Annotated in this window: 42 protein-coding genes, 1 other RNA gene, 2 pseudogenes and 1 other annotated feature; of the genes and pseudogenes, 25 read left to right on the top strand and 20 right to left on the bottom strand. The window is 55.7% G+C overall.

Annotated elements, in window-relative coordinates:
- Positions 1-128 (bottom strand): annotated as a pseudogene (locus OOJ60_RS22055) (phage tail protein); the annotation flags it as partial.
- A 65-nt stretch (positions 129-193) separates the two neighbouring features.
- Here OOJ60_RS22055 and OOJ60_RS22050 point away from each other — a divergent pair.
- The 9 genes from OOJ60_RS22050 to OOJ60_RS22010 all read left to right on the top strand — a co-directional run bounded on the left by OOJ60_RS22050 (position 194) and on the right by OOJ60_RS22010 (position 7,679).
- Positions 194-751: a recombinase family protein gene (locus tag OOJ60_RS22050; RefSeq protein WP_205613280.1), complete on the top strand. Its 558-nt coding sequence runs from the start codon at positions 194-196 to the stop codon at positions 749-751.
- A gap of 104 nt (positions 752-855) precedes the next feature.
- Positions 856-2,028 (top strand): phage tail sheath protein, encoded by a 1,173-nt coding sequence (locus tag OOJ60_RS22045; protein ID WP_205613279.1) that lies wholly within the window; start codon positions 856-858, stop codon positions 2,026-2,028.
- 9 nt (positions 2,029-2,037) lie between these two features.
- Positions 2,038-2,553 carry a phage major tail tube protein gene (locus OOJ60_RS22040; RefSeq protein ID WP_024552851.1) on the top strand — a complete coding sequence of 172 codons (516 nt, stop codon included), beginning with the start codon at positions 2,038-2,040 and terminating at the stop codon, positions 2,551-2,553.
- Between the two features lie 54 nt (positions 2,554-2,607).
- Positions 2,608-2,910 carry a phage tail assembly protein gene (locus OOJ60_RS22035; RefSeq protein WP_001280965.1) on the top strand — a complete coding sequence of 101 codons (303 nt, stop codon included), beginning with the start codon at positions 2,608-2,610 and terminating at the stop codon, positions 2,908-2,910.
- A 14-nt stretch (positions 2,911-2,924) separates the two neighbouring features.
- Positions 2,925-3,044 (top strand): GpE family phage tail protein, encoded by a 120-nt coding sequence (locus OOJ60_RS22030; RefSeq protein ID WP_000763315.1) that lies wholly within the window; start codon positions 2,925-2,927, stop codon positions 3,042-3,044.
- Positions 3,037-5,814, top strand: a complete 2,778-nt coding sequence (locus OOJ60_RS22025; RefSeq protein ID WP_205613278.1) for a phage tail tape measure protein — start codon at positions 3,037-3,039, stop codon at positions 5,812-5,814. The genes OOJ60_RS22030 and OOJ60_RS22025 overlap by 8 nt, the downstream gene beginning before the upstream one ends.
- Positions 5,811-6,296, top strand: a complete 486-nt coding sequence (locus tag OOJ60_RS22020; RefSeq protein ID WP_205613277.1) for a phage tail protein — start codon at positions 5,811-5,813, stop codon at positions 6,294-6,296. The genes OOJ60_RS22025 and OOJ60_RS22020 overlap by 4 nt, the downstream gene beginning before the upstream one ends.
- Positions 6,293-7,393 carry a phage late control D family protein gene (locus OOJ60_RS22015; RefSeq protein ID WP_205613276.1) on the top strand — a complete coding sequence of 367 codons (1,101 nt, stop codon included), beginning with the start codon at positions 6,293-6,295 and terminating at the stop codon, positions 7,391-7,393. The genes OOJ60_RS22020 and OOJ60_RS22015 overlap by 4 nt, the downstream gene beginning before the upstream one ends.
- 67 nt (positions 7,394-7,460) lie before the next feature.
- Positions 7,461-7,679 carry an ogr/Delta-like zinc finger family protein gene (locus OOJ60_RS22010; RefSeq protein ID WP_045901840.1) on the top strand — a complete coding sequence of 73 codons (219 nt, stop codon included), beginning with the start codon at positions 7,461-7,463 and terminating at the stop codon, positions 7,677-7,679.
- A gap of 39 nt (positions 7,680-7,718) precedes the next feature.
- Here the strand turns inward: OOJ60_RS22010 and OOJ60_RS22005 are convergent, their stop codons facing one another.
- From OOJ60_RS22005 to smpB, 7 genes are all read right to left on the bottom strand, one after another.
- Positions 7,719-8,102 (bottom strand): hypothetical protein, encoded by a 384-nt coding sequence (locus tag OOJ60_RS22005; RefSeq protein ID WP_025711956.1) that lies wholly within the window; start codon positions 8,100-8,102, stop codon positions 7,719-7,721.
- A gap of 96 nt (positions 8,103-8,198) precedes the next feature.
- Positions 8,199-8,562, bottom strand: a transfer-messenger RNA (tmRNA) gene (gene ssrA / locus OOJ60_RS22000).
- A gap of 72 nt (positions 8,563-8,634) precedes the next feature.
- Positions 8,635-9,825 (bottom strand): HlyD family efflux transporter periplasmic adaptor subunit, encoded by a 1,191-nt coding sequence (locus tag OOJ60_RS21995; protein ID WP_181822718.1) that lies wholly within the window; start codon positions 9,823-9,825, stop codon positions 8,635-8,637.
- Complete coding sequence (locus OOJ60_RS21990; protein WP_205613189.1) at positions 9,806-11,992, bottom strand: type I secretion system permease/ATPase; 2,187 nt, start codon at positions 11,990-11,992, stop codon at positions 9,806-9,808. Before OOJ60_RS21990 ends, OOJ60_RS21995 begins: the two co-directional genes overlap by 20 nt.
- Positions 11,989-13,395, bottom strand: a complete 1,407-nt coding sequence (locus OOJ60_RS21985; RefSeq protein ID WP_205613188.1) for a TolC family outer membrane protein — start codon at positions 13,393-13,395, stop codon at positions 11,989-11,991. The genes OOJ60_RS21990 and OOJ60_RS21985 overlap by 4 nt, the downstream gene beginning before the upstream one ends.
- 78 nt (positions 13,396-13,473) lie before the next feature.
- A complete protein-coding gene (locus OOJ60_RS21980) occupies positions 13,474-26,379 on the bottom strand; it encodes a BapA/Bap/LapF family large adhesin (protein ID WP_205613187.1) in 12,906 nt (4,301 codons plus the stop codon).
- Between the two features lie 614 nt (positions 26,380-26,993).
- On the bottom strand, positions 26,994-27,476 hold the full coding sequence (gene smpB / locus OOJ60_RS21975) for an SsrA-binding protein SmpB (RefSeq protein WP_042289030.1): 483 nt from the start codon (positions 27,474-27,476) through the stop codon (positions 26,994-26,996).
- Positions 27,477-27,645: 169 nt separating this feature from the next.
- On the opposite strand from smpB, the gene ratA reads away from it, so the two are divergent.
- Positions 27,646-28,083: a type II toxin-antitoxin system toxin RatA gene (ratA, locus tag OOJ60_RS21970; protein WP_042288300.1), complete on the top strand. Its 438-nt coding sequence runs from the start codon at positions 27,646-27,648 to the stop codon at positions 28,081-28,083.
- The gene (locus OOJ60_RS21965; protein WP_042288298.1) at positions 28,073-28,363 is read left to right on the top strand and encodes an RnfH family protein; all 291 of its coding nucleotides are present in this window, start codon (positions 28,073-28,075) and stop codon (positions 28,361-28,363) included. Before ratA ends, OOJ60_RS21965 begins: the two co-directional genes overlap by 11 nt.
- A 108-nt stretch (positions 28,364-28,471) precedes the next feature.
- Here the strand turns inward: OOJ60_RS21965 and bamE are convergent, their stop codons facing one another.
- The 3 genes from bamE to nadK form a co-directional block, all read right to left on the bottom strand.
- The gene (gene bamE, locus OOJ60_RS21960) at positions 28,472-28,816 is read right to left on the bottom strand and encodes an outer membrane protein assembly factor BamE (protein WP_042288296.1); all 345 of its coding nucleotides are present in this window, start codon (positions 28,814-28,816) and stop codon (positions 28,472-28,474) included.
- 149 nt (positions 28,817-28,965) lie between these two features.
- A complete protein-coding gene (gene recN / locus OOJ60_RS21955; RefSeq protein WP_199957849.1) occupies positions 28,966-30,627 on the bottom strand; it encodes a DNA repair protein RecN in 1,662 nt (553 codons plus the stop codon).
- A gap of 85 nt (positions 30,628-30,712) precedes the next feature.
- Positions 30,713-31,591, bottom strand: coding sequence for an NAD(+) kinase (gene nadK, locus OOJ60_RS21950; RefSeq protein WP_042288294.1), 879 nt, complete (start codon positions 31,589-31,591; stop codon positions 30,713-30,715).
- A 122-nt stretch (positions 31,592-31,713) separates the two neighbouring features.
- Between nadK and grpE the strand changes: the two genes are divergently transcribed.
- A complete protein-coding gene (gene grpE, locus OOJ60_RS21945) occupies positions 31,714-32,307 on the top strand; it encodes a nucleotide exchange factor GrpE (RefSeq protein WP_042288292.1) in 594 nt (197 codons plus the stop codon).
- Positions 32,308-32,367: 60 nt separating this feature from the next.
- Here the strand turns inward: grpE and OOJ60_RS21940 are convergent, their stop codons facing one another.
- Both OOJ60_RS21940 and OOJ60_RS21935 read right to left on the bottom strand, forming a co-directional pair.
- On the bottom strand, positions 32,368-33,654 hold the full coding sequence (locus tag OOJ60_RS21940) for an HlyC/CorC family transporter (RefSeq protein ID WP_131729031.1): 1,287 nt from the start codon (positions 33,652-33,654) through the stop codon (positions 32,368-32,370).
- A gap of 19 nt (positions 33,655-33,673) precedes the next feature.
- Positions 33,674-34,465 (bottom strand): cytochrome C assembly family protein, encoded by a 792-nt coding sequence (locus OOJ60_RS21935; protein WP_042288288.1) that lies wholly within the window; start codon positions 34,463-34,465, stop codon positions 33,674-33,676.
- 165 nt (positions 34,466-34,630) lie between these two features.
- On the opposite strand from OOJ60_RS21935, the gene ffh reads away from it, so the two are divergent.
- From ffh to OOJ60_RS21900, 7 genes and pseudogenes are all read left to right on the top strand, one after another.
- Positions 34,631-35,992 carry a signal recognition particle protein gene (gene ffh / locus OOJ60_RS21930; protein WP_042288286.1) on the top strand — a complete coding sequence of 454 codons (1,362 nt, stop codon included), beginning with the start codon at positions 34,631-34,633 and terminating at the stop codon, positions 35,990-35,992.
- 254 nt (positions 35,993-36,246) lie between these two features.
- Positions 36,247-36,495 carry a 30S ribosomal protein S16 gene (gene rpsP / locus OOJ60_RS21925; protein ID WP_012134698.1) on the top strand — a complete coding sequence of 83 codons (249 nt, stop codon included), beginning with the start codon at positions 36,247-36,249 and terminating at the stop codon, positions 36,493-36,495.
- A gap of 18 nt (positions 36,496-36,513) precedes the next feature.
- Positions 36,514-37,062: a ribosome maturation factor RimM gene (gene rimM, locus OOJ60_RS21920; protein WP_042288279.1), complete on the top strand. Its 549-nt coding sequence runs from the start codon at positions 36,514-36,516 to the stop codon at positions 37,060-37,062.
- 43 nt (positions 37,063-37,105) lie between these two features.
- A pseudogene (trmD, locus tag OOJ60_RS21915) lies at positions 37,106-37,871 on the top strand (tRNA (guanosine(37)-N1)-methyltransferase TrmD).
- A gap of 40 nt (positions 37,872-37,911) precedes the next feature.
- Positions 37,912-38,259: a 50S ribosomal protein L19 gene (gene rplS / locus OOJ60_RS21910; protein ID WP_000065254.1), complete on the top strand. Its 348-nt coding sequence runs from the start codon at positions 37,912-37,914 to the stop codon at positions 38,257-38,259.
- A 135-nt stretch (positions 38,260-38,394) separates the two neighbouring features.
- A complete protein-coding gene (locus tag OOJ60_RS21905) occupies positions 38,395-38,805 on the top strand; it encodes a DUF2946 domain-containing protein (RefSeq protein ID WP_407057103.1) in 411 nt (136 codons plus the stop codon).
- Between the two features lie 64 nt (positions 38,806-38,869).
- A complete protein-coding gene (locus OOJ60_RS21900; protein ID WP_205613186.1) occupies positions 38,870-40,228 on the top strand; it encodes a PepSY-associated TM helix domain-containing protein in 1,359 nt (452 codons plus the stop codon).
- A 3-nt stretch (positions 40,229-40,231) separates the two neighbouring features.
- On the opposite strand, the gene OOJ60_RS21895 is transcribed toward OOJ60_RS21900, so the two are convergent.
- From OOJ60_RS21895 to OOJ60_RS21885, 3 genes are read right to left on the bottom strand one after another with little or no spacing between them, the layout of a single operon-like run.
- Positions 40,232-40,711 carry an OmpA family protein gene (locus OOJ60_RS21895; protein ID WP_042288272.1) on the bottom strand — a complete coding sequence of 160 codons (480 nt, stop codon included), beginning with the start codon at positions 40,709-40,711 and terminating at the stop codon, positions 40,232-40,234.
- Positions 40,712-40,724: 13 nt separating this feature from the next.
- Positions 40,725-41,948, bottom strand: a complete 1,224-nt coding sequence (gene dgcN / locus OOJ60_RS21890; protein ID WP_181822725.1) for a diguanylate cyclase DgcN — start codon at positions 41,946-41,948, stop codon at positions 40,725-40,727.
- Complete coding sequence (locus OOJ60_RS21885; protein WP_042288265.1) at positions 41,941-42,459, bottom strand: YfiR family protein; 519 nt, start codon at positions 42,457-42,459, stop codon at positions 41,941-41,943. Before OOJ60_RS21885 ends, dgcN begins: the two co-directional genes overlap by 8 nt.
- 384 nt (positions 42,460-42,843) lie before the next feature.
- Between OOJ60_RS21885 and aroF the strand changes: the two genes are divergently transcribed.
- From aroF to OOJ60_RS21870, 3 genes are all read left to right on the top strand, one after another.
- Entirely contained in the window at positions 42,844-43,914 is a 1,071-nt protein-coding gene (aroF, locus tag OOJ60_RS21880) for a 3-deoxy-7-phosphoheptulonate synthase AroF (RefSeq protein WP_181822726.1), read from the top strand.
- Between the two features lie 10 nt (positions 43,915-43,924).
- Complete coding sequence (gene tyrA, locus OOJ60_RS21875) at positions 43,925-45,046, top strand: bifunctional chorismate mutase/prephenate dehydrogenase (RefSeq protein ID WP_042288259.1); 1,122 nt, start codon at positions 43,925-43,927, stop codon at positions 45,044-45,046.
- Positions 45,047-45,191: 145 nt separating this feature from the next.
- Positions 45,192-46,064: an SMP-30/gluconolactonase/LRE family protein gene (locus OOJ60_RS21870; protein WP_199957845.1), complete on the top strand. Its 873-nt coding sequence runs from the start codon at positions 45,192-45,194 to the stop codon at positions 46,062-46,064.
- On the opposite strand, the gene pheA is transcribed toward OOJ60_RS21870, so the two are convergent.
- From pheA to bamD, 4 genes are all read right to left on the bottom strand, one after another.
- The gene (pheA, locus tag OOJ60_RS21865) at positions 46,061-47,221 is read right to left on the bottom strand and encodes a bifunctional chorismate mutase/prephenate dehydratase (RefSeq protein WP_205613185.1); all 1,161 of its coding nucleotides are present in this window, start codon (positions 47,219-47,221) and stop codon (positions 46,061-46,063) included. The two genes, OOJ60_RS21870 and pheA, sit on opposite strands and share 4 nt — an antisense overlap.
- Before the next feature lie 22 nt (positions 47,222-47,243).
- Positions 47,244-47,368 (bottom strand) — a sequence feature (Phe leader region).
- On the bottom strand, positions 47,320-47,367 hold the full coding sequence (gene pheL / locus OOJ60_RS21860) for a pheA operon leader peptide PheL (RefSeq protein ID WP_187375663.1): 48 nt from the start codon (positions 47,365-47,367) through the stop codon (positions 47,320-47,322). (Overlaps the previous feature by 48 nt.)
- A 102-nt stretch (positions 47,369-47,470) precedes the next feature.
- Positions 47,471-47,809, bottom strand: coding sequence for a ribosome-associated translation inhibitor RaiA (raiA, locus tag OOJ60_RS21855; protein WP_042288251.1), 339 nt, complete (start codon positions 47,807-47,809; stop codon positions 47,471-47,473).
- Positions 47,810-48,080: 271 nt separating this feature from the next.
- Entirely contained in the window at positions 48,081-48,818 is a 738-nt protein-coding gene (gene bamD / locus OOJ60_RS21850; protein ID WP_012906713.1) for an outer membrane protein assembly factor BamD, read from the bottom strand.
- A gap of 132 nt (positions 48,819-48,950) precedes the next feature.
- Here bamD and rluD point away from each other — a divergent pair, with 132 nt between their 5' ends.
- From rluD to clpB, 3 genes are all read left to right on the top strand, one after another.
- On the top strand, positions 48,951-49,931 hold the full coding sequence (gene rluD, locus OOJ60_RS21845) for a 23S rRNA pseudouridine(1911/1915/1917) synthase RluD (protein WP_042288245.1): 981 nt from the start codon (positions 48,951-48,953) through the stop codon (positions 49,929-49,931).
- Positions 49,928-50,659 carry a purine nucleoside phosphorylase YfiH gene (gene yfiH / locus OOJ60_RS21840; RefSeq protein WP_205613184.1) on the top strand — a complete coding sequence of 244 codons (732 nt, stop codon included), beginning with the start codon at positions 49,928-49,930 and terminating at the stop codon, positions 50,657-50,659. Before rluD ends, yfiH begins: the two co-directional genes overlap by 4 nt.
- A gap of 129 nt (positions 50,660-50,788) precedes the next feature.
- Positions 50,789-53,362 (top strand): ATP-dependent chaperone ClpB, encoded by a 2,574-nt coding sequence (clpB, locus tag OOJ60_RS21835; protein WP_042288239.1) that lies wholly within the window; start codon positions 50,789-50,791, stop codon positions 53,360-53,362.
- Positions 53,363-53,628: the final 266 nt, after the last annotated feature.

The following is a 53,628-nucleotide window of genomic DNA, read 5'->3' as shown; positions in this document are numbered from 1 at the left end:
GATTTATTTGTTAACTCATAAAGATTATTTGCCTTTTGAAGTGCTCCTGTTATGCGTAAATCATCACCAGCGGCAACGGTTCCGACTGTCGTGCCAACATCTCGCTTTGCCGCTTCTCCCAATTGAACGTTTTTGAAAATGCATAATTATCAGTCAAATGGCATGATTTCTCATTTTAACGGAATGAAAAACCATGCTTATTGGATATGTACGCGTATCAACAAATGACCAGAACACGGCTTTGCAACGTGATGCGCTGGAGCGGTCAGGATGTGAGCTTATTTTTGAAGATAAAATGAGCGGTAAAACAGCAGAAAGACCGGGGCTTAAAAAATTACTAAAGCACCTTTCTCCTGGAGACACGCTTGTTGTCTGGAAACTGGATCGACTTGGGCGGAGTATGCGTAACCTGGTCATTCTGGTGGAGGAACTAAAACAACGTTCCGTGAACTTCCGCAGCCTGACTGACAGTATTGATACTTCAACACCAATGGGGCGTTTTTTCTTCCACATCATGGGCGCCCTGGCGGAAATGGAAAGGGAGCTAATCGTGGAGCGTACCCGCGCCGGACTGGCGGCAGCAAGGGCGAAAGGGCGAATTGGTGGCAGGCGTCCAAAGCTTACACCAGAGGAATGGGAACAGGCCGGAAGATTGCTGGCGGCAGGTGAAACACGTCAGCGCGTTGCGCTGATATTCGATGTCGGTATTTCCACACTATATAAAAAATTTCCCGCCAGCCGGTCAGGATGATAACGGTTTTATTGTGTCATCACTGATACATTCCCAACAACGTGCATGGCATGCATATCAACCAGAACATAGGCAGACACCCTGTAAACCGGAGAGACTGCCTTATGGCTCAGGACTACCACCACGGTGTGCGCGTCGTTGAGGTTAACGACGGCACCCGCACTATCAGAACAGTAAGCACGGCAGTTGTCGGTCTTGTTTGTACCGGCGACGACGCCGATCCCGTGACTTTTCCACTTAATAAACCTGTTTTGTTGACCGATGTGCTCACCGCCAGCGGTAAAGCAGGCGAGTCCGGCACGCTGGCTCGTTCACTGGATGCGATTGCAGACCAGGCAAAACCCGTGACCGTAGTTGTGCGTGTGGCACAGGGCGAAACCGAAGCGGAAACCACCTCAAACATTATCGGCGGCGTAAGTGCCGACGGTAAAAAAACAGGTATGAAAGCGCTGCTTTCGGCTCAGGCGCAGCTCGAAGTCAAGCCGCGCATTCTCGGTGTGCCGGGGCATGACACGCAGGCGGTTGCTACGGAACTGCTGAGCGTGGCGCAGAGTCTGCGTGGGTTTGCCTACCTGTCCGCTTATGGCTGCAAAACGGTGGAAGAAGCCATTGCCTACCGTGACAATTTCAGCCAGCGCGAGGGGATGCTGATCTGGCCTGATTTCATCAACTTTGACACCGTGCTGAATGCAGATGCGACGGCTTACGCCTCAGCCCGTGCGCTCGGCCTGCGCGCCAAAATTGACGAACAGACCGGCTGGCACAAAACCCTGTCCAACGTGGGTGTGAACGGTGTCACCGGCATTTCCGCCGATGTGTTCTGGGATTTGCAGGACCCGGCAACCGACGCGGGACTGTTGAACCAGAACGACGTCACCACGCTTATCCGCAAAGACGGCTTCCGCTTCTGGGGTTCCCGTTGCCTCAGTGACGATCCGCTGTTTGCCTTTGAGAACTACACCCGCACGGCGCAGGTGCTGGCTGACACCATCGCAGAGGGGCACATGTGGGCAGTGGATAAACCACTTAACCCGTCACTCGCTCGCGACATCATCGAAGGTATCCGCGCCAAGCTCCGCAGCCTGGTGAATCAGGGGTATCTCATCGGGGCTGACTGCTGGCTGGATGAGTCCGTGAACGATAAAGACTCCCTGAAAGCTGGGAAACTCACCATCGACTACGACTACACGCCGGTGCCACCGCTTGAAAACCTGATGCTGCGCCAGCGCATCACCGATCGCTACCTGGTCGATTTTGCCAGCCGCGTCGCTGCATAAGGGGGAATCATGGCTTTACCACGCAAGTTAAAACACCTGAACCTGTTCAATGACGGGAATAACTGGCAGGGGATCGTTGAGTCTCTGACCCTGCCGAAATTCACCCGCAAGTTTGAGAAGTATCGTGGCGGCGGTATGCCGGGCGCGGTGGATGTGGACATGGGGCTGGATGACGGCGCACTGGACACGGAATTTTCAATCGGCGGCACCGAACTGCTGTTATTTAAGCAGATGGGCAAGGCCACGGTTGACGGCATCCAGCTGCGTTTCACCGGCTCCATTCAGCGTGACGATACCGGCGAAGTTCAGGCAGTGGAGCTGGTTGTGCGCGGGCGTCATAAAGAAGTGGATTCCGGTGAGTGGAAAACCGGCGAGAGCAGCACCACCAAGGTCAGTAGCACCAACAGTTACGCGAAGCTGACCATTAACGGCGAAGTGCTCTATGAGGTCGATCTGGTCAACATGGTTGAAATCGTTGACGGCGTGGACCTGATGGAAGAACACCGTAACGCCCTCGGCCTCTGATTAACCTTAACGGCGCGGGAAGCTGCGCCAGTATTTCATTAACAGGAAACGAACATGAGCGACAAGCTGACTGAAAAGACCGTAAAACTGGATACCCCCATCATGCGCGGTAAAACTGAAATTACCGAAATTGTGCTGCGTAAGCCGCAGTCCGGCGCACTGCGTGGCACCCGTCTGCAGGCCATTATGGATATGGACGTGGGCGCGATGATGACTGTGATCCCGCGAATCTCCTCCCCGACGCTGACCGCGCAGGAAATGGCAGAGCTGGACCCCGCCGATCTGACAGCAATGGCTGTAGAGGTGGTTACTTTTTTGTTGCCGAAGTCGGTGCTTGCCGATTTGCCGACAACCTGACGGTTGATGATCTGGTGGCAGATATTGCCACCATCTTTCACTGGTCGCCGTCCATCACTGACGTTATGCCGCTGACTGATGTGCTGGAGTGGCGGCATAAGGCAATTCAGAGAAGCGGGGCCAGCGATGAGTGATAATAACCTGCGACTGCAGGTAGTTCTGGGGGCGGTGGATAAGTTAACCCGCCCATTTAAAAATGCACAGGCTGGCTCTAAGGAGCTGGCATCAGCTATTCGACAAACCCGCGATCAGATTAAAAAGCTGAGTGATGCTGGAGGTCAGCTTAAATCTTTCGATCAGCTAACTCAAAGTGTTAGCCGTACTGGTGCCGAACTGGATCAGGCGAGGCTACGCGCTCAAATGATGACGCGCGAAATGTCTTCTTTGGAATCCCCGACAAAAAAACAAACGCAGGCGCTTGAAGCTCAGTGGCGTGCTGTTTCACGTCTTGAACAAAAACAGCAACAGGAAACTCGCCAGATGGCGGCAGCCAGGGCTGAGCTTTATCGGCTGGGGTTATCTGCTGGGGGCGGAGCGCGTGAGACGGCACGGATTGCACGAGAAACAGAGCGGTATAACCGACAGTTGGCTGAGCAGGAGCGCAGGCTGCGTGAAGTTGGCGAGCGTCAGCGAAAGCTCAACGCCATCAAAGCCAAGGCTGAAAAGACCCGCGAGTTAAGGAACTCTCTGGCAGGTAATGGTGCAGGGGCGATGGCGGCTGGGGTAACTACTGGCATGACGTTGCTGGCTCCAGTAAAAGCCTATTCAGAATCAGAAAATGCAGCGAATCAGCTCGCCGGTTCAATGATGGGGCCGGGCGGAAAGGTAGCGCCTGAATTTGAAAAAATTAACCGGCTTGCAGTTGCTTTGGGCGATAAGCTGCCGGGAACAACAGCCGACTTTCAGAACATGATGACTATGCTACGCCGTCAGGGTATGTCGGCGCAGGTCATCCTGGGCGGCTTGGGAGAGTCAGCAGCTTATCTTGGCGTGCAGTTACAGATGGCTCCCACTGCAGCAGCTGAGTTTGCGGCTAAGTTACAAGATGCTACTCAGACCTCCGAAAAAGACATGATGAATCTGATGGACGTTATCCAGAAAGGATTCTACGCAGGGGTAGATTCAGGAAATATGCTGCAGGGGTTCTCAAAAATCAGCAGCGCGATGGATATTATTCATAAAAAGGGATTGGACGCGGCTAAGACATTTGCTCCTCTATTAGTTATGGCTGATCAGGCTGGTATGGCTGGAGAGTCAGCTGGTAATGCCTACCGAAAAGTATTTCAGTCCGTCATGAATACGGAAAAAGTGAAGGATGCTAATGATGAACTAAAAGGCACCGGCGTTAAGTTCGATTTTACGGATGGCAAGGGGGAGTTTGGCGGGCTGGAGAAAATGTACACGCAGTTAGCTCAACTCCAAAAGCTTAATACTGAGAAAAGGTTAGCTACTCTAAAAGGTATTTTTGGGGATGATGCGGAAACGCTACAGGTGCTAAATATTATGATTACCAAAGGCATCTCAGGCTATCGTGAAACGGCTTCAAAGTTACAAAATCAGGCTTCTCTACGCGAGCGTGTTGATGCCTCCTTGAATACTCTTGGTAATAAATGGGAAGCCGCTACAGGTTCCTTTACCAATGCTATGGCCAGTATCGGTGAAACAGTTGCCCCAGCATTAAAGAAGCTGGCTGACTGGTTGGGTGAACTGGCTTCGCGTCTGGATGGTTTTGTTAAACGACACCCACAATTGACCTCTGCGCTGTTTAAGCTGGCAGCTGGCTTTGCCATTGTTGCCACCGCCGCTGGGGTTGTTTCACTGGCGCTGGCGTCCGTGTTAGGGCCGATGGCAGTAGTGCGAATGAGCGCAGGGGTGATGGGGCTAAAATTTTCATCTGTATTTGGTCTTATTGGGAAAGCAATCAGTTCTGTTGGCAAGTCAGTTATATGGCTGGGCCGATTGATGTTTGCAAATCCTATACTGGCCGTCATTGGGCTGATCGCCGCTGGTGCAATTTATATCTGGCAAAACTGGGACACGCTTGGGCCAAAATTCAAGGCAATGTGGGATGCCGTATGTAATGCCACAAGTACGGCATGGGATTGGATTAAAGAGAAGGCCAGCGCCGCATGGGAGGGGATTAAGTCACTGTTCTTTAATTATACCTTGCCGGGATTAATAGCTAAAAATTGGGATGCAATAAAATCTGGCGTTTCTGAAGCGTGGGCCAATATCAGACAATCTATTAGTGATAAATGGAATTCGATCCTAGCTGATGTTGCCGCGCTTCCTGCGAAGTTTCAGGACATGGGCAGCGCCATTATTGACAGCATTCTCGATGGAATTAATGCCAAATGGGAGGCACTCAAAAGCAAGCTTTCCTCAGTCACCGATTATTTGCCTGACTGGATGACCGGAAATAATAAAATACAAGACAAAGCACAGGTGCAGGTGGTTGGTGGAGCAGCGGCTGCTACCGTTCCGTTTGCCGGGATGTATGACAGTGGTGGGATTATTCCGCGCGGTCAGTTCGGTATTGTTGGGGAGAACGGCCCTGAAATTGTGAACGGCCCCGCAAATGTGACCAGCAGGCGGCGCACTGCCGCGCTGGCTTCCGTCGTTGCAGGTGTCATGGGCGTAGCGGCAGCGCCTGCAGAGGCTGCTCCACTACATCCTTACAGTCTGCCTACTGTGGCATATAAACAAAGCCAGCCTACGAAATCTGCCAGCGCGCCGCCAGTGATGCATTTTGAAACTCACGCGCCGATCACTATCTATGCTCAGCCAGGGCAGAGTGCGCAGGATATTGCCCGTGAAGTTGCCAGACAGCTTGACGAACGCGAGCGCAAGACCAGGGCTAAAGCACGCAGTAATTTCAGTGATCAGGGGGGGTATGAATCATGATGATGGTGCTGGGGTTATATGTCTTTATGCTGCGTACAGTGCCATATCAGGAGCTGCAGTATCAGCGAAGCTGGCGACACGCCGCCAACAGTCGGGTGAACCGACGAGCATCAACGCAGTTTATTGGCCCGGATAATGACTCGCTGACGTTATCTGGTGTATTGCTGCCGGAGGTCACCGGGGGCAGGCTGTCATTGCTCGCGCTGGAGCAAATGGCAGAGCTGGGCAAAGCATGGCCCCTGATTGAGGGAAGCGGGACCATTTACGGCATGTTTGTAATCGAGAGCCTGAGTCAGACAAAAACGGAATTTTTTGAAAGCGGAATGCCTCGGCGTATTGAGTTTACGCTGACCCTGAAAAGGGTTGATGAGTCGCTGTCTGATATGTTCGGCAGTCTCAGCGATCAGCTAAGTAACCTGCAGGACTCTGCAACGTCTGCGATAGGTAATATTAAAAATACGGTTGGAGGGTTGCTGCAGTGAATTTTAGCTCTGATCTTTTTGACCTGAACAGCAAAAGCCCGGCTTTCAGTATCACTATTGAAGGTAAGGACGTGACCACCGCGCTGGATGCGCGCCTGATGAGTCTGACGCTGACCGATAACCGGGGTTTTGAGGCTGACCAGCTTGATCTGGAGCTGGACGATGCCGACGGGCAGATTGTTCTGCCGCGACGTGGTGCTGTTATTCAGCTGGCGCTGGGGTGGAAAGGCCAGCCACTTTTCCCGAAAGGGGCGTTTACTGTCGATGAGATTGAGCACAGCGGTGCTCCTGATCGTCTGACTATCCGTGCCCGTAGCGCTGATTTCCGTGAAACCCTCAATACTCGGCGCGAAAAGTCATGGCACCAGACAACCGTTGGCGATGTGGTAAAGGAAATCGCAGCGAGGCATAACCTTAAAATGGCGCTGGGTAAAGACCTGACGGACAAGGCGCTGGATCACATGGACCAAACCAATGAAAGCGATGCCAGTTTCCTGATGAAGCTGGCGCGCCAGTATGGGGCGATTGCTTCCGTTAAGGATGGAAACCTGTTGTTTATTCGGCAGGGGCAGGGAAAAACGGCGAGCGGTAAGCCGCTGCCGGTTATCACCATAACCCGCCAGGCCGGTGACGGTCATCGTTTTACCCTGGCTGATCGTGGTGCCTATACCGGCGTTATTGCCAGCTGGCTGCATACCCGTGAACCCAAGAAAAAAGAAACAACCAGAGTTAAGCGCCGTCGCAAGAAAACCACCACACCCAAAGAGCCGGAAGCAAAACAGGGTGATTATCTGGTGGGAACGGATGAAAACGTGCTGGTTCTTAACCGCACTTACGCAAATCGCAGCAATGCTGAGCGTGCGGCAAAAATGCAGTGGGAGCGTCTGCAGCGTGGTGTTGCGTCATTCTCCCTGCAGCTCGCAGAGGGCCGGGCAGATCTCTACACCGAAATGCCAGTAAAGATGAGCGGCTTTAAACAGCCTATCGACGATGCCGAATGGACCATTACAACGTTGACGCACACGGTCAGCCCGGATAATGGTTTTACTACCAGTCTGGAGCTAGAAGTAAAGATTGATGATATAGAAATAGAATAAATGAGTTCTCAATATTGATTCTTTGTGTATCATTATTGAGAGCTTAATGGCAGCGGAGAAACTCAAGATGATGAATTGTCCAAAGTGTGGACACTCAGCGCACACTAGGAGCAGCTTTCAGGTCACTGATAGCACAAAAGAACGTTACTGCCAGTGTCAGAATATCAATTGTGGTAGCACCTTTGTCACTCATGAAACAGTAGTGCGGTTTATCGTTACGCCAGCCCTAGTAAATAACGCTCCTCCTCATCCAGCAGCAGGCGGACAAGGCCACATGAATTTTTGAAGAGTCTTTATCACCATTTGGCTTACAAATGGAGTGTCGTTAGAACTGAGTGGCGTTTTCGATGATATTGGCTTTATAGGCTTTCTCTTGTTCAAAAGTCATAGAGCCACTTTTCTTACACTCATTCCCGCCAGCATCAATTTTGTAACCTTGATCGCGTGTGACGTTCAGAAGCGTGACCCTTTTTATTGTCTCCGGCTTCCATTTATTCATGAAATAGTCATTACATATCCAGTCAAACATGGCGGTAGCCATATCCTGCGTCACTTTTGAACGGTCATATCTGACAGTGAGTTCACCATTTTTAAGACTATGCTCACGAGCATTTGTGCCAGCAATGACATTCTCAATCGAAACCGGAATCTTGTCTGCATAGGAGCTGGCGCTGGTAATAAGTAATAAGGCAATTAGAGATTTTTTCACGTCGGTAGTCCCTTTAATGGATAAATGTCTGTCGCCATTTTGCCGCCACTACTAAATAAAAAAGGGCTACGTTTTCACGTAACCCCTTGTTTTATTTGGTGGAGCTGGCGGGAGTTGAACCCGCGTCCGAAATTCCTACATCCTCGGTACTACATGCTTAGTCAGTCTTTACTTTCGCCTGGCACCTGCGGACGGACACGCCACTACCAGACTAGCCTGATTAGTTTTAACGTTTCAACCCCAGGCAGGGCCTCCACGCGATCTCTTTTGGGTTTGACCTCTCTTTGATCCCCGTCTTAAGAGCGGAAGCTAGGGAGAGAGGGCTCTGAGCAGGTTATTAAGCTGCTAAAGCGTAGTTTTCGTCGTTTGCGACTATTTTTTTGCGGCTTTTTACGAGGCCAACCGCCCCTCGGCATGCACCTTGGGTTTCGCGAATCCCGTCGAATCCAGAATCAGCCCCAATGTGTGAAGATAAGTATAACAGACTTGTGACAGTCGTGACCAGCCCCTCATTTTGCTGTCCGTCAGGCAGTTAGCGCTCGCGCAGCGCTTCTTTGGCCCGGTTGAACGGTTTGATTAAATAGTCGACGATGGTTTTTTCACCCGTTTTAATGTCTACGGTGGCGATCATCCCGGGAACGATGGAAAAACGTCGACCCAACTTGTTCTGCAAATAGTCCTGTTCGGTGCGGATAAAGACGCGATAGTAAAAGATCTCCGGTTTGACCTCATCCTGAATGGTGTCCGGCGAAATGGTTTCTACAACGCCCTCCAGACCGCCGTAAATGGCGTAATCGTAGGCGGTAATTTTCACCAGCGCGCGTTGTCCTGGGTGAATAAACGCGATATCGCGCGGCGACAGGCGGGTTTCAATCAACAGGTGATCGTCGACCGGCACAATCTCCATCATCTCGCCGTTTGGTGGGATAACCCCGCCAATGGTGGTGACCTGGATGTTCTTCACGATACCGCGAACCGGCGAGCGCACGGTCAGGCGCGTTACCGAATCTTCCCGCCCTTTGATGATCGCGGCGAGCATCGCGACCTCCGCGTTGGCTTTGGAAAGCGCCTCGCGCGCCTGGACGTAATATTGTGAGCGCAAGTCGGTCAGCTTCAGCCCGATATCGCTTTTTTGCCGCTGCAGGCGCAGTACTTCAACGTGGCTGGCGGCGCCGCTTTTTGCCAACCGTTCGGTAATCGCCAGCTCTTTATTCACCAGCGCCAGCGCCTCTTTCAGGTCTGACTGCGCATCGGCAAGCTGGGCGCGGCGGCTGTTATAAAGCCGCGTTTCCGAGGCGAGCAGTTCCGGCCAGTCTTTCAGCTCGTCGGAAAAGACCAGCGGTTGGTCGCTCACCTCTGCGGTCAGACGCTGGCTGGAGGCCAGCGACGCGCGATAGCGGGCGGCACTTTCGCCGACGTTGGATTCGGAACGTGTCGGGTCAAGGCGCGCCAGCACCTGACCGGCCTGCACCTGATCGCCCTCATGCACAACCAGTTCCGCGAGGATGCCGCCGTCGAGCGACTGCAATACCTGTTCACGGGAACTGGGGATCACTTTCCCGGTGCCGGTCGACACTTCATCCAACACGCCAAACCATCCCCAAATCGCCAGCATCAGGCACAAAATGCCGGTTAGCCAGATGATCCGGCTGGCCCCTGAAAATTCTCGCTCGCGGCTGTCGTCGAGTGCGTCAAGCGTAGGATCAGGCTGACTGGTTTTCATTTTTCCACTCCCGTGCGTTAGCCTGTGCGGCCATTCGACTCTGTCCCAGCGCCTGGGCTTTAGGCGCATCCATGACCAGTTGCCCCTCTTTGAGCACGATCACCCGCTCCACCAGTTCCAGCACCGGTACGCGATGGGTGGCAACAACCAGCGTGCGATTGCCGAGCCACTGCCCCAGACGTTGAATAAACTCGCGCTCGGCATGCTCGTCCAGCGAGGCGGTGGGTTCATCAAGCAGGACGATATTTGGCGAACGCAGTAGCATCCGTGCGAGCAAAATCGACTGGCGTTGCCCGCCGGAAAGGCCCGTCCCCCCTTCCATAATCGGATGATCCAGTCCTTTTGGCAGACGTTTTACGAAGTTCGCCGCGCCGCAGATCGCCAGCGCGGAAAAAATCTCGTCATCGCTGGCGTGCGGCGCGCCCAGCGTCAGATTCTCGCGCAGGGTGCCAAAGAACAGGCGGGCGTTCTGACTGAGCAGGCCAACGTTGCGGCGCAAGTCCGACATATCAATGTGCGGCAGGCTGATGTTGTCGAGACGGGCATCGCCCTCGACCAGATCCACGCCGCCCGCCAGCGCCTGTAGCAGCGTCGACTTCCCCGCGCCGTTGCGCCCCAGTATGGCAATGCGCTCACCGGCGGCAATCTCCAGCCGGTTGATGCGCAGCGGTACCCGCTGATCTTCGCTGTGATAGCGAAACTGCGCGTTCTCAAACAGATAATGGCCGTGGAAGATCTCCTGATGTACCAGCGTCTCGTCACGCTGGGTCTCGGTGGGCAGTTCCATAATGCTGTCCAGCCCCTTTTTGGCGGCCTTAACCTGCTGCCAGCGAGCCAGCACCCCACACAGATTGCCCATCGGGGCGATCATTCTGGAGGCGAGCATCGAGGCAGACACGACCGAGCCGGTGGTCAGCGTGCCGTCGATCACCAGCGGCGCGCCGAACATGACCACCGCCGCGTACACCAGCCCCTGCACCGTCACCCCCCAGTTGATCAGCCCCTGCGACAGTTCACGGGTACGCAGGCCCGACTCGGCGGTGATGCGGATGTAGCTGTTCCACTGCTGCAGAAAACGGTTCTCAGCCTGCATCAGCTTAATGTCTTCCAGCCCCTGCACGCTCTCCACCAGTACGGCGTTGCGCAGCGTAGCTTCATGCGCCGACTGGTTCGCCAGCACCGCGAGCTTTTTTTGCAGCAGCAGGCCGGGAAGTATCATCAGTAGCGCCGCCACCGGGGCGATCCATGCCAGTGGCGGGGCGATGATCGCCAGAACCACAATAAACAGAAAGAAGAAGGGCAGATCGACGATCGTGGAAAGGGTAGAGGAGGTGACCATTTCACGGATCTGTTCCAGCTCGCGCAGTTGAGAAATAAAGCTGCCGGTCGAACGGGGGATCGCGCTGTTGCGCAGGCGCAGCGCGTGGCTGAACACGCGATCGGAAACCCGCATGTCGGCGCGTTTGCCCAGCAGATCCATCACATGTCCGCGCGCGAGTCGCAGCAAAAAGCCGAACAGCATTGCGATCAGCACGCCTACCGCCAGCACGTACAGCGATGGCCACGACTGCGCCGGGATCACCCGGTCATAAACCTGCATGGAAAAAACGATCCCGGACAGAGACAAGATGTTGATCAACAGCGCCGCCAGCATCACCGGGCCGTAAGGACGCAGATCTTTCAGCACCAGGCTTTTCAGCCAGTCGGGACGGAAACGTGAGACATAGGCGTCTACCCGGCTGTCCTTCACTGCCGAAAGCGGACGTAGCGCGATGATAAAGCGGATGGTCGGCAGCAGTTCGCTCAGGGCGAGCCGGTTACGTTGCAGGTCGCCATTAACAAAGCAGACATCGAGCTGGTTATCGCCATCAAACTGTTCCACCAGCACCAGTTCGCCATCCTGAAGCTGAATGACTACCGGCAATCGCCAGCGGCTGAGGGATTGCCCGGTTGGCGTCAGCGGCTGAAAAGAAAGGCCGGCCTGGCGGGCTAACTGGGTAAGCGCTTGTGGCATCGCTTTATCTTTAAACCACGGCGCGCTGGCCTGTAACGCGCCAGGAGAACAGGCGATCCGATAATGGGCGGCGATATGGCTCATCGCTCGCGCCCAGTTGGCCAGCGCCTCTGCGCTAATCGGCTCATTGGCCGGAATGTCGGCATGGATCATGGCTGGATCTCCACGGACTGAATGGTGCGGTTTTCCAGGCCAAACGCCCGGCGCATCTGTCCGCTGTTGTACAGGCAGTTAAGCTGGAGCTGATGCAGTTGGCTTTCGGTCTGGATCTGCGCAAAGCGGGCCTGATACACCTCCTGTTCGGCATTCAGCACATCGAGCAGGGGGCGTGAACCGAGATCGAGATATTGTTGTTGATACAGTTCCCGCGTCCGCTCGCTCAGCGTCTGTTGGCGCTTTTGGATCTGTAACGATGTCGCCAGATTCATTGCCTCGCTGCGATCGGAAAGCAATTTCTGGCGGACATCCAGTCGGGTACGCTGAATGGCGGACTGGGCGGATTCCACTGCATGGCTGGCGGCGTTGCGACGCGCGGTTAAGCCGCCGCCCTGATAAATCGGCATCTCCACTTTCACCCATGCCGAATATTGGGTGCGGTCGATGGAGGCGCTGCCCGAATAGTTATCGTTCAGGTAATGACGAACTTCCGGCTCAAGCGAGACTGTCGGCGTCATTTGCGCGTTGGCGTAGTCCAGATTCGCCTGAGCGACGTTGGCCTGCGCCCACGCGGCGAGCACTGAGGGCACCAGTTTGTCATCCGGCGTGGCCTGCTCGCAGCTGCGGTTGAGCATCGCCGGGAATTCATTGCTAATGGCGTTGAGGTTTTTCCAGCCCAGCCAGGTTTTCAGCGTCTCCTGCGAACTTTCAAGGTTGGCCTGATACTGAACAAGCTGGGCGCGCGCGCCTTCAATGCGCGCGTCGGTCTGCACCACATCGGAAAGCGAGCTGGCGCCTTCGTCGTTACGCTGGTTCGCCAGTCTGCCGATGCTGCTCAGGGCGTCGAGTTGCTCTTTAGCCACTTCCACCATTTGTTGCCAGGTTTGCACTTGCACGAGGGTGGAGGCGGTCTCAAGGCCGACGTTATCAATGCTCACCAGTACGTTCGCCTGCTCCTGCGCGACGCCTGCGTTTTCCGCCCGCACCTGGCTGGCGACTTTGCCGAAGTCGTAGAGCATTTGCGAGAGGGATACTACCAGCGACGGGCTGAATCCGCTGTCGGAGTAGCTGTTGGTGTATCCGTTATTCATTCCGGCATTAATCTGCGGATAATATTTGGCTTTGGCGACGTCCACCTGCTGGATTTGGGCATACAGTTTGCCGATCACTTCGGCGATCGACGGATGCCAGGAGACAGCGCGATTGACCGCCTGAGAAAGGGTAAGTTCTCCGGGCGCAGCGCTGTCGCCGGTGAGCGGCATTGGTCCATTCAGCGAGGGCAGTTCCTGCTGCTCAACCCATTGCTGTGGGGCGATGCGGGGCGGTTCCTCGGCGGCAATCGCCGGGAACGCGCACAGATGTCCCGCCAGCCACCAACCTGTTAGCTGTCGTTTTCCCATTTTTTTACTTCCCTAAGCTGCTTTTTGCCCCGGGCGGGCGTGCGCCCGGGGTCGTTGTGTTGTCGTTTTTTGTACTTATCAGGTCACAATATGGTTCTGTTCAATCAGCTCATTGAGCGTGGTCTGTACGTTCTCCAGGGTGACGAGTGCCGTTGACTGATACGTGCTCCCCGCGCCGTCGCGGTCGATGGATATCGTGGTGTTGCCGCCGCTGGTGCTGACGTTGAGATAACTGCCGAGCGTGGCGTTATCTCCGTTCCAGCCCACCAACAGGTCGCCAATGTCGATTTTGTCGCTCTGCGTCAGCGAGAAGTTTCTCCACGTATCCGTACCGTTTCCGCCCGTCGCGCTGCTGGCGTTAAGCAGGTTGTAGATCAACGTGTCGCCGTAGGCCGATCCCACCAGGACATCGTTCTGCGTGGTGCTGACGACCTGTGGAGCAATATCTACCGTCAGGGTGGCGGTGTCGGTATGACCACGGGTGTCATCCAGTTTGTAGGTAAAGGTCTCCTTCGTGGACATAGATGAGAGTGCGACGCCGTTGTTCAGCGTGTAGGTGTAAGAGCCGTCAGCGCGGATTTGCAGCGAGCCGTACTGCCCCTGGATGGTGGTCGTCCCGCTGGAATACGGATCCAGCGTCGCGGTACTGCCGTTAAAACCGGTTACCGTCAGACGCGTATCGACGGTGTTCAGTTGATCCAGCACGCCAGAGGCGTCGCTGCCGTCAAAGATATTGCCGTTGACGGTATGCGTACCGGAGGTTTCGAAATTATCCAGATCGACTGTGGTACCGGTGATGCGCGGCGTAATGGTCGCAGCCCCCACCAGAGTGTTGTTACCGGTGAAGTTCAGCGTATACGTGCCGCCGTCCAGCTCCAGCCCGGTGAGATTGACGGTTACCGTGGCGCCGCCGAGGGTGATATTGGAAACCGGTACGGTGCCGGTGCGAATCACTACGCCATTTTCCAGCACCGTCCAGGTGATGGTCAGGTTGCCGAGTGTGATCAGTGTGGAAACGTTAAAGACAATCGCTGCGCCTTTCAGAATTGTGCCAGCCGCGACGTCAAAGGTCCCGCTGCCGCTGCCGGTTCTGCCAAACGCTCCCCAACTTGCTGTGCCGACAGAGCTGTCCAGATAGCTCACCGTATCCTGCACCGACGGCGCAATCAGGGTGTCGCTGACATCGTTCACGGCATCCAGCGCGCGGGCGGTTGGCTGGATATTGAGTGAAGCGGTGTCAGTATCGCCGTTTGGCGCCCGGACCGTATAAACGAAACTGTCTGGCGTGGAGGTGCTGTCAGCTCCGAGGCCGCTTTTCAGGGTGTAGGTGTAGTTCCCCTGCGCATCAATGGTCAGCGTGCCCCAGGCACCCACAATCGTCGTGGTGCCGGTCTGTGCCACCGCGACGCCGTTCACCTGGGTCACCAGCGTTCCGTCTGGCGCGACGTCGTCGTTCAGCACGTTGCCCTGAGTGGTGGTGCTCAGGCTTTCTACGCTGTAAACATGATCCTCAAGGATGTTCAGCGTATAGCCAGTCAGCGCCGTGATGCCAAATGACGGGTTCAGCAGGAACAGGTATTCACCGCCCGGGAGGTTGAGGGTCAACGGATTGGACTGACCGCCCAGGAGCGGCGCGTTCAGCCAGTTTCGCTCTACCCGCCACTGTTCAAACTGCTGGGTGACATCATTAAAGCGATAGATATAGAGGTCAAAACTCGACGCCACCGCCACGCCGCCTATCGATGATTGCAGCGTCATGGTACGTGTCGTGCCTTCTTCAACGTCGAAGATTATCGGGTTACTCAGTCTGTCGAGCACCCCAACATCCAGCACGTTGCCGAGGCTAACGTTCACCACGGTAAAACCACCCTGCGAAGACGGACCATTGTTAACGGCGTCCACCAGCGTGTCATAGGGCAGGGTAGCGACGTTATCGACAGCCGTAACGCTGCTGGCCGGAGTCTCATTGCCCAGCGTGATCACCAGTTTCGCCGAGGTTGTATTACCGCCGCCGGTGATAGTGTAGGTGAAGCTTTCGGTTCGACCGACCACCGATGCCGGGCTGTTCGGGTTCAGCGCGTAGCTGTAGCTGCCGTCCGGATTGATGGTCAGTGTCCCGTAGACGCCCTGAAGGACGCTGCTGCCGGAGCCGAGCGTAACGCTGTTGCCGTTGGTGCTGGTAACCGTTGTTACTACGGTGTCCTGCGGCGCGCTGTCGTTGTTCAGTACGTTACCGGTTTGCGTTTCCGCGCTGGTGATGGCGCCTGCGCTGGTCTGCTCGACGTTGACGTTCAGCGCAGTGTAAGAGCCCGTCGCCAGCAGAGCGGTGTTATAGGTCAGCACCCGATAGGTTCCGCCCTCTAATCCGGTGACGTTCACCGTTACGCCGCTGCTGCCCAGCGTCAGCAGGTTGGCGAACTGTGCCTGAGCGGTGTCGATGACCGTTGTCCACGAGTTAGTGGCCGCATCGTATTTCTGGATCGCCACTTCCTGGGTATTGAGCAGCGAGAGCACCACCCCGGTGGTACTGGCGTCGATCACCAGATTGGCGCTTCCGCCGTCCTGGACGGTGAACTCGACCGCCGCCGTATCGTTGCCCAGCACGTTCGCCACGTTGCCGAGCGCGCCTACCAGCAGCAAACCGTAGTCGCTGTAGTCATTGGTGGTCACGGTGGCGTCGGTGGTGATGGTCAGGTTCTCCACGTTATCGCTGGCGGCGATGGGGAGCGTTGGCGCCTGAACCTGGGTGGTGGTTGAAACGTTGCCAACCGCATCAGTGGCGCTGACGCTGATATTTTCCCCGCTGGTCTGTTTGCGGTCGAAAGTCAGGGTGTAATTACCGCTACTGTTGGCAGTGGTGGTGAGCGTCTCGCCGGTACTGAGGGTGATCGTGACCGTACTGCCCGCTTCGGCGGTCCCGCTGATGCTGGCGCCGTCAGCGCTGATGCTGCCGGTGGGCGCAGCCGTCACGGTGTCTATCGTGACGTTAAAGGTGGAAGAAAAGGTGCCGGTGCCGTTAGCGTTGGTTGCCGTGGCGGTCAGCGCGTGCGCCCCGTCAGCCATACCGGCAGGCGGGGTGAACGACCAGCTCCCCTGGGCGTTGGCAGTGGTGGTGCCAATCGCCACGCCGTCGCTGTAGATGGTGATGGTTGAGGATGGCTGTGCGGTGCCGTTGATCAGCGGTGTGGCGTCGTTAGTTGCCTGACCGTTGGCCACCAGCCCGGTGATTGAACCAACCTCATCGGTCAGTGAGACAATCACCGGTGCGCCTGGCAGCCCGGTAAACGGCGCTTCGACGCTGCCTGCCGTTCCGATGTTGCCAGCCCGGTCCTGGGCAACCACCTGCAGGGTTTCTCCGCCAACCTGCGCCGGCGTGATGACAATGGAGAAATTGCCGGTGCCGTCTGCGACGCCGGTACCCAGCACCGTGCCGTTGCTGCCGGTGATGGTAATCGTGCTGCCCGCTTCCGCCGTACCGGTTACGCTGGTGCCGTTGGCGACCACCGCCAGGTTCGCTGGCGCGGCAGGCGGCGTGGTATCGACAACAATGGTGGAGATTGCCGAGGCCGGGCTGACGTTGCCCGCCGCGTCGGTGGCCTGGGCCGTAAAGCTATGCGACCCTTCGCCCAGCGCAGTCGTCGGCGTAAAGCTCCACGCCCCGTTCGCATCCGCCTGAATCGGCGTTGGCGTAAGCAGGGTTGCGCCATCGTAGATATTGATAAACGCCCCCGGCTCACTGGTGCCGCGCAGTTCCGGCAGCGTATCGTTGGTGCTTTGCCCGCTGCCTACTGCGCCGGTGTTGTTGCTGACGTCATCCAGGATCGTGGTGATGACCGGTGCGGCTGGCGTTTGGGTGTCCACCGTCAGGCTGAAGCTGCTGGATGGGCCGACGTTGCCCGCCGTATCAGTGGCGCTCACGGAAAGCGTGTGCGGCCCGTTGCTGAGTGCCGTGGTCGGCGTAAAGCTCCATGTTCCGTTGGCGCTCACGACGACGCTGCCGATGACCGTTCCGTTATCGCTGAAGGTGAGCGTGGTGCCTGCTTCTCCCGTTCCGTTAAGCGTCGGACGGGTGTCGTTAGTGCTCTGATTGGGCGACAGGTTGCCGGTCTGCGGTGCGCTGTCATCCACCACCGAGGTGATCGCTGGCGCCAGCGGAGCGACACTGTCTACTGCCAGGGTGAAACTGGCCGCCGGACCCGTATTGCCCGCAGCGTCCGTTGGGGTAAAGGTTAGTGGATGCGTGCCCTGACCGAGATCGCTGGTTGGGGTAAAGGTCCAGGCGCCGTTGCTGCCTACTGTCGCCGTGCCGATAGGCACGCCGTTATCCGCAATGCTGATAGTGGTACCGGGCTCGCCCGTCCCGGTAAAGGTGGGGCGCGTATCGTTGGTGGACTGACCGCTGGTCAGGCTGCCGGTCACCGGGCCTGCGTCATCGGTCACGCTGCTGATAACCGGTGCGACAGGCGCGGCGGTATCGACCGTCAGGGCAAAGTTTGCCGATGCCGGACCGGTATTGCCCGCGCTGTCGGTGGCTGTCACCCGTAGCGTGTGCGTCCCCTGCGCCAGCCCATCTGGTCTGTAGCTCCAGCTACCACCTTCGTTGACTACCGCAGTGCCAAGCAGGACGCTGCCGTCGAAGACGTTAATGGTGCTACCCGGCTCGCCCGTCCCGGTGATGACGGGACGAGGATCGTTGGTGGTCTGGCCGTTAGTGAGATCGCCCGTACCCGGCGTGACGTTATCGGTCACGTTGACGATGGCGGGCGCCACGGGCGCGACGGTATCCACCACCAGGCTAAATCCCGCGCCGGGGCTGACGTTGCCTGCGGCATCGGTCGCGGTCACGTTAAAGGTATGCGAACCGCTGGCGAGTGCGGTAGGCGGCGTAAAGGTCCAGGCGCCTGTGCCGTCTGCCTGCACAGTGCCGAGCAGGGTCGTACCGTCAAAAATGTTAACGGTGCTGTTGGCTTCGGCCGTTCCGGACAACGTTGGGCGCGTATCGTTGGTACTTTGTCCGTTTGCCAGTGTGCCGCTGTTGGGGGCGACATCATCGGTGACCGCGCTGATGACCGGCGCCGATGGCGCCTGGGTATCGACGGTCAGAGTGAAGGATGCCGCCGGACCTTCGTTCCCTGCGGCATCCGTCGCCGTAACGGTCAGGTTATGCAGGCCGCTGCTTAACGGACTGTCCGGAGAAAGCGACCAACTGCCGTCTGTGCCAGCGACGACGCTGCCGATTTCGGTGGCGCCATCATAGAGGGTGACGGTTGCGCCTGGCTCCGCCGTCCCCTGGAAGGTCGGCTGGCTGTCGTTAGTGCTTTGCCCGTTCGCCAGTACGCCGGTGCCCGGGTCGGCGTCATCGGTGACGCTCTGGATCACCGGCGCACGCGGCGCGGCGGTGTCCACGGTAACGGTATACCCCGCAGACGGGGCGCTGACGTTACCAATCGCATCGGTAGCGGTGACGGTTATGGTGTGTGTTCCGGCGCTGAGCGCAGGCGGCGTGAAGCTCCAGCTACCGTTGGTCACGGTCGTAGTGCCGATGTTTACACCGTTGTCGTAGAACGTAATGGTACTGCCTTCTTCACCGCTACCGGTAAAGGCTGGCGTGGTGTCGTTTGTGCTGCCGCCGTTGGCGATGATGCCGGTTTGCGGATCGCTGTCATCGGTAGCCGACGTGATCGCTGGCGCCAGCGGCGCGGTGGTGTCCACAACCACCTCAAACGCTGCTGACGGCGCACTGACGTTGCCCGCGGCATCGGTGGCGGTAATGGTCAGACTGTGGCTGCCTTCACCCAGCGCCGTCGTTGGAGTAAAGGACCATACGCCGTTGACCACCTGCGTTACCCCGAGCAGCGTGGCGCCATCGTAAATCGAAATCGTCTCGCCGTCGGTTCCGGTACCGTTGAGGGTCGGGCGCGCATCGTTAGTGGTGTCGCCACTGGTGAGCGTGCCAGTACCCGGCCCGACATCGTCCGTCACGCCGCCGATGACTGGCTGAGCAGGCGGGGTGAGGTCGAGGGTGATGGTAACCACCGCCGAGGCTTTGCTTGAATCTGCACTGTCGACCACCTGGAAGGTATGCTCGCCTTCACCCAGCGCCGTGGTGGCTGTCCAGACCCAGTTGCCCGTGCCGTCGACAGTGACTGTGTCGACCACAACCCCGTTCACAATAATATTAATGGATGTGTCTGGCGTAGCGGAACCACGCAGGCCGGGCAACGTGTCATCGGTGGTCTCTCCGTCACGCACATCACCCTGCACGCCGCCTGCGTCGTCGACCACGGCGCTAATCACCGGCAGCCCCGTGCCGGATCCGGCAAAGTCAGCCGGAATACTGAGGTTACCTGCCGCATCCTGCGCCGTGGCTGTCAGGGTGTTGGTGCCGGTTTGCGCCGGGGTGATATCAATGCTGAAGTTGCCGCCCGTCGCCACGCCGGTGCCGATCACGTTGCCGTTATTGTCACGGATGATCACCGTGCTTCCTGCTTCCGCAGTGCCGGTTACCGTGCCGCCGTCGTCAGAAATCAGTACGTTCTGCGGTGTTGCCGGCGGGGTAAGGTCAACGTTTAAGGTGATCGGGGCGGAAGGCTGGCTCGCATTCCCTGCCGGATCGATGGCGACTGCCGTGAGGGTATAGGAACCTTCGGTAAGCGGCGCGTCAGGGACAATTGTCCAGTTGCCGTCGCCATCAACTAGCGCCGTGCCGACCACGGTTGCGCCGCTGGAGAGGGTGACGGTGCTGCCCGGTTCGCCAGTGCCGCTGACGGGTTGTTCAGGCTGGTTAGTCGCCGCTGGGCTGGTCGGTGAGGTGATAAACGGCGCATCAGGCGCGCGGGTATCGACCGTTAAATCAAACTCAGCCGACGGCGGGCTGATGTTCCCGGCTGCATCGGACGCCGTGACGCTAAAGCTGTAGCTGCCCTCGGCAAGTGGAGTGGTCGGCGTGAAGTTCCAGGCGCCGCCAATGACTTCTGCCGTACCGATCGCCACGCCGTTATTCAGTATGGTGACGATACTCCCCGTTTCGCCCGTTCCGCTCAGGGTCGGGGTGGTATCGTTCGTCTGGCCGCCGTTGCTCAGCGGCCCGCCGTCCTCATTAACCGTGAAGGTTGGCGTGGTCGGCGCCTGGGCGTCCACGCGCACGATACGATCCGGCGATGTGGTGCTGTTTCCCGCTGGATCGGTGACGGTCAGCGAGATGACGTGGTCACCCGATGTCAGCGGCGTCGTCAGTTGATAGCTCCAGTTACCGGCGTTATCGATGATTAACGGCGGTAGCGCCACGCCGTCAAGGGTAATGATGATGGTGTCGCCTGCGGTGCCGCTTCCGCTCAGCAGCGGCAGCGTATCGTCGGTGAACTGCGCGTTATCCAGCGAGCCCGTCTGGCTGCCGACGTTATCAGTGATCGTCAGGTTCGGCGTTGCTGGCGCGGTTGTATCCACCACGATACCGGTTGGCGCGGAGGGAGCGCTGACGTTGCCTGCCGCATCGGTCACGGTGATGGTAAACACATGCTCACCCTCGCCCAGTACGGCGGAAGGATATTCCCAGGCGCCGTCGGCGATCGTGACGGTGGCCACCTCAACACCCTTGTCGTAAATGGTAACGCGCTCGCCGTTGACTCCCGTTCCGCTGAGAACCGGCTGTGTTTCGTTGGTCGCCTGGCCGTTGCTTAACGGCGCATCATCACCGTCGACCACGGTCAGCGCCGGGGTGGCGGGGGCGGTGGTATCGACGGTAATGACGATTGCGGCGGAGTTCGCGCTGGTATTTCCCAGCGGATCGCTGGCGGTGACGCTGAGGGTATGGTTGCCTTCGCTGAGTGCTGGCGCCGGGGTAAAGCTCCACGTACCGGCGTTGGTGACTTCGGTTGTGCCAATCGCCGTTGTGCCGTCATACACCGTAATGATGTCTCCGGCGGTACCGCTTCCGCTCAGCACTGGCTGCGTGGCGTCGGTGACGGCGTTATTGGTCAGCTCGCCCGTAATTTCCCCGGTATTGTCGGTAATGGTCAGAACCGGCGCCTTAGGCGCGGTGGTATCGACCGTAATGACGACGGCATCGGACGCGGGACTGGTCTGGTCCTGTCCGTCGGTTGCCGTGGCGGTGAAGGTGTACTCACCATCAGGGAGAACGTCTGTGGTCAGCGTCCAGTTGCCATCAGGGTCTACGATAGCCGTACCCGACAGCGGCACGCCGCCGTTCAAAATGGTGATGGTCGCTCCCGGTTCACCGGTACCGCTGAAGGTCAGTCGGTTGTCATCGGTGCTTTGCCCGGTATCCAGGTTACCGTTGACCCCGCCGAAGTCATCGGCAATCGATACCACCACCGGCGCTTCCGGCGCGGTGATATCGGGTGCCTGCACGCTGGTGGGCTGACTGGTGTTATTTGATCCATCGGTGGCGGTCACCGTGAGGGTTTCGCCATTAACCACGGCAGGAGTGAGCGAAACGGTAACGGTGCCGTTCGCCGGAACCGGCTCAGATACCGCCAGAGTATTGCCTTCGCTGTCTTTAACGGTGATCCGACTGCCCGGCTCGGCGGTGGCGGTCAGGGAACTGCCATCCGCGGACACCTCCACGTTCGATGGCGGCTGCGGCGCGGTGGTGTCGGGCGCGGTAACAGAGGCTGGCGTGCTCTCCAGGTTCGCCGGATCGGTGACCACAGCGGTTAAGGTCTCGCCGTTGGTCTGTGGCGTGTCGAGGTCGACACTGAAATTCCCCTGATCGTCCGTAGTGCCCTGACCCAGCGGATTGCCATCGGGATCGCGAATGGTGACGGTGCTGCCCGGTTCGGCAGTGCCGGTGACCGTGGCGCCGTCATCGGAAACGTCAAGATTACCGGCTGGCTGCGGTGGAGTGATGTCCGGCGCGATGGTCGTCGACGGTGGGCTGGTCAGATTCACCGTGTCGGTGACGACAGCCGTTAAGATCTCGCCGTTAGTTTGCGGTGTGTCGAGCGTGACGGTAAAGGTACCGTCGGGCTGAACCAGCGCGGAACCGAGCGGCGTATTGTCGCTGGCGTAGATGGTCACGGTAGTACCGGCTTCGGCGGTCCCGGTGACGGTGGCGCCGTCGTCCGAAACATCCAGATTACCCGCCGCCAGCGGCGCGGTGGTGTCAGGCGCAGTGGTGGTGGCCGGAGAACTGGTCAGGTTTGCCGGATCGGTGACGATAGCGGTTAAAATCTCGCCGTTAGTCTGCGGTGTATTCAGGGTAACGGTGAAAGTACCGTCGGGCTGAACCAGCGCGGAACCGAGCGGCGTATTGTCGCTGGCGTAGATGGTCACGGTAGTACCGGCTTCGGCGGTCCCGGTGACCGTGACGCCATCATCGGAAACATCAAGATTACCGGCAGGCTGCGGCGGAGTGGTGTCGGGTGCGGTAACAGAGGCTGGCGTGCTCTCCTGGTTTGCCGGATCGGTGACAATTGCGGTCACAATCTGACCGTTGGTCTGCGGCGTGTTCAGGGTAACGGTGAACGTACCATCATCCTGAACCACTGCGCTACCCAGCGGTGCGCTGTCGCTGCCGTAGATGGTCACGGTGGCGCCTGCTTCGGCTGTACCGGTGACCGTGAGGCCATCATCGGAAACATCAAGATTACCGGCAGGCTGCGGCGGAATCGTATCCACGGTGATGGTGTACGTCCCGGAAGGGGCGCTGATGTTACCTGTCGCGTCGGTAGCGGTGACGGTTATGGAGTGTGTTCCGTCGCTGAGCGTGGAGGGGGTAAAGCTCCAGCTACCGTTGGTCACGGTGGCCGTGCCGATCCTGACGCCGTTGTCGAAGATAGTGACTATGCTGCCATTTTCACCGCTGCCGCTAAAAGTCGGTGTGGTGTCGTTGGTGCTGCCTCCGTTGCTGATGATGCTGGTCTGCGGATCGCTGTCATCGGTGGCGGAGATAATGGTGGGTACGAGCGGCGCGGTGGTATCCACAACCACCTCAAACGCCGCTGACGGCGCGCTGACGTTGCCTGCGGCATCGGTGGCGGTAATGGTCAGGCTATAGCTGCCTTCACCCAGCGCTGTGGGCGGCGTAAAGTTCCACACGCCATTTTCCACCTGTACCTGCCCGAGCAGCGTGGCGCCATCGTAAATGGAGATCGTTTCGCCGTCGGTGCCGGTACCGCTCAGGGCCGGGCGTGAATCGTTGGTGGTATCGCCGCTGGTGAGCGTGCCGGTGCCCGGCGCGACATCATCCGTTACGCTGCCGATGACTGGCTGAACCGGTGCGGTGAGATCGACGGTGATATTCACTATTGCCGAGGCATTTTCCGCATTCGCACTGTCAACAACCTGGAAGGTGTGTGTACCTTCACCCAGCGCCGCGGTTGCCGTCCAGACCCAGCTCCCGGTGCCATCAACGGTTACCGTGCCGACATTTACGCCGTCGACCAGTACATTGAGCGTTGAATCAGGCGTGGCGGTACCGCGCAGGCCGGGCAGGGTGTCATCGGTGGTTTGCCCGCTTCTCAGATCGCCCAGGATGCTACCCTCATCATCGACCACAGCGCTGATAACCGGCAGTCCGCTGCCGGAGCCGTTGAAGTTTGCCGCAGGGCTGGTATTGCCCGCCGTATCCTGGGCAGTGGCCGTCAGCCCGGCGTTGCCGGTTTGCGCAGGCGTGATCGCAATGGAGAACGTGCCGTCTGTCGCTACGCCGGAACCAATAATATTGCCATCGGCATCACGAATAATCACCGTGCTGCCGGTTTCCGCCGTACCGGTCACCGTGCCGCCATCCTGAGAAATGACCACGCTTTCGGGAGTCGCAGGTGGGGTGGTATCAACTTCCAGAACAATCGGCGCAGAAGGCTGACTCTGGTTACCCGCCGGATCGGTGGCGACCGCGGTCAGCGTGTACGAGCCTTCCGTTAGCGCCGGAGCAGGCGTTATTGTCCAGTTGCCGTCGCCATCAACCACCGCCGTGCCGACAACCGTATTACCATCAGACAGCGTAACGGTGCTGCCCGGTTCGCCGGTGCCGATAATGGGTAATTCTGGCTGATTGGTTGCCGCCGGAGTGGTCGGCGAGGTGATAAACGGCGCATCGGGTGCGCTGGTATCTACCGTAAGCGTGACAGAAGGGGACGGTGTGCTGGTCTGGTTATTCGCGTCGGTCGCCGTAACGGTAAAGTTATGGTTGCCGTCTTCAAGGACGGGTGTCGTGAGCGTCCATGTACCGTCGCTGCCGACAATAACGCTCCCCGGCAACGCCGTCCCTCCGTCCAGAATGGTAATAGTCGCGCCAGGCTCACCGGTCCCGCTGAAGGTTAATTGATTATCATCGGTGCTTTGCCCGGCGGTCAGATCACCTTTCACATCGCCTGCATCATCAACAATCGATACCACTACCGGCGCTTGCGGCGCGGTGATATCGGGCGCCTGTACGTTGGCTGGTTGACTGGTGTTGTTTGAACCATCGGTGGCGGTCACCGCGAGCGTTTCGCCGTTTTTTTGTGGCGTGTTCAGATCGACGCTGAAGTTCCCTTGCTCATCCGTTACGCCCTCACCAACGGGATTGCCATCCGGATCGCGAATGGTAATTGTGCTGCCCGGCTCTGCGGTGCCGGTGACGGTGGAACCGTCATTGGAAATGTTAAGATTACCGGCAGGCTGCGGCGGGGTGGTGTCCGGCGCGACGGCGGTTGCCGGAGGGCTGGTCAGGTTTGCCGTGTCGGTGACGACAACGGTCACCGTTTCACCGTTGGTCTGCGGCGTATCCAGCACGACGTTGAAGTTCCCCTGGTCATCCGTTTTGCCCTGACCAATGGGATTACCCGCCGGATCGCGAATAGTGATCGTACTGCCCGGCTCTGCGGTGCCGGTGACGGTGGTGCCGTCGTCTGAAACGTCAAGATTACCGGCAGGCTGTGGCGGGGTAGAGTCCGGCGCAGTAACCGTGCCGGAAGGTCCGCTATTCCCTGCTTTATCCATCGCGATAGCCGTCAGCGCTTCTCCGTTCTGTAACGCTTGCGTGAGCGTTAAAGTAAATTTGCCATTGCTGTCTGCGGTTACCATACCCAGCGCCGTACCATCGCTATTGGTAATGGTTACCGTACTGCCGGCCTCCGCGTTCCCTGAGATCACAAGCCCGTCTGCGGAGATCGCCAGATCTGTTATCGCGCCGGGAGCCTGGGTATCCACAACAAAAGTAAAATCGCCGGACACGACGCTGGTATTGCCCGCCTTGTCTGTTGCGGTAACCGTCAGTTCATGTTCGCCATCGGCGAGCGAAGACGGTGGTTTGAAGCTCCAGTTGCCCGAGGCGTCTACAGTTGTTGTACCGAGAACCTGACCATTGTCATAAACGATAATAACGGCCCCAACTTCGCCAGTACCGGAGAGCACAGGCTGGTTGTCGTTTGTGGTTTGGCCATTTTGAATGGCGCCGGTGATGCCAGCAACGGCATCCAGCGCGCTGGTGATCAGTGGCGATGCGGGCGGGGTGGTATCAACACTTCCCGGTGGAGGGTTGGTGGTGCCTCCGCCGCCATTGTCTGTACCGCCGCCCGGGTTACCGCTGCCATTGTCGTCATCATCGTCCCCTCCGCCGCCGCCCGATGCGGCGATTGCCGCGATCCCGCCAGCAGCGACTACGCCGCCAAGTACCCAGGGCCAAATAGCGGCGCCTTCATTTGCGCCGCCTGCGGTGATTAACAGCTCATCGATGGATGAGATCTGCTCAAACTGCAGTCCTGCTTCCGGGTTCTCTACCCACCACAAGGCTCCGTTGTCGTCTTCCAGCACCAGCTGGCTCGCGCCCTGATCGTTAGTGACGTAGAAATTTTTAATGGTCACCTTTTCACCAGAATGAAAAGTAATGACCAAATCCTGATTAACGCGAGCAAGCTGGCTGATTTCTTCGCGTTGCGCGCTTAACTTCACTATGGAAGGGGTATTAAGTGTGACTTCAGAGGCTTCGACATTGGTGGAAACGCCCGTCAACTTGGATACAACGGCGAGAAGACGCATATATTCACTCCTGATAGCTTGCGCAGTGCGTTATTTTTTAAAATCACCCATCAGGAAAATACGCAGACGAGCGCCCTCGTTCATCGTTATGATGAATTCTCGCGGATGATTTCTGTTTACTGGTCGTTCGGATGGCGGCTTGTTGTGTGCTGAATAACCTTTTGTTTTTATGTACTGGTACTTTCGTATTAGATGATATAGCCAGAAAGATCTCTTTCTGCAACTTAAGTAATATTAACGATTTGCTTAGGTTCACTAAAATATATTCTCCGGGTCGGACTTTACTGGATGGAAAACGGTTAAAGCAAAGCGGCATGACAATTTATGTAATTGTAATATAAGGTTTTAAAGGGAGGGTTGTAGTGCAAGGGGAAGTCATTACAAGCATAAACTGTAATGTTATTCAGGCGATTAAGAAGAAGAAAAAATATTTATTTGAAGTATTGGGTTCTTCGGCTATGCAATAACTGTAAATATATCTAAAGATATATTCTTGTTATTTTAACGATTCAGCAAATATATTTATACGATCAGGGAGAATATATTTTTGTGATTTCAGGGAGTCATTAAAGGTGACCAGCCTAAAATGTCGGGCTGGTCACATTCTGCAGGCGTCAGCGCCCGGCATTTTTCATAATGCGGGCTTTATCAAGCTGCCATTCGCGCTCTTTCACATCTGAACGCTTATCGTGCTGTTTCTTACCTTTCGCCACGCCGATTTTGACTTTGCACCAGGCATTTTTCCAGTACAAAGAGAGCGCGACCACGGTATACCCTTCGCGGTTAACGCGGCCATACAGCGAGTCGAGTTCGCGCTGATTAAGCAGCAGCTTACGGGTGCGGGTAGGATCGCAAACCACGTGGGTCGATGCGACAGCCATTGGCGTAAAGTTGGCGCCAAACAGGTACGCTTCGCCGTCGCGTAACAAGACATAGCTGTCGCCGATGTTAGCTTTACCGGCACGCAGGGATTTCACTTCCCATCCTTGCAGGGCGAGTCCCGCTTCGAATTCTTCTTCGATGAAGTATTCATGTCGCGCACGTTTGTTAAGCGCGATGGTGGCTGAGCCAGGTTTGTGTGCTTTTTTCTTCGTCATAGTGCCGCTCAGTATAGGTAAACTGGAATCGAAAAACACCCCATTTCGTCCTCAGGGGGTGAAGGGATTATCTTAGCATGAACCGGGTTGTACCCTGTTGCGGGATAGCGTTTTTTTTACCGTAGGATAAATGCTATTATTTGTTCGATTTTTGTTGATGGAAATAGCTATGCCGCAGATTAGTCGAACCGCGTTAGTCCCTTACAGTGCGGAACAGATGTATCAGTTAGTGAATGACGTACAGTCCTATCCCCAGTTTTTACCGGGTTGCACCGGCAGCCGCGTTCTGGAGTCCACGCCGGGGCAGATGACGGCTGCAGTTGATGTCTCCAAAGCAGGGATCAGTAAAACGTTTACCACGCGCAATCAGTTAACCCGTAACCAGAGCATTCTGATGAATCTGGTCGACGGTCCGTTTAAGAAACTGATTGGCGGCTGGAAATTTACCCCACTGAGTCAGGAAGCCTGCCGGGTAGAATTTCATCTCGACTTTGAGTTTACCAATAAGCTCATTGAGCTGGCGTTTGGTCGTATCTTTAAAGAGTTGGCCGCCAATATGGTGCAGGCATTCACTGTGCGCGCAAAAGAGGTTTACAGTGCCAGCTAAGATTGTTGTCGAGGTGGCTTATGCGTTACCGGAAAAACAGTATCTGCAGCGCGTCACGCTGCATGACGGGGCGACGGTGGAAGACGCCATTCGCGCTTCCGGTCTGCTCGAGCTACGCACCGATATTGATCTTGCGAAAAACAAAGTGGGTATATACAGCCGCCCGGTGAAGTTGAGCGATACGCTGCAGGAGGGTGATCGAGTTGAAATTTATCGCCCACTGATTGCCGACCCGAAAGAGTTGCGCAGACAGCGGGCGGAGAAGTCTGCCAATAAGTAGGCTATATACGGCGGGGCGCGATACTTTCAGTCGGCAAACGCTGCCAGTGACAAAAAAGGTGCTCATTGAGCACCTTTTAACATTTAGATTTACGTTCTCAAGCCTGGTTTAGGGGTTTTTGGTCAATGCCGGCTTGTTATCAATGTTGGTCAACACGCCGCTGCTGTTAAAGGTCAGCGTTAGCGTTTGTTGCGTTACGCCTTCATGTCCCGGCTGTTGGCGGAACACGTAGAACCAGGTATTTGTGCCAAACGGATCGGACATCATTGGCGTTCCCAGCGCATAGGCAACCTGTTGCTGAGTCATGCCGACGCGCACTTTCGATACGTCGTTAGCGGTCAGGTAGTTCCCCTGGTTGATATCAGGGCGGTAAACCACTCGCTCCAGAGTGGAACAGCCTGCGGTCAACATCAATAATACTGCTGCGGCAGCAGTCAGCGTTTTACAGCGCATAGTGATTTGATTCCTTTTCGGGCCCGAGCAGTACGTGGCTCATATGTAATATGCCGATGATAATAGACCTTTCACCACTTTAAAACCTTTTGCTTACGGGTCCGTCGGCGTTTTTGTTGTCTACTCTGACCGTTAAGGGGCCAAAAAGTTTATGCCGCCAGCAGTTCTTTCGCGTTTGCGAGGGTATTGCGGGTCACTTCGCTACCACCCAACAGTCGCGCCAGTTCCTGCAGGCGCGCGCGTTTGTCCAGCGGCTGCATATGGGTTTCGGTCATTTCACCGTCAGTGTCTTTGCTGACATAGAAATGCTGATGACCACAGCCGGCCACCTGTGGAAGGTGCGTCACGCACATCACCTGGGTGGATTCTCCCAACTGGCGCAGAAGTTTGCCGACGACGGCGGCGGTTGGTCCGCTGATCCCGACATCCACTTCATCAAAAATCAGCGCCGGAGTTTCCATCTTACGGGCGGTGATCACCTGGATCGCCAGCGCGATACGCGACAGTTCGCCGCCGGAGGCGACTTTGGCTATGGGCTGCATGGGCTGCCCGGGGTTTGTCGTGACCCTGAACTCCACGCGATCCGCGCCGTCAAGGCTCAGATGATGTTCGTCAAAATTCACGGCAATAGTGAACTGGCCATGCGGCATAGAGAGTGAGTGCATACTCTCGGTAATCAACGCGCTTAGCTCCTGTGCATAGTGCAAACGCTGTTGATGTAGCGCCTTCGCGGACTCAAGCGCCTGCTGATGATGCTTGTTAACGGCCAGCGTCAGCGTTTCCAGCGAGTCAGCCTGATCGTCAAGCTGCTGCTGTTCTTCCAGCAGAGACTGATAATACTGCGGCAGCGCCTCCGGACTGACGTGATGCTTACGCGCCAGCGAGATTTGTTTTGAAATACGCTGTTCAAGTTCAAACAGGCGATTAGGATCTAAATCCAGACGATCGCAGTAATGGCGTAGCTCGTCGCTGGCCTCGGTTAACTGAATGGTCGCTTCTTCCAGCATATCCAGCACGCCGGAAAGTTTGCTGTCCATGCTGACCAGTTCGCCGACCAGTTGCTTCGCGGTATACAGCTGGCTTTGCAGGTTAACATCATCGCCATCCGCCAGCAGCGCCAGCGCATTCTGGCTGGTAGAGAGAAGCTGGCCGCTGTTGGCCAGCCGTTTGTACTCTTCATCAATTTGCTCAAATTCACCCGCCTGCGGGTTAAATTCGTTAAGCTCTTTGAGTTGATATTGCAACAGCTCGGCGCGTGCGGCGCGTTCCTGGCTCTGCTGTTGATGATGCGCCAGATCGCGGCAGCTTTGATGCCACAACTGGTAGCGCGAAGCCATGTCCTGCACCAACTGGGACTCATTGGCATAGCCGTCGAGCAGCGATTTCTGGTGCTCAGGTTTGATCAGCAACTGATGGGCATGCTGGCCGTGAATCTGAATTAACAATTGGCCCAGCTCGCGAAGCTGAGAGAGGGGAACGGCAGTGCCATTGATAAAGCCGCGGGAGCGTCCGTCGCTGCTAATGACGCGGCGAAGTAAACACTCACGTCCGTCTTCGAGCTGGTTGGCCTCCAGCCAACGCAGGGCGGCAGGCGTATCTTTCAGAGAAAAGCGAGCGCAGAGGTCGGCACGTGCGGCGCCGGCTCGCACCATGTCGGCGTCAGCCCGGCCTCCGAGACACAGGCCGAGTGCATCAATCGCAATGGATTTACCCGCCCCGGTTTCCCCGGTAATGACGGTCATTCCGCTCTGGAAATCGATCTCAAGTTCACGAACGATTGCAAAATTGCTGATGGTCAGTTGTGCCAACATAGCCGTTTTCCTGTATGAAAAACCATAACTGTAATTACATACAGTATAAACAGGTTTTTTATCCAGTAAAGAGGCTGGCGTGAAATTAAAATAATTTTTTTGACCAACCCAGCTTGGTGCTTAACGTATTGAAATAGCTATAATCTTTTGGGTGTATTAAGTTCAGGTGATAGTCGCAACGCCGAATCAGCACATCTTCGCCTTCCTGGATAGGCAGGGCGATCTGGCTATCACAGCTAATCTCAAGGTCGTTACGACGATGGGAAAAACGCAGCCGAATGGTACTGCTGCTGTTAATCACCAACGGGCGCGCGGAAAGGGTGTGCGGGAACATCGGCACCAGAGTGATCGCATCTAAAGAGGGGGTCAGAATCGGGCCGCCTGCCGAAAGCGAGTAGGCGGTAGAACCGGTTGGGGTCGAGATGATTAGCCCGTCTGAACGCTGTGAAAAGGCGAAGTTCTCGTCAATATAGACTTCAAACTCAATCATGTGCGCGACTTTACCGGGGTGCAGCACCACTTCGTTGATCGCCGTGCTGATGCGCTTCTGGCAATCCTGCTGGCAGACCTGCGCTTCCAGCAAAAAGCGCTGTTCCGCAATGTAATGGCCTTCCAGCACGTCGGCGAGCTGCTGCTGGGCGTTGTCAGGATCGAGATCCGTTAAAAACCCGAGATTGCCGCGGTTAATGCCAATCACTTTGATGTCATAACGCGCGAGGGTGCGCGCCGCGCCGAGCATGTTGCCGTCACCGCCAACCACTACCGCCAGATCCGCCTGCTGACCAATTTCGGCCAGGGTGCCGGTTTTAACGTTTTTCAACTGCAGCTCGTGCGCGATTTGCTGCTCAACAATGACTTCATAGCCCTTCGTGCATAACCATCGATAGAGCATTTCATGTGTTGTCAGAGCAGTGGGGTGACGTGGATGTCCCACTATGCCAATACACTTGAAATGATTATTCATTTTTCGAGGTCCTTGTAACGAAGATTGATGACAATGTGAGTGCTTCCCTTGAAACCCTGAATCCGATCCCCATAATAAGCGAAGTTAGCGAGATGAATGCGAAAAAAAACGCGGAGAAATTCATGAGTAGTAAAGAACAGAAAACGCCTGAGGGGCAAGCCCCGGAAGAAATTATCATGGAACAGCACGAAGAAGTTGAGGCGGTTGAATCAGACGCTTCTGCTGAGCAGGTGGATCCGCGCGATGAAAAAATTGCGAATCTGGAAGCGCAGCTTGCTGAAGCCCAGACGCGTGAACGCGACAGTCTGTTGCGCATGAAAGCGGAAATGGAAAACCTGCGCCGCCGCACCGAGCTGGACGTTGAGAAGGCGCACAAGTTCGCGCTGGAAAAATTCGTCAACGAGCTGCTGCCGGTGATCGACAGCTTGGATCGTGCGCTGGAAGTGGCTGATAAAGCTAATCCGGACATGGCGGCGATGATCGAAGGCATTGAACTGACGCTCAAATCCATGCTGGATGTGGTGCGCAAGTTTGGTGTTGAAGTGATTGCCGAGACCAACGTCGCGCTGGACCCGAACGTGCATCAGGCCATTGCGATGGTCGAGTCGGAAGAGGTCGCGCCGGGCAACGTGCTGGGTATTATGCAGAAAGGTTATACGCTGAACGGTCGTACGATTCGTGCGGCAATGGTCACGGTAGCGAAAGCCAAAGCGTAATGCGTGATCTGTAGCGCCGGGTGGCGGCTTGCGCCTTACCCGGCCTATCTATCCTGCGTCTTATTCCGCCACGCTCTCCCGCAGGGGCTTCACCGGCACCACTTTGACCTGCTTAATCATATTCTCCTGAACGTCGAGAATATCGATATCATACTGACCGATGCGCACCCGGGTGCCGGCGATCGGGATCTCTTCCAGCGCTTCCAGAATCACGCCATTTACTGTCCGCGCGTCATCTTCCGGCAGATGCCAGTTAAAGGCTTTGTTGATTTCACGCACGTTGGCGCTGCCGTCAATGATGACCGAGCCGTCATTCTGCGGTGTGACCTCTTCGGCCAGCGTTGGCGACATGGAGGTCGTAAAGTCACCGACGATCTCCTCAAGAATGTCCTCCACCGTCACCAACCCCTGAATATCGCCATACTCGTTGACCACCAGACCGACTTTCTTTTTGTTGCGCTGAAATTTAATCAGTTGGGTACTCAGCGGTGTGCCTTCCGGGACGTAGTAAATCTCATCGGCGGCGCGCAGCATGGTTTCTTTAGTGAACTCTTTTTTCTCGGACATCAGCCGCCAGGCTTCGCGCACCCGCAGCATGCTGATGGTGTCGTCCAGCGAATCGCGATACAGCACGATGCGTCCGTGCGGCGAGTGCGACAGTTGACGCACAATCGATTTCCAGTCGTCGTTGATGTCAATACCGATAATTTCATTACGCGGGACCATGATGTCATCGACAGTCATTTTTTCCAGGTCGAGCACCGACAACAGCATATCCTGGTTGCGACGAGAAATTTGCGAGCGGGATTCATTCACAATGGTGCGCAGTTCGTCTTTGCTCAGCGAACCGCTGACCACGATATCGGTTTTAATGCCCATCAGACGCATCAGCAACCGGGTAATGGTGTTCAGTAACCAGACCAGCGGCATCATTAATACTTGCAAGGGCGCAAGCAGGAAGCTGCTCGGATAAGCCACTTTTTCCGGATAGAGCGCGGCGATCGTTTTTGGCAGCACTTCGGCAAACACCAGCACGACAAAAGTCAGCACGCCGGTGGCAATCGCCACGCCCGCATCGCCATACAACCGCATACCGACAATGGTCCCGAGGGCGGAGGCGAGAATATTGACCAGGTTGTTGCCGATAAGCACCAGGCTAATCAGGCGATCCGGCTTACGCAGCAGTTTTTCCACCCGCTTTGCCGCCCGGTTTCCCTGCTTGGCCATGTGGCGCAGCCGGTAACGGTTAAGGGTCATCATTCCGGTTTCAGAACCGGAAAAATAGGCTGAGATGACCACCATGATGAGTAACGTGATGATCAGCGTGGTGGTTGAGATGTGTTCCAGGGGAGACTCCTTTTAGGGCTTAACTTACGACCTGCTGCAAAATCCGGCTGCCGAAATAGGCCAGCGTCAGAATGCCTGCGCCTGCGACGTTAAACCACACCACGCGGCGGCCGCGCCAGCCCTCATGATAATGTCCCCATAACAAAACAATATAGACAAACCACGCCACAATAGAGAGAACGGCTTTGTCGATGTTTTCCATGCTGAACAGGTTGTGCATGTAAAACAGGCCGGTACACAGCGTGAGCGTCAGCAACACCACGCCGATTTGCGTGATATGAAACATTTTGCGCTCAATGCTCATCAGCGGCGGCATTTCGTTACTGAACGCCAGCTTTTTGTTTTTCAACTGGTAGTCGATCCAGGCCAGCTGCAGCGCGTAAAGAGCGGCGATGATGAGCGTCGCGTAGGAAAACAGCGACAGCCCGATATGGATCATCATGCCCGGAGTGGCTTCAAGATGCGTTATGTATTCGTTTGGCATAAAGGTCGCGAAAGCCAGATTGATGAGCGCGAAAGCGTACACGATCGGCAGCAACAGCCAGCCGCGGTTGCGTGAGGCGACAATCGTCATCACCGTACAGATCATCAGGCTCACCAGCGACCCGACGTTAAGCAGGCTCAGATTTTGTCCGCCTTCACCTGCGGGAAGGATACGGGCTTCCAGCGCAAAAGCGTGGCACACCAGCGCGACGACCGCAGAAAGAATAGCCATACGCCGCCAGCCGCTGTTTTTTTGCAGCAGAGCGGGAACGATCAGCGCGAGGCTGACGGAATAGGCGACAAGGGCGAGCAAAGCAAAAACGGGCATAGTGATGTCGACAATTAGCCAGTGAGAAAGAGAAGCAGTATAACGTTACGTGACCGCTGCTCCAACCGTTGCATAACAACAAAGGCGGCTTCATGTTATACTGCGACAAAATTCTGTTCCTGTGTCGCATGAGCGACCAACCGTTTCCACCCCAGGCGAGAGACAATGTTTGATAATTTAACCGATCGTTTGTCGCGCACGCTGCGCAATATCAGTGGCCGTGGACGCCTTACTGAAGACAACGTTAAAGAGACGCTGCGCGAAGTGCGCATGGCGCTGCTGGAGGCTGACGTTGCGCTGCCGGTAGTGCGTGAGTTTATCAATCGCGTAAAAGAGAAAGCGGTTGGCCACGAAGTCAACAAGAGCCTGACGCCGGGGCAAGAGTTCGTCAAAATTGTTCGTAACGAACTCGTCGCGGCGATGGGCGAAGAAAACCAGTCCCTGAACCTGGCCGCGCAGCCGCCCGCCGTGGTGTTGATGGCGGGGTTGCAGGGGGCGGGTAAAACCACCAGCGTCGGCAAACTGGGTAAATTCCTGCGTGAAAAGCACAAAAAGAAAGTGCTGGTCGTTTCTGCGGACGTGTATCGTCCGGCGGCGATCAAACAGCTGGAAACGCTGGCCGAGCAGGTTGGCGTGGATTTCTTCCCGTCTGACGTCGGCCAGAAGCCCGTCGATATCGTTAACGGCGCGCTGAAGGAAGCGAAGCTGAAGTTCTACGACGTGCTGCTGGTGGACACCGCTGGTCGTCTGCACGTTGACGAAGCGATGATGGACGAAATCAAGCAGGTTCACGCCTCTATCAATCCGGTAGAGACCCTGTTTGTGGTCGACGCCATGACCGGTCAGGATGCGGCGAACACCGCGAAGGCGTTTAACGAAGCGCTGCCGCTGACCGGCGTGGTGCTGACTAAAGTCGACGGCGATGCCCGTGGCGGCGCCGCGCTCTCTATTCGTCATATCACCGGTAAGCCGATCAAGTTCCTCGGCGTGGGCGAGAAAACCGACGCGCTGGAGCCTTTCCACCCGGATCGTATTGCTTCACGTATTCTCGGTATGGGCGATGTGCTGTCGCTGATCGAAGATATCGAAAGCAAAGTTGACCGCGCGCAGGCCGAGAAGCTGGCTACCAAGCTGAAAAAAGGCGACGGTTTCGATCTCACCGACTTCCTTGAGCAGCTGCGCCAGATGAAAAACATGGGCGGCATGGCGAGCCTGATGGGCAAGCTGCCGGGCATGGGCCAGATTCCCGATAACGTTAAATCGCAGATGGATGACAAAGTGCTGGTGCGCATGGAGGCGATCATCAACTCGATGACGTTGAAAGAGCGCGCGAAGCCGGAAATCATCAAAGGCTCCCGCAAACGCCGTATCGCAGCCGGCTGCGGTATGCAGGTGCAGGACGTTAACCGCCTGTTGAAACAGTTCGACGACATGCAGCGCATGATGAAGAAGATGAAGAAGGGCGGGATGGCGAAGATGATGAGAAGTATGAAGGGCATGATGCCGCCAGGCTTCCCTGGCCGCTGATCTTTTCCGGCCTGGCTCATTTGCCATTTCGGCGCCGGGGTGTGCTCGCCATCCTCACGTACTGCGTGTACGCTCCGGTGGCTGCGCGCACGCCGGCACCGAACTGGCTGCACCGCCGACGGCCTTTTGCAGCAGAGTGATTAACTGCTGATTGCAATTTCCCCAGAAATCAGTAAAATTTTCGGGCTTTTAATATGACGCCGGGCTCCGTTCCTCGATGGGGCCCGGTTGTTTTATTCACACAAGAGGATGTTATGGTAACTATTCGTTTAGCACGTCACGGCGCTAAAAAGCGTCCGTTCTACCAGGTTGTTGTTACTGACAGCCGTAACGCACGTAACGGTCGCTTCATTGAGCGCGTAGGTTTCTTCAACCCAATCGCCAGCGAAAAAGAAGAAGGCACTCGCCTGGATCTGGATCGCATCGCTCACTGGGTTGGCCAGGGCGCGACCATTTCCGATCGCGTAGCAGCGCTGATCAAAGCAGCAAACAAAGCAGCTTAATCTGTCACGGTGGTCATGATGAGCAAACAACTCACCGCGCAAGCGCCCGCAGACCCTATTGTTTTAGGGAAAATGGGGTCGTCTTACGGTATTCGTGGGTGGCTCAGAGTGTTTTCCTCCACTGAAGACGCTGAAAGCATTTTTGACTATCAGCCCTGGTTTATCCAGAAGGCGGGTCAGTGGCAGCAAGTCCAGTTGGAAAGCTGGAAGCACCACAATCAGGATTTGATCATCAAGCTGAAAGGCGTTGACGATCGCGATGCGGCGAACCTGCTGACCAATTGTGAAATTGTCGTGGATTCTTCGCAATTGCCTGCGCTGGAAGACGGTGACTATTACTGGAAAGACCTGATGGGCTGCCAGGTAGTGACCACCGAAGGCTACGATCTCGGTAAAGTCGTCGATATGATGGAAACCGGATCGAATGACGTCATCGTCATTAAGGCAAACCTGAAAGATGCGTTTGGTATCAAGGAACGCCTCGTGCCGTTCCTCGATGGGCAGGTTATCAAGAAAGTCGATCTCACTACGCGTACTATCGAAGTAGATTGGGATCCTGGTTTTTAAACCACTGGATAAGCGGTAAATGACGGCGTGATGGGGATTGGCTGTGTTTATAGGTATCGTTAGCCTGTTTCCAGAAATGTTTCGTGCAATTACCGATTACGGGGTAACTGGCCGGGCTGTAAAAAATGGCCTGCTGAACATCCAGAGCTGGAGTCCGCGTGACTTCACGCACGACCGGCACCGTACCGTGGACGATCGTCCTTACGGCGGCGGACCGGGGATGTTAATGATGGTGCAACCTTTGCGGGACGCCATTCATGCAGCAAAAAGCGCGGCGGGTGAAGGCGCTAAGGTGATATATCTGTCACCTCAGGGACGCAAGCTTGATCAAGCGGGCGTCAGCGAACTGGCAACGAATCAAAAGCTGATTCTGGTGTGTGGTCGCTACGAAGGCATAGACGAGCGCGTGATCCAAACCGAAATTGACGAAGAGTGGTCAATCGGCGATTACGTTCTCAGCGGTGGAGAGCTACCAGCGATGGTACTGATTGACTCCGTATCCCGGTTCATTCCGGGAGTTCTGGGTCATGAGGCATCGGCAACGGAAGATTCCTTTGCGGATGGATTGCTGGACTGCCCGCACTATACCCGGCCTGAAGTGTTAGAAGAGATGGAAGTACCGGCAGTATTGCTGTCAGGAAACCATGCTGAGATACGTCGCTGGCGTCTGAAGCAGTCGCTGGGCCGCACCTGGCTTAGAAGACCTGAACTTCTGGAAAACCTGGCTCTGACTGAAGAGCAAGCAAGGTTGCTGGCGGAGTTCAAAAAAGAGCACGCACAGGCAACATAAACATGATGGGATGGCATAAGCCCCCGAATATCAGTTTACCCAGGATAAGAGATTAAATTATGAGCAACATTATTAAGCAACTTGAACAAGAGCAGATGAAGCAGGACGTGCCTTCCTTCCGTCCGGGTGACACCGTGGAAGTGAAAGTATGGGTTGTTGAAGGTTCCAAAAAACGTCTGCAGGCATTCGAGGGCGTGGTTATCGCTATTCGTAACCGCGGTCTGCACTCTGCATTCACTGTTCGTAAAATTTCCAACGGCGAAGGCGTTGAGCGTGTCTTCCAGACTCACTCTCCGGTTGTTGACAGCATCACTGTCAAACGTCGTGGTGCCGTTCGTAAAGCTAAACTGTACTACCTGCGTGAGCGTACTGGTAAGGCTGCTCGTATCAAAGAGCGTCTTAACTAAGATATCGCTCAGGCGACATCCTGTTAGAAGGGGCTGGCCAGATGGCTGGCCCTTTTTTTATCCCCGAAAGCTCGTAGCGTTAACCATTAATTCATAAATCATTTACAATGCCTGCCGTGTCTTGCGGGAGGGATCGTGGTTATCGGGCAATTTCGTCAGCCAGGTGTTCAGCGCAACGCGGCATGGCTCGCGCTGTTTGCGATCCTGCTGATAATCATCTCGCCGCCGATCTCCATCGCGCTGCAAAAAGATCCGATGCGCGCTATGCCGGGCATGCACCATGAAATGGACATGACGGCGGACCACGCGCCGCATCACGATGTTTCGTCTTTCACCCCGCTTACTGTCGATCACGGTGAAGCGTGCGGTTACTGTGTGCTACTGGCGCATGTGCCGGGCCTGCTCCTGGCGCGGGTGATTCTACCCGCTGACCTGTTGCTCAGGCAGATGAACCGGCCATCACGCCCATCGGTAAACCACTGGCACTTTTTCCCCTGGCTGTATCCTGATACTCGCGCGCCTCCGTACTGCTCTACTGCTTCCTGACCCTGAAAAATAAGATTGTGCGCGCAAGCGTCACGACACCTTTTTGCTTTTTCTGAGGAAAAGTATGACAACCTGCACACCGCGCGCGGCATGGCTTACCCTGCTGCGGCGTCTCCATTTCTACATTGGTCTGTTCGTTGGGCCTTTTATCTTTATTGCCGCGCTGACCGGCACGCTTTATGTCGCGACGCCACAGCTGGAAGCGTCGCTCTACGCGCAGGCGCTTACAGGGACTGCGCAAGGTCAGCCGCAGTCGCTGGCGGCGCAAATTGACGCCGCTCAACGGTTCGCCGGAAACGCGCAACCCCTGCACGCTGTTCGTCCCGGACTCGAGCCGGGGAGGACGACACGGGTCATGTTTGCGGATCCGCGCCTTGCCGCCTCGGAGCATCGGGCTATTTTTATCGATCCCGTTACCCTGGCGATAAAAGGGGATATGACGGTTTATGGCACCAGCGGGATTTTACCGCTGCGTCAGTGGATAGATTACGCCCATCGATCGTTACTGCTGGGGGAGGTTGGACGTATTTACAGTGAGCTGGCCGCCTCATGGATGTGGGTGGCGGCACTGGGTGGGGCATTGCTCTGGTATCTCACGCGGCCAAAGCGTCGCCTGAACAATCCGCGTCAGAAATACCGTCGTCTGCACGTTTCGCTCGGATGGCTGCTGTTGGCTGGAATGCTACTTTTTTCTGCCACTGGCCTGACGTGGTCGCAATGGGCGGGCGGTAACGTGGATCGGATGCGTACGGCGTTTGGCTGGCTGACTCCGCAGGTGAATACGCAGCTTCACGGGCACAGTCCGGCGCAGAATGAACATGCGGGACATCATGGCGCGATGAGCATGTCCGCCGGGCCTGTCGATATCCGCTTGTTTGATCCTGTGTTGCAGGCGGCGCAGGCGGCGGGAATTGATGCCAGCGAAGTGGAAATTCGTCCGGCGAAAGACACACAGCATGGCTGGACGGTCAGCGAAATCGATCGTCGCTGGCCCACCCAGGTCGATGCCGTTTCCGTCAACCCGACCACATTGCAGATTATCGACAGTATCGACTTCACGCAGTTTCCTCTGATGGCGAAACTGACCCGCTGGGGCGTGGATTTTCATATGGGCATTCTGTTTGGCCTGCCTAATCAACTGCTGCTGATAGGCTTTGGCGTGGGGCTTTGTGTGATGATTGCGCTGGGCTACCGGATGTGGTGGATACGTCGCCCTGCGCGCCCTGCGGTCAGTCCGGCGCAAACGTTGCTGGAAAGCTGGCTAATGCTGAACGGCGGAGGACGCGTCGGGTCAGTGTTGCTGGCGGTTACGTTGGGCATGGCGATGCCGGTTCTGGGGCTAAGTTTGACGCTGTTTATGCTGGTCGACTGGCTACGCTGGTATAGCGCCTCGCGCAGGGTTCTGGCGCAGTCAGCCGACTAAGACTTAAGGCGTGCTGATGACTACGGCGACGCGGCGGTTTTCAGCACGGCCTTTTGCGGTCTTGTTACTGGCGACAGGATATTTTTTGCCTAATCCCTGCGTTGTCAGATGACTACGCGGGATCTGCGCGCCTTCCGCCCATGCATCGGCCACAACGTTGGCGCGTTTCAGGGACAGGGCTTCGTTGTAGCTGTCTTCGCCATAATTATCAGTATGCCCGTCCATGCGCGCATGTTTCAGGCCAACGGAGGCCAGACGGGCAGCCATTGTCTGGATCTGTCGTTGACTTTCAGCACGCAGCTTATAGTCGTTTTTATCAAACAGGATGGTGTCCGACATACCCAAAGACCAGCTCCCCGCCGACTCGGTAAACCCGTATGACTGCATGGCAGCGACCTGCTGCGGGGTAAACGTTCCCTGCGGCGCCTGGCAGCCAGCCAGGAGGAGAGCAACAACAAAAGGCGATAAAAGACGTTTCAGCATGGGGGAATCCTTATTATTTGATCACGCGTTCGACACGCTGATGTTTGGCCAGATACATATTGCGGTCGGCCAGTTCTTGTAATTTTTCGGCTGAGGCGTGCTCCCACGTCAGGGCATAGCCCATACTCAGCGTCATGCTGGTCAGATGGCCGTTGTGCAGGTCAAAAGGCCGGTTAAATTCCTGCGCCAGCGCGGCGCATATGCGCTGCACTTCGTATTCGGAATGTACGCCGTAGAGGACCATCGCAAACTCGTCCCCGCCAAGACGATAGGGCTGGTGGCGGTTGCCGCCAAATTCCGCGAGTCGCTTAGCCACTTCGATCAAAACCCGGTCTCCCGCCGCATGGCCCCAGGTATCGTTAACGAATTTAAAGTTGTCGCCGTCAAGGAACAGCAGCGCTGAGCTACTGCGGGCGGCGTCATCATTCATGAGCGCGTTGATCGTGCTGCGAAAAGCAGCGCGGTTAGCCAGTCCGGTCAGCGGATCGTGCAGTGCCGTGCGTAGCAGTTGGGCGTTCCTCGCCTGGAGACGCAGTTGCCACTCCTCCATTTCATCCAGCAGGCTGTTGAAGTCCTGGGCAAAACGGTGAAACTCCTCAATTCGCTCCTCTGATACGCGACGGGAAAAATTCCGGTTGGTACGCACATCGTGCACGACGTCGGTGATATTTTGCAGCGCTACGACGACGCCGTTGTGCAGATGGCGCGTCAGGAGGATGGCGATACCGGACGCCAGCAGGATCGAGCCGGTGAGGACGGCCAGCGACAGCCAGAGAAAATGGCTGATTAAGCTGTCACGCGCGGTTATCCGCACTTCGCCAATGATTTCCCCGTTATGCCAGACAGGTTGCGAGACCGGCAATGGAAAAAGCCACTGGCTGATGTAACCACTGAGTTTGTCGTCAGTTTCCTGTGCGTTATAGCGCCAGCTGGCGATGACGTTCTCATTTTTATCGCGTACATCGGCGGCAGAAAACTGACCCTGCTGGCCGAGCGCCGCCAGCGTTTCGGTCGCTGCGGCATCGTCTGCGAACACGAGCGCGGCCTCCAGACTGTGGGTCATGGTGGCGGCGGTCAGTTCCAGATTTTTTTGCGCATACTGTTTCAGCGTCAGCACAGAGGCGACGCTAAGCAACAGCCAGATCAACGTCATGGTCACCACCACGCTGATCATGCTTATGCGTCTCAAGGCTCGCTTAAACGTTGGACGCGTCGTGCGGGAAAGATCCTTATCCATGCTTTTTATTCCGTGCGAGCATCAGTACATCCGGATTGACCCTGACGCCGCTGTGCGCCAGAGAATCCAGATTTACGGCGAATCTGACATCATTATTTTGAATAATAAGACAAAAGGCGCTGCCAATAATGCATTCAGCATTTTGTTCCGCAATTAATAACAAAGCCTTAGAGGGATATTTATTGGCTAATTCAACCTGAGCGGCCGGAGATTCATTGCCGAAATAAACGCCATCACAACGTGCGACCAGTGCCTCTTGTTCGTTACGAATAATAACAGGTTGATAGGGCAGGGAGGTATCGTCACTGTCACCCAATACGCTAACGAAACGGGATGAAGTGAAAATGCATAGCCTGGGCGGCGCGGAGAGCGCAGGCCAGCGCGTATAGCTCACAATGCCTGAGACAATTGCACGCACATTTTTGGCGTCATCGGGTAATTCCTGAGCATAAACCGGCGATCCTGCCAGCAATAGCATCAGCAGCACCAGAAGTCGGTGAGAATAGAACATGAGCGGCGTCCTCACCCGTATCTTTCGTAACGCATTAAATACATCCTTGATTGTTTGCAGCAAAATAACATTATTTTGCATAGGCGTCATTACGCCAAAGATATTTATGTTTTGTCCTTAAGTTAAATCTTATTAATCAATATTGCCGGGACGGTTTTTTTATCTTTCTTGCCGTAATCGTACAATTTTATTTAAGTTTAAAATCCGCGACAGAATTGAGTGTAAAGTAAAGTGTACGATTTTGTGCGTGTCATAATCAGTATTATAGGTGCTTGTACAATAAACTTTACGTATTTTGGATTGATATCTTTACTCTTTGTGTTATCGTTACGTCATCCTCGCTGAGGACAACTATCGCAAACGAGCTAAAACAGGATCGCCATCATGCAAAAAGACGCGCTGAACAACGTACACATCACCGACGAACAGGTTTTGATGACCCCGGAACAACTCAAAGCGGCATTCCCGCTGAGTCAGGCGCAAGAGGCGCAGATCGCCCAGTCGCGCAAAACCATTTCTGATATTATCGCCGGGCGCGATCCGCGTCTGCTGGTGGTGTGTGGTCCATGTTCTATTCACGATCCTGATGCCGCTCTTGAATACGCCCGTCGATTTAAAGCCCTTGCCGCAGAGGTCAGCGATAGCCTCTACCTGGTGATGCGCGTCTATTTTGAAAAACCCCGTACCACCGTCGGCTGGAAAGGGTTAATTAACGATCCTCATATGGATGGCTCTTTCGACGTTGAAGCGGGTTTGAAGATTGCGCGTCAGTTGCTGCTTGAACTCGTTCATATGGGACTGCCGCTGGCGACAGAAGCCCTTGATCCAAACAGTCCGCAGTACCTCGGGGATTTGTTTAGCTGGTCGGCTATTGGCGCGCGCACCACGGAGTCGCAGACTCACCGTGAAATGGCGTCCGGCCTGTCGATGCCGGTCGGGTTTAAAAACGGCACTGACGGCAGTCTGGCGACGGCGATTAACGCCATGCGCGCCGCCGCCCAGTCGCACCGCTTTGTGGGGATCAACCAGGCCGGGCAGGTTGCGCTGCTGCAAACGCAGGGCAACCCGGACGGACATGTGATCCTGCGCGGTGGTAAAGCGCCGAACTACAGTCCGGCCGATGTCGAACAGTGCGAAAAAGAGATGTCGCAGGCGGGACTGCGGCCTTCACTGATGGTAGATTGCAGTCATGGTAACTCCAATAAAGATTACCGCCGTCAGCCTGCCGTGGCGGAGTCTGTGGTTGCGCAAATTAAAGATGGCAACCGTTCCATCATTGGCTTGATGATTGAAAGTAATATTCACGAAGGTAATCAGTCTTCTGAGCAACCGCGCAGCGATATGAAATACGGCGTGTCCGTTACCGATGCCTGCATTAGCTGGGAAACGACGGATGCGCTGCTGCGTGAAATTCACAAAGACCTGAACGGCCAGCTGGCGGCGCGCAAGGCTTAAGAGGTTTGTTATGGTGGCTGAATTGACCGCATTACGCGATCAAATTGATGAAGTGGATAAGGCGCTGCTGGACTTACTGGCGCGTCGCCTGGAACTGGTGGCGGAGGTCGGCGAAGTCAAAAGCCGCTTTGGGCTGCCTATTTATGTCCCCGAGCGCGAGGCCGCTATGCTGGCTTCGCGCCGTGCGGAAGCGGAAGCGCTGGGCGTACCGCCAGATCTGATTGAGGATGTGCTGCGCAGGGTGATGCGCGAGTCCTATTCCAGCGAAAACGACAAAGGGTTTAAAACGCTTTGTCCGACGCTGCGTCCGGTGGTCATCGTCGGCGGTGGCGGCCAGATGGGACGACTGTTTGAAAAAATGCTCACCTTGTCGGGCTACAAGGTGCGTATTCTGGAACAGCAGGACTGGGATCGCGCGCCGGAGATCGTCGCGGATGCCGGGATGGTGATTGTCAGCGTGCCTATCCATGTCACTGAACAAGTGATTGCTCGACTGCCGCGTTTACCGTCCGACTGTATTCTGGTGGATCTGGCCTCAGTGAAAAATGGGCCGTTGCAGGCAATGCTTGCCGCCCATGACGGGCCAGTGGTGGGTCTGCACCCGATGTTTGGTCCGGACAGCGGTAGCCTGGCGAAACAGGTGGTAGTCTGGTGTGACGGGCGAAACCCGGAGGCCTATCAATGGTTTCTTGAGCAGATTCAGGTCTGGGGAGCGCGACTGCACCGCATCAGTGCCGTAGAACATGACCAGAATATGGCGTTTATCCAGGCGTTGCGCCACTTTGCGACCTTTGCTTACGGGCTGCATCTGGCGGAAGAAAACGTGCAGCTTGAACAACTCCTGGCGCTCTCTTCGCCGATCTATCGCCTCGAACTGGCAATGGTCGGGCGGCTGTTTGCGCAGGACCCGCAGCTGTACGCCGACATCATTATGTCGTCGGAAAGTAATCTGGCGCTGATTAAACGCTACTACAAACGCTTTGGCGAGGCGATCGGTCTGCTTGAACAGGGAGATAAACAGGCGTTTATTGACAGCTTCCGCAAAGTCGAGCACTGGTTCGGGGACTACGCGAAACGCTTCCAGCAGGAAAGCCGTACCTTACTGCGACAGGCCAACGACAGCCGACAATAATCCTCACGCTGGTCTGATTCGGGCCAGCGTGTAACGCCCTTTGGCCTACGAATTTGCTGGTGGTTTTTCCGCATCGTTAGCGCCAGGAGGGTTATACTGAAAAACCAGCGGGACTACCGCTGGTTTTTTTATTTGGGGATTCGTCATGGCTGAACCACGCGTGTTATTTGACTATACCGGACAGTTGCCGGAATGCCCGACCTGGAGTGCGGGCGAGAATGCGCTCTACTGGGCGGATATTCTGGAAGGAGAGATCCATCGCTACCATTTGACGACAGGAGAACACATCGTTCTGGCGTTCCCGGAAGAGGTTGGATGCTTTGCGCTGCGCGAGCGTGGCGGATTTATTGTTGCGTTGCGTAATGCTATCTGGCTGACCGATAAAAACGGTCTGCTTCAGCGAAAAGTGTGCGATAACCCGTCGAACCCGCAGCTGGCGCGTTTCAACGATGGCGGCACCGATCATGACGGACGTTTTTACGCCGGGACCTTCTGGGGCCCCGGAGACTACAACGGCGCGATGTTGATGCGCATCGATAACGACCTAACGCCAAAGGTGATTCAGTGTGATATCCACGGGCATAACGGGCTGGCGTTCAGTCCGGATAAGCAATGGATGTATACCTCTGATACGCCAAACGGCGTGATCTGGCGTGCGCCGCTGGACGCGCAGGGCGAGCCGGGAAAACGTGAGGCGTTCCGTCGTTTTCAGGCCGGGGAGGGGATCCCGGACGGTGCGGCAATGGACGTGGAAGGCTGCTACTGGAGCGCGTTGTTCGACGGCTGGCGGATTGCCCGCTTTTCTCCCCTGGGCGAACAGCTTGAGGAATACCGGTTGCCGGTGCGTTGTCCGACAATGGTCTGCTTTGGCGGCGACGACATGAAAACGCTGTTTATCACCACCACGCGGGAAAACATGCGCGAAGAAGAGGTGGCGGAATATCCGCTTTCCGGGGCGATCTTCACCCTGCCGGCGAGGGTGGCAGGGATGAAGAAAAAGCCGTTTATCGAACGTTAAGAAGGATCGACCGGAACAACGTTTTCGCTCGGATAGCAGCCCAGCACCTTCATCGAGCGGGTAATTTCGCCCAGCTCTTTCAGCGCCTTTTGCATTTCCGGCGCTTCCAGGTTGGCCTGAATATCAAGATAAAACATCTCTTCCCATGGGTTGCCGTAGATAGGGCGGGACTCCAGGCGAGTCATAATCAGATGATGATTACGCAGAACCAGCAGCGCTTCCACCAGGGCGCCGGCCTGCTGGCCCGTCGCCATCAGGAGCGTGGTTTTCGCCGGAACCTGATCGGACACGTTAATCGCTTTACGTGCCAGTACGATAAAGCGGGTGATATTCTGCGTCTGGTTCGCCTCAATACGTTCCAGTACTTGCAGGCCATGCAGCACGCCGCCCGCCTCGCTGCCCAATGCCGCCACGCGCGGAGAATTCGCCTGCGCAACTTTTTCCATCGCTGCGGAAGTACTTTCGGTGTATTCGATTTTCCAGTGCGGGTAACGATTGAGGAATTTGCTGCACTGCTGGAACGGTTGCGGATGGCTGTACACCGTGTCGATGGTGTCGAGATCGGTGGTGCCGGAGACCAGCACACAATGGTCGATCACAATCGTCATCTCGCCCACAATGGAAAGGCTGGTATGCTGCAGGAGATCGTAGACATCGTTAATGCCGCCTGAACTGGTGTTTTCAATGGGCACCACCGCGTAGTCAGCCTGTCCTGTTTCGACCTGATTAAAGATATCGGCAAACTTCGCGCAACCACTTTCAATGAACTGTTCGAAATGACGCGCGGCGTACTGACGGGCGGCGAGATGGGAGTAAGAGCCTTTTGGTCCCAGAAACGCCACGCGGGCAGAATGGGGATTGATCTTATTCAGATGCTGCTGGAGCAGCGCCTGCTGGGTAAGAACCGAGTCTTCAATAATAAGCTGAAAAAGGCGGGTGATATAATGGGCATCCAGATGGTGCGCTTTGCCAAGCTGAATCAACCGGTCCAGAAGGTCGCGCTCGCGGTCGATATCGCGTACCGGTCGATGGGATTCAAGCTTTGCTTTACCCACTTCGACCGCCAGCCCGCGCCGTTCGGCCAGTAACGCCAGCAGTTTTGCATCAAGCGCACTGATTTTGTCACGCAGCGCCAGTAATGGATTTTCCGATGTCATAGTGTTGCCTTTCTTGTTATCAATAAAAAAGGCCCCCCGGAGTGGGAGGCCTTGTTATTCGTCTTCGCATTCTTTTTCACACGACGAAAGCCTCCCGTTCAGGGGAAGGTAAAAAAGAAGGCGAAGAAGAACGGCGTAAGTTGCATATCAGTTTCCTTAAGTGACGCTAGTAAAGTACCCGCACTGTTTTCATGCTGTCAACAAAAAACGCGCCCGAAGGCGCGTTGGCGATACACTCAATGTAAGGGACTATTCTTCGTCTGCTTCAGCGAAGTTTGCGTCTTTAACTGACGCGGTTGCGCGACGCGCTTCGCCTTTGTGCTGCACTTTATTGAGCTGCCGTTCCAGCTTGTTGATCAAATCGTTAATCGCGGTATACATATCTTCATGTTTTGCGCTGGCGACCAGATGTCCGTTTGGTGTATTGATGGTGGCATCAGCGGTGAAACCCTGTGGCTCCTTGGACAGAATGATATGTGGGTTAATCAGGTGTGTTTGCCATTTTTCCAGTTTGGCGAGACGGTCTGCGACATGTTGGCGAATTGCCGGAGTAATTTCCATTTGTTTACTGGTAATGTTCATTGTCATAAATTTTACCTCTTGTCTTTCCCGTCTTGGTGATTTCAGCATACCGTTCCTAATGTCAAAATGTGTGATTTGAATCACATTATTTTGTCACTTTTTGTCAAGGAAGCCTTTTTGTGAGGCATCGCAGGAGAAGGTGATATTTCACTTGAGGAAAGGGGAAAAGCGGGCCATAGTTGATGAGTTAGGTTACCGGGAAAACGGACCTGACGTGATGCGAAACGAATAAAAAACGGCAGCCCAAGGGCTGCCGTTTTGCTTGCGAAATCGCGATTCAGGTGTTGCTGCTGTTGGCGGCAATGATTTTTGCCACTTTCTCAGCCTGGGTCGTCATCTGCATTTCGCGGTAGGCGTTTTCCATTAGCGGCAGAGCGTCGCGTGTGGCCTGGGTATCCGGGAAATCACGCAGCATACCTTCCACACGGTTCACCACGGCGACCCATGCGCCACGTTTGGTGTAGTATTCCGCCACGGAATATTCGTATTTCGCCAGACGATCTTTCAGGAACACGAGACGTTTAGTGGCGTCTGTGGTGTACTGGCTGTTCGGGTAGCCGCGCACCAGTTTGGAAAAGTCATTAAACGCAGCGCGTGCGTGCTGCGGGTCGCGGTCACTGCGATCGACGCCGAAGAAGCCCTGTAGCGCGCTGTCATCTAACGCCATATTGGTCAGGCCACGCATATACATGACATAATCAATATTGGGATGTGTCGGATTCAGGCGGATAAAGCGATCGATAGCGGCCTGAGCCAGCGGCAGATCGGCGTTTTTGTAGTAGGCGTAGATGAGATCCAACTGCACCTGCTGGGAATACGGGCCGAATGGATAGCGGTTATCCAACGCTTCTAATTGCGTTATTGCCTGTTTCCAGTTACCGTCCTGCAGCTTTTGCTGAGCAGTCGCGTAGATTTCATTAGGCGGATTATCGGGCACCTCTTCCTTTGAACCAGAGCAACCCGCCAAAAACAGGCTCAACGTGGCTGCTGCCACCAGATATTTCATGCGCGTCATGACGTTTTGACTTTCCTCAAAATGTTTTTGCGGGAGATTCTCTGTTCCTGCTCCCGGTTAAGACCAGCTACAATAGCACACTATATTAAACGGCAAAGCCGTAAAACCCAACGTTAAACGAAGAAGCTGTATATGGCACAACGAGTACAACTCACCGCAACGGTATCCGAAAATCAACTCGGTCAACGCTTAGATCAGGCTTTGGCCGAAATGTTCCCGGATTATTCACGTTCGCGCATAAAAGAATGGATTCTCGATCGGCGCGTGCTGGTCAACGGTAAAATTTGCGACAAACCGAAAGAAAAAGTCTTAGGCGGTGAACAGGTCGCTATTGACGCGGAGATCGATGAAGAAATCCGCTTTGAGCCTCAGGATATCCCACTGGATATCGTTTATGAAGACGATGACATCATTGTTATTAACAAACCTCGCGATCTGGTCGTGCATCCGGGGGCCGGGAATCCCGATGGCACCGTATTAAACGCCTTGCTGCATTACTACCCGCCGATTGCCGACGTGCCGCGCGCGGGGATTGTCCACCGTCTGGATAAAGACACTACCGGTCTGATGGTGGTGGCGAAAACCGTTCCGGCGCAGACGCGTCTGGTTGAGGCGCTTCAGCTGCGCGAGATCACCCGTGAATACGAAGCCGTCGCTATCGGTCATATGACCGCGGGCGGCACGGTGGAAGAGCCTATCAGCCGTCACCCGACCAAACGTACCCACATGGCGGTGCATCCGATGGGAAAACCGGCGGTCACGCACTATCGCATCATGGAACACTTCCGTGTGCACACGCGTCTTAGGTTGCGTCTGGAAACCGGGCGTACCCATCAGATCCGCGTGCACATGGCGCACATTACCCATCCGCTGGTGGGCGACCCGGTATACGGCGGTCGCCCGCGTCCGCCGAAAGGCGCCTCGGAGGCGTTTATCTCCACGTTGCGTAAGTTCGATCGCCAGGCGCTGCATGCCACTATGCTGCGCTTGTATCACCCGATCTCCGGTATCGAAATGGAATGGCATGCGCCAATTCCGCAGGATATGGTTGAGCTTATCGACGCCATGCGCGCGGATTTTGAAGAACATAAGGATGACGTGGCCTGGTTATGAGTATGCTCATTGTCCCGCAGTGGCCACTGCCGGAAGGCGTGGCGGCATGCAGTTCGACCCGTATCGGCGGGGTAAGTTTACCGCCTTATGATGCGATGAACCTGGGCGCCCACTGTGGCGACAACCCGACGCATGTTGAAGAGAACCGTAATCGGCTGTTTGCTGCGGGCAATTTGCCTTCAATGCCCGTCTGGCTGGAACAGGTTCATGGTAAGGATGTGCTGAAACTGACTGGTGGCCCTTACGCATCCAGACGTGCGGATGCCTCATACAGCAACACGCCGGGCGCGCTATGTGCGGTAATGACGGCAGATTGCCTGCCGGTACTGTTTTGCAACCGGGCAGGAACAGAAGTCGCGGCGGCCCACGCGGGCTGGCGCGGATTATGTGCAGGGGTGCTTGAAGAAACGCTCGCCTGCTTTGCGGATAAACCTGAAAATATTATGGCGTGGCTGGGTCCGGCCATCGGCCCGACAGCCTTTGAAGTGGGGGCTGAGGTGCGTGAGGCGTTTTGTATTAAGGACGCCCGAGCGCACGAAGCCTTTGCGCCGCATGGCGAAAAATATCTGGCGAATATTTATCAGCTTGCCCGTCAACGGCTGGCAAATGTCGGCGTTGAGCAAATATTCGGCGGCAATCGCTGTACTTTTAGTGAAAATGAGACTTTCTTCTCTTATCGTCGCGACAAGACCACGGGGCGTATGGCAAGTTTTATTTGGCTGATATAACCTAAAGAATCAAGACGATCCGGTACGCGTAATTTTCTTTTCACATAATTCAGGTCATTAACCTTGAATAATTGAGGGATGACCTCATTTAATCTCCAGTAGCAAATTTGACCTGTTATGGGAGGAGTTATGCGTCTGGATCGTCTTACCAACAAATTCCAGCTTGCTCTTGCCGATGCCCAGTCGCTCGCACTGGGGCACGACAACCAATTCATCGAACCTTTACATTTAATGAGCGCCTTGCTGAATCAGGAAGGGGGCTCGGTTCGTCCTTTACTAACGTCTGCGGGTATTAACGCAGGGCAGTTACGCACCGCCATCGATGAAGCGCTGAGCCGTTTACCGCAGGTGGAAGGCACCGGCGGCGACGTGCAACCGTCGCAGGATCTGGTGCGCGTCCTTAACCTTTGCGACAAGCTGGCGCAAAAACGGGGCGATAACTTTATTTCGTCGGAACTGTTCGTTCTGGCGGCGCTTGAGTCTCGCGGCACACTGCCCGATTTATTGAAATCGGCTGGCGCAACAACCGCCAATATCACTCAGGCAATTGAACAGATGCGCGGAGGTGAAAGCGTGAACGATCAAGGGGCGGAAGACCAACGTCAGGCCTTGAAAAAATACACGGTCGATCTGACCGAGCGTGCCGAACAGGGCAAGCTCGATCCGGTGATCGGTCGTGATGAAGAAATTCGCCGTACCATTCAGGTACTGCAACGTCGTACCAAAAACAACCCGGTTTTGATTGGTGAGCCGGGCGTCGGTAAAACCGCAATTGTGGAAGGACTGGCGCAGCGGATCATTAACGGCGAAGTGCCGGAAGGATTAAAAGGTCGTCGCGTACTGGCGCTGGATATGGGCGCGCTGGTGGCAGGGGCGAAATACCGCGGTGAATTTGAAGAACGTTTAAAAGGCGTATTGAACGATCTCGCGAAACAGGAAGGCAACGTCATTCTGTTTATCGACGAACTGCATACCATGGTCGGGGCTGGTAAAGCTGACGGCGCAATGGATGCCGGGAACATGCTGAAACCGGCTCTGGCGCGTGGTGAACTGCACTGCGTGGGGGCAACCACGCTTGATGAATACCGTCAGTACATTGAAAAAGATGCCGCGCTGGAGCGTCGTTTCCAGAAGGTGTTTGTTGCTGAGCCTAGCGTTGAAGACACCATCGCGATCCTCCGTGGTCTGAAAGAGCGTTATGAACTGCACCACCATGTGCAGATCACTGACCCGGCTATCGTGGCGGCGGCGACATTGTCACACCGTTATATTGCCGATCGTCAGTTACCGGATAAAGCCATCGACCTGATCGATGAAGCGGCTTCCAGCATTCGTATGCAAATTGACTCCAAACCGGAGGAACTCGACAGACTCGACCGCCGTATCATCCAGCTCAAACTGGAACAGCAGGCGCTGATGAAAGAGTCTGATGAAGCGAGCAAGAAACGTCTCGACATGCTTAATGAAGAACTGGAAGACAAAGAGCGCCAGTATTCTGAGCTGGAAGAGGAATGGAAGGCGGAAAAAGCCTCGCTTTCCGGAACCCAGACGATTAAAGCTGAGTTAGAGCAGGCGAAGATTGCGATTGAGCAGGCGCGTCGCGTGGGCGATCTGGCGCGGATGTCTGAACTGCAGTACGGCAAAATTCCGGAGCTGGAAAAACAGCTTGAGGCGGCCACCCAGTCTGAAGGCAAAACGATGCGTCTGCTGCGTAATAAAGTGACAGATGCGGAAATTGCCGAAGTGCTGGCGCGCTGGACCGGTATTCCTGTTGCGAGAATGCTGGAGGGCGAGCGCGAAAAACTGTTGAGAATGGAACAGGAGCTACACAGCCGCGTTATTGGTCAGAACGAAGCGGTAGAAGCGGTATCGAATGCTATTCGCCGTAGCCGCGCGGGGCTGGCGGATCCGAATCGTCCTATTGGCTCTTTCCTGTTCCTCGGGCCAACCGGGGTGGGTAAAACCGAACTTTGCAAAGCGCTGGCGAACTTTATGTTTGATAGCGACGACGCGATGGTGCGTATCGATATGTCCGAGTTTATGGAGAAACACTCAGTGTCTCGCCTGGTCGGTGCGCCTCCGGGATATGTCGGTTATGAAGAGGGCGGGTATCTGACCGAAGCGGTTCGCCGTCGTCCTTACTCCGTCATCTTGTTAGACGAAGTGGAAAAAGCGCATCCGGATGTATTTAACATTCTGTTGCAGGTTCTGGACGATGGACGTCTGACTGACGGGCAGGGGAGAACGGTCGACTTCCGCAATACGGTTGTCATTATGACCTCTAACCTGGGTTCCGATCTGATTCAGGAACGCTTCGGCGATCTGGACTACAGCCATATGAAAGAAATGGTGCTGGGCGTGGTGAGCCATAACTTCCGTCCGGAATTTATTAACCGTATCGATGAGGTGGTGGTATTCCATCCGCTGGGTGAACAGCATATTGCCTCGATTGCTAAAATCCAGCTGCAGCGTCTGTATAAACGTCTGGAAGAGCGTGGATATGAAATCCATATCTCTGATGACGCCCTGAAGCTGCTTAGCGCAAATGGTTATGATCCGGTGTATGGCGCACGTCCGTTGAAACGCGCTATTCAGCAACAGATCGAAAACCCGCTGGCGCAGCAGATTCTGTCCGGCGAGTTAATTCCAGGCAAAACCATTCGTCTGGAAGCGAATGGCGATCGGATCGTGGCAGTGCAGTAAGTCACAAAATACAAAAACGGGCCGCTTGCGGCTCGTTTTTGTTTAAAAACCAGGCGAAAATTCAGGTTCGGGGAATGGTTTGCCTGGAAAGTGAGCGGTTGGTAAATAATTTTCACTTTCTCCTTGCAGCTTCAGAATTACTCCCTATAATGCGCCACCACTGACACGGAACAACGGCACGCAAGCCGCCGGGTCAGCGGGGTTCAGACCAGAACCTCACGGAGAAAAGCAAAAATAAATGCTTGACTCTCAAGCGGGAAAGCGTA

The sequence above is a fragment of the Citrobacter sp. R4 genome (assembly GCF_026719175.1).
Taxonomy (GTDB): Bacteria; Pseudomonadota; Gammaproteobacteria; order Enterobacterales; family Enterobacteriaceae; genus Citrobacter_A; species Citrobacter_A sedlakii.
This window is presented reverse-complemented; position numbering and strand designations above follow the sequence as displayed.

What these genes read in the sequence shown, in the direction of transcription:
- OOJ60_RS22050 (WP_205613280.1), top strand. Translation starts at nt 194, where the DNA reads ATGCTTATTGGATATGTACGCGTATCAACAAATGACCAGAACACGGCT.
- OOJ60_RS22045 (WP_205613279.1), top strand. Translation starts at nt 856, where the DNA reads ATGGCTCAGGACTACCACCACGGTGTGCGCGTCGTTGAGGTTAACGAC.
- OOJ60_RS22040 (WP_024552851.1), top strand. Translation starts at nt 2,038, where the DNA reads ATGGCTTTACCACGCAAGTTAAAACACCTGAACCTGTTCAATGACGGG.
- OOJ60_RS22035 (WP_001280965.1), top strand. Translation starts at nt 2,608, where the DNA reads ATGAGCGACAAGCTGACTGAAAAGACCGTAAAACTGGATACCCCCATC.
- OOJ60_RS22025 (WP_205613278.1), top strand. Translation starts at nt 3,037, where the DNA reads ATGAGTGATAATAACCTGCGACTGCAGGTAGTTCTGGGGGCGGTGGAT.
- OOJ60_RS22020 (WP_205613277.1), top strand. Translation starts at nt 5,811, where the DNA reads ATGATGATGGTGCTGGGGTTATATGTCTTTATGCTGCGTACAGTGCCA.
- OOJ60_RS22010 (WP_045901840.1), top strand. Translation starts at nt 7,461, where the DNA reads ATGATGAATTGTCCAAAGTGTGGACACTCAGCGCACACTAGGAGCAGC.
- OOJ60_RS21995 (WP_181822718.1), bottom strand. Translation starts at nt 9,825, where the DNA reads ATGAAAACCAGTCAGCCTGATCCTACGCTTGACGCACTCGACGACAGC.
- OOJ60_RS21990 (WP_205613189.1), bottom strand. Translation starts at nt 11,992, where the DNA reads ATGATCCATGCCGACATTCCGGCCAATGAGCCGATTAGCGCAGAGGCG.
- OOJ60_RS21985 (WP_205613188.1), bottom strand. Translation starts at nt 13,395, where the DNA reads ATGGGAAAACGACAGCTAACAGGTTGGTGGCTGGCGGGACATCTGTGC.
- OOJ60_RS21980 (WP_205613187.1), bottom strand. Translation starts at nt 26,379, where the DNA reads ATGCGTCTTCTCGCCGTTGTATCCAAGTTGACGGGCGTTTCCACCAAT.
- smpB (WP_042289030.1), bottom strand. Translation starts at nt 27,476, where the DNA reads ATGACGAAGAAAAAAGCACACAAACCTGGCTCAGCCACCATCGCGCTT.
- ratA (WP_042288300.1), top strand. Translation starts at nt 27,646, where the DNA reads ATGCCGCAGATTAGTCGAACCGCGTTAGTCCCTTACAGTGCGGAACAG.
- bamE (WP_042288296.1), bottom strand. Translation starts at nt 28,816, where the DNA reads ATGCGCTGTAAAACGCTGACTGCTGCCGCAGCAGTATTATTGATGTTG.
- recN (WP_199957849.1), bottom strand. Translation starts at nt 30,627, where the DNA reads ATGTTGGCACAACTGACCATCAGCAATTTTGCAATCGTTCGTGAACTT.
- nadK (WP_042288294.1), bottom strand. Translation starts at nt 31,591, where the DNA reads ATGAATAATCATTTCAAGTGTATTGGCATAGTGGGACATCCACGTCAC.
- grpE (WP_042288292.1), top strand. Translation starts at nt 31,714, where the DNA reads ATGAGTAGTAAAGAACAGAAAACGCCTGAGGGGCAAGCCCCGGAAGAA.
- OOJ60_RS21935 (WP_042288288.1), bottom strand. Translation starts at nt 34,465, where the DNA reads ATGCCCGTTTTTGCTTTGCTCGCCCTTGTCGCCTATTCCGTCAGCCTC.
- ffh (WP_042288286.1), top strand. Translation starts at nt 34,631, where the DNA reads ATGTTTGATAATTTAACCGATCGTTTGTCGCGCACGCTGCGCAATATC.
- rpsP (WP_012134698.1), top strand. Translation starts at nt 36,247, where the DNA reads ATGGTAACTATTCGTTTAGCACGTCACGGCGCTAAAAAGCGTCCGTTC.
- rimM (WP_042288279.1), top strand. Translation starts at nt 36,514, where the DNA reads ATGAGCAAACAACTCACCGCGCAAGCGCCCGCAGACCCTATTGTTTTA.
- rplS (WP_000065254.1), top strand. Translation starts at nt 37,912, where the DNA reads ATGAGCAACATTATTAAGCAACTTGAACAAGAGCAGATGAAGCAGGAC.
- OOJ60_RS21900 (WP_205613186.1), top strand. Translation starts at nt 38,870, where the DNA reads ATGACAACCTGCACACCGCGCGCGGCATGGCTTACCCTGCTGCGGCGT.
- OOJ60_RS21895 (WP_042288272.1), bottom strand. Translation starts at nt 40,711, where the DNA reads ATGCTGAAACGTCTTTTATCGCCTTTTGTTGTTGCTCTCCTCCTGGCT.
- dgcN (WP_181822725.1), bottom strand. Translation starts at nt 41,948, where the DNA reads ATGGATAAGGATCTTTCCCGCACGACGCGTCCAACGTTTAAGCGAGCC.
- OOJ60_RS21885 (WP_042288265.1), bottom strand. Translation starts at nt 42,459, where the DNA reads ATGTTCTATTCTCACCGACTTCTGGTGCTGCTGATGCTATTGCTGGCA.
- aroF (WP_181822726.1), top strand. Translation starts at nt 42,844, where the DNA reads ATGCAAAAAGACGCGCTGAACAACGTACACATCACCGACGAACAGGTT.
- tyrA (WP_042288259.1), top strand. Translation starts at nt 43,925, where the DNA reads ATGGTGGCTGAATTGACCGCATTACGCGATCAAATTGATGAAGTGGAT.
- OOJ60_RS21870 (WP_199957845.1), top strand. Translation starts at nt 45,192, where the DNA reads ATGGCTGAACCACGCGTGTTATTTGACTATACCGGACAGTTGCCGGAA.
- pheA (WP_205613185.1), bottom strand. Translation starts at nt 47,221, where the DNA reads ATGACATCGGAAAATCCATTACTGGCGCTGCGTGACAAAATCAGTGCG.
- raiA (WP_042288251.1), bottom strand. Translation starts at nt 47,809, where the DNA reads ATGACAATGAACATTACCAGTAAACAAATGGAAATTACTCCGGCAATT.
- bamD (WP_012906713.1), bottom strand. Translation starts at nt 48,818, where the DNA reads ATGACGCGCATGAAATATCTGGTGGCAGCAGCCACGTTGAGCCTGTTT.
- rluD (WP_042288245.1), top strand. Translation starts at nt 48,951, where the DNA reads ATGGCACAACGAGTACAACTCACCGCAACGGTATCCGAAAATCAACTC.
- yfiH (WP_205613184.1), top strand. Translation starts at nt 49,928, where the DNA reads ATGAGTATGCTCATTGTCCCGCAGTGGCCACTGCCGGAAGGCGTGGCG.
- clpB (WP_042288239.1), top strand. Translation starts at nt 50,789, where the DNA reads ATGCGTCTGGATCGTCTTACCAACAAATTCCAGCTTGCTCTTGCCGAT.